At 66.3% G+C, this 51343-nt stretch carries 45 protein-coding genes (1 of these 45 running past the window's edge); 28 read left to right on the forward strand and 17 right to left on the reverse strand.

Annotation, left to right across the window (positions count from 1 at the left end):
* On the forward strand, positions 1 to 1215 hold the 3' portion of the coding sequence (gene groL, locus B0E41_RS09675; RefSeq protein WP_077330876.1) for a chaperonin GroEL. It extends 435 nt beyond the left edge of the window; only the last 1215 of its 1650 coding nucleotides appear in the window; the start codon falls outside the window, past its left edge; its stop codon occupies positions 1213 to 1215.
* 225 nt (positions 1216 to 1440) lie between these two features.
* On the opposite strand, the gene B0E41_RS09680 is transcribed toward groL, so the two are convergent.
* From B0E41_RS09680 to xylF, 9 genes are all read right to left on the reverse strand, one after another.
* Positions 1441 to 2658: an MFS transporter gene (locus B0E41_RS09680; RefSeq protein WP_077330877.1), complete on the reverse strand. Its 1218-nt coding sequence runs from the start codon at positions 2656 to 2658 to the stop codon at positions 1441 to 1443.
* A gap of 49 nt (positions 2659 to 2707) precedes the next feature.
* Positions 2708 to 3718: a Gfo/Idh/MocA family oxidoreductase gene (locus B0E41_RS09685; RefSeq protein WP_077330924.1), complete on the reverse strand. Its 1011-nt coding sequence runs from the start codon at positions 3716 to 3718 to the stop codon at positions 2708 to 2710.
* A gap of 28 nt (positions 3719 to 3746) precedes the next feature.
* The gene (locus B0E41_RS09690; protein WP_077330878.1) at positions 3747 to 5771 is read right to left on the reverse strand and encodes a glycoside hydrolase family 31 protein; all 2025 of its coding nucleotides are present in this window, start codon (positions 5769 to 5771) and stop codon (positions 3747 to 3749) included.
* Positions 5772 to 7085 (reverse strand): xylose isomerase, encoded by a 1314-nt coding sequence (gene xylA, locus B0E41_RS09695; RefSeq protein ID WP_077330879.1) that lies wholly within the window; start codon positions 7083 to 7085, stop codon positions 5772 to 5774. It abuts the gene before it with no gap.
* 72 nt (positions 7086 to 7157) lie between these two features.
* Positions 7158 to 8606, reverse strand: coding sequence for a xylulokinase (gene xylB, locus B0E41_RS09700; RefSeq protein ID WP_077330880.1), 1449 nt, complete (start codon positions 8604 to 8606; stop codon positions 7158 to 7160).
* Positions 8607 to 8616: 10 nt separating this feature from the next.
* The gene (locus B0E41_RS09705; protein WP_077330881.1) at positions 8617 to 9792 is read right to left on the reverse strand and encodes an ROK family transcriptional regulator; all 1176 of its coding nucleotides are present in this window, start codon (positions 9790 to 9792) and stop codon (positions 8617 to 8619) included.
* On the reverse strand, positions 9789 to 10583 hold the full coding sequence (locus B0E41_RS09710) for an ATP-binding cassette domain-containing protein (protein ID WP_077330882.1): 795 nt from the start codon (positions 10581 to 10583) through the stop codon (positions 9789 to 9791). The genes B0E41_RS09705 and B0E41_RS09710 overlap by 4 nt, the downstream gene beginning before the upstream one ends.
* Positions 10580 to 11713 carry an ABC transporter permease gene (locus B0E41_RS09715; protein ID WP_077330925.1) on the reverse strand — a complete coding sequence of 378 codons (1134 nt, stop codon included), beginning with the start codon at positions 11711 to 11713 and terminating at the stop codon, positions 10580 to 10582. Before B0E41_RS09715 ends, B0E41_RS09710 begins: the two co-directional genes overlap by 4 nt.
* A gap of 141 nt (positions 11714 to 11854) precedes the next feature.
* Positions 11855 to 12874 carry a D-xylose ABC transporter substrate-binding protein gene (xylF, locus tag B0E41_RS09720; RefSeq protein WP_077330883.1) on the reverse strand — a complete coding sequence of 340 codons (1020 nt, stop codon included), beginning with the start codon at positions 12872 to 12874 and terminating at the stop codon, positions 11855 to 11857.
* 220 nt (positions 12875 to 13094) lie between these two features.
* On the opposite strand from xylF, the gene B0E41_RS09725 reads away from it, so the two are divergent.
* The 3 genes from B0E41_RS09725 to B0E41_RS09735 all read left to right on the forward strand — a co-directional run bounded on the left by B0E41_RS09725 (position 13095) and on the right by B0E41_RS09735 (position 17704).
* Positions 13095 to 14711, forward strand: a complete 1617-nt coding sequence (locus tag B0E41_RS09725; RefSeq protein ID WP_253194739.1) for a CRTAC1 family protein — start codon at positions 13095 to 13097, stop codon at positions 14709 to 14711.
* Complete coding sequence (locus tag B0E41_RS09730; RefSeq protein WP_077330885.1) at positions 14708 to 16066, forward strand: vanadium-dependent haloperoxidase; 1359 nt, start codon at positions 14708 to 14710, stop codon at positions 16064 to 16066. The genes B0E41_RS09725 and B0E41_RS09730 overlap by 4 nt, the downstream gene beginning before the upstream one ends.
* Before the next feature lie 189 nt (positions 16067 to 16255).
* Entirely contained in the window at positions 16256 to 17704 is a 1449-nt protein-coding gene (locus B0E41_RS09735; RefSeq protein ID WP_253194741.1) for a C13 family peptidase, read from the forward strand.
* A gap of 55 nt (positions 17705 to 17759) precedes the next feature.
* Here B0E41_RS09735 and tal read toward each other — a convergent pair whose 3' ends face one another.
* Positions 17760 to 18701: a transaldolase gene (gene tal / locus B0E41_RS09740; RefSeq protein ID WP_077330887.1), complete on the reverse strand. Its 942-nt coding sequence runs from the start codon at positions 18699 to 18701 to the stop codon at positions 17760 to 17762.
* 59 nt (positions 18702 to 18760) lie between these two features.
* Here tal and B0E41_RS09745 point away from each other — a divergent pair, with 59 nt between their 5' ends.
* Positions 18761 to 19609, forward strand: a complete 849-nt coding sequence (locus B0E41_RS09745) for an SIS domain-containing protein (protein ID WP_077330888.1) — start codon at positions 18761 to 18763, stop codon at positions 19607 to 19609.
* A 126-nt stretch (positions 19610 to 19735) separates the two neighbouring features.
* On the opposite strand, the gene B0E41_RS09750 is transcribed toward B0E41_RS09745, so the two are convergent.
* Positions 19736 to 20524: a DUF3047 domain-containing protein gene (locus B0E41_RS09750; protein ID WP_143433758.1), complete on the reverse strand. Its 789-nt coding sequence runs from the start codon at positions 20522 to 20524 to the stop codon at positions 19736 to 19738.
* A gap of 119 nt (positions 20525 to 20643) precedes the next feature.
* Between B0E41_RS09750 and B0E41_RS09755 the strand changes: the two genes are divergently transcribed.
* Positions 20644 to 21102 carry a helix-hairpin-helix domain-containing protein gene (locus B0E41_RS09755; protein WP_253194743.1) on the forward strand — a complete coding sequence of 153 codons (459 nt, stop codon included), beginning with the start codon at positions 20644 to 20646 and terminating at the stop codon, positions 21100 to 21102.
* Positions 21103 to 21190: 88 nt separating this feature from the next.
* Here B0E41_RS09755 and B0E41_RS09760 read toward each other — a convergent pair whose 3' ends face one another.
* Together B0E41_RS09760 and B0E41_RS09765 are read right to left on the reverse strand one after the other, a co-directional pair.
* Positions 21191 to 22108: a porin gene (locus tag B0E41_RS09760; RefSeq protein ID WP_077330891.1), complete on the reverse strand. Its 918-nt coding sequence runs from the start codon at positions 22106 to 22108 to the stop codon at positions 21191 to 21193.
* Between the two features lie 249 nt (positions 22109 to 22357).
* Entirely contained in the window at positions 22358 to 23338 is a 981-nt protein-coding gene (locus B0E41_RS09765) for a porin (RefSeq protein WP_077330892.1), read from the reverse strand.
* A 269-nt stretch (positions 23339 to 23607) separates the two neighbouring features.
* Here B0E41_RS09765 and coq7 point away from each other — a divergent pair, with 269 nt between their 5' ends.
* Positions 23608 to 24255 carry a 2-polyprenyl-3-methyl-6-methoxy-1,4-benzoquinone monooxygenase gene (gene coq7, locus B0E41_RS09770; protein WP_077330893.1) on the forward strand — a complete coding sequence of 216 codons (648 nt, stop codon included), beginning with the start codon at positions 23608 to 23610 and terminating at the stop codon, positions 24253 to 24255.
* A gap of 16 nt (positions 24256 to 24271) precedes the next feature.
* Here coq7 and B0E41_RS09775 read toward each other — a convergent pair whose 3' ends face one another.
* Complete coding sequence (locus tag B0E41_RS09775) at positions 24272 to 24721, reverse strand: OsmC family protein (protein ID WP_077330894.1); 450 nt, start codon at positions 24719 to 24721, stop codon at positions 24272 to 24274.
* 232 nt (positions 24722 to 24953) lie between these two features.
* On the opposite strand from B0E41_RS09775, the gene ilvA reads away from it, so the two are divergent.
* Complete coding sequence (gene ilvA, locus B0E41_RS09780) at positions 24954 to 26558, forward strand: threonine ammonia-lyase, biosynthetic (RefSeq protein WP_077330895.1); 1605 nt, start codon at positions 24954 to 24956, stop codon at positions 26556 to 26558.
* A 75-nt stretch (positions 26559 to 26633) separates the two neighbouring features.
* Positions 26634 to 27656: a nicotinate-nucleotide--dimethylbenzimidazole phosphoribosyltransferase gene (locus tag B0E41_RS09785; RefSeq protein WP_171984722.1), complete on the forward strand. Its 1023-nt coding sequence runs from the start codon at positions 26634 to 26636 to the stop codon at positions 27654 to 27656.
* Here the strand turns inward: B0E41_RS09785 and B0E41_RS09790 are convergent.
* From B0E41_RS09790 to B0E41_RS09800, 3 genes are read right to left on the reverse strand one after another with little or no spacing between them, the layout of a single operon-like run.
* Positions 27653 to 28318 carry a 3'-5' exonuclease gene (locus tag B0E41_RS09790; RefSeq protein ID WP_077330897.1) on the reverse strand — a complete coding sequence of 222 codons (666 nt, stop codon included), beginning with the start codon at positions 28316 to 28318 and terminating at the stop codon, positions 27653 to 27655. The genes B0E41_RS09785 and B0E41_RS09790 overlap by 4 nt on opposite strands.
* The gene (locus B0E41_RS09795) at positions 28315 to 30249 is read right to left on the reverse strand and encodes a DUF294 nucleotidyltransferase-like domain-containing protein (protein WP_077330898.1); all 1935 of its coding nucleotides are present in this window, start codon (positions 30247 to 30249) and stop codon (positions 28315 to 28317) included. Before B0E41_RS09795 ends, B0E41_RS09790 begins: the two co-directional genes overlap by 4 nt.
* 37 nt (positions 30250 to 30286) lie before the next feature.
* On the reverse strand, positions 30287 to 30784 hold the full coding sequence (locus B0E41_RS09800; RefSeq protein WP_077330899.1) for a hypothetical protein: 498 nt from the start codon (positions 30782 to 30784) through the stop codon (positions 30287 to 30289).
* Positions 30785 to 30893: 109 nt separating this feature from the next.
* Between B0E41_RS09800 and gspG the strand changes: the two genes are divergently transcribed.
* The 19 genes from gspG (at position 30894) to B0E41_RS09895 (ending at position 51199) form a co-directional block, all read left to right on the forward strand.
* Positions 30894 to 31352: a type II secretion system major pseudopilin GspG gene (gene gspG, locus B0E41_RS09805; RefSeq protein WP_077330900.1), complete on the forward strand. Its 459-nt coding sequence runs from the start codon at positions 30894 to 30896 to the stop codon at positions 31350 to 31352.
* Positions 31353 to 31480: 128 nt separating this feature from the next.
* Positions 31481 to 31954 (forward strand): prepilin-type N-terminal cleavage/methylation domain-containing protein, encoded by a 474-nt coding sequence (locus tag B0E41_RS09810; protein ID WP_077330901.1) that lies wholly within the window; start codon positions 31481 to 31483, stop codon positions 31952 to 31954.
* On the forward strand, positions 31951 to 32328 hold the full coding sequence (gene gspI, locus B0E41_RS09815) for a type II secretion system minor pseudopilin GspI (protein ID WP_077330902.1): 378 nt from the start codon (positions 31951 to 31953) through the stop codon (positions 32326 to 32328). Before B0E41_RS09810 ends, gspI begins: the two co-directional genes overlap by 4 nt.
* Positions 32328 to 33047: a prepilin-type N-terminal cleavage/methylation domain-containing protein gene (locus tag B0E41_RS09820; RefSeq protein ID WP_077330903.1), complete on the forward strand. Its 720-nt coding sequence runs from the start codon at positions 32328 to 32330 to the stop codon at positions 33045 to 33047. The genes gspI and B0E41_RS09820 overlap by 1 nt, the downstream gene beginning before the upstream one ends.
* Before the next feature lie 86 nt (positions 33048 to 33133).
* Positions 33134 to 34123: a type II secretion system minor pseudopilin GspK gene (gspK, locus tag B0E41_RS09825; RefSeq protein WP_290440849.1), complete on the forward strand. Its 990-nt coding sequence runs from the start codon at positions 33134 to 33136 to the stop codon at positions 34121 to 34123.
* Positions 34124 to 34178: 55 nt separating this feature from the next.
* On the forward strand, positions 34179 to 35492 hold the full coding sequence (gene gspL / locus B0E41_RS09830; protein WP_077330905.1) for a type II secretion system protein GspL: 1314 nt from the start codon (positions 34179 to 34181) through the stop codon (positions 35490 to 35492).
* On the forward strand, positions 35492 to 36034 hold the full coding sequence (gene gspM, locus B0E41_RS09835) for a type II secretion system protein GspM (RefSeq protein ID WP_253194749.1): 543 nt from the start codon (positions 35492 to 35494) through the stop codon (positions 36032 to 36034). Before gspL ends, gspM begins: the two co-directional genes overlap by 1 nt.
* Entirely contained in the window at positions 36034 to 36825 is a 792-nt protein-coding gene (gene gspN / locus B0E41_RS09840) for a type II secretion system protein N (RefSeq protein ID WP_077330906.1), read from the forward strand. Before gspM ends, gspN begins: the two co-directional genes overlap by 1 nt.
* A 35-nt stretch (positions 36826 to 36860) precedes the next feature.
* Positions 36861 to 39020, forward strand: a complete 2160-nt coding sequence (gspD, locus tag B0E41_RS09845) for a type II secretion system secretin GspD (protein WP_077330907.1) — start codon at positions 36861 to 36863, stop codon at positions 39018 to 39020.
* Positions 39017 to 40459: a type II secretion system ATPase GspE gene (gspE, locus tag B0E41_RS09850; RefSeq protein ID WP_077330908.1), complete on the forward strand. Its 1443-nt coding sequence runs from the start codon at positions 39017 to 39019 to the stop codon at positions 40457 to 40459. The genes gspD and gspE overlap by 4 nt, the downstream gene beginning before the upstream one ends.
* Positions 40460 to 40551: 92 nt before the next feature.
* Positions 40552 to 41781, forward strand: a complete 1230-nt coding sequence (gene gspF / locus B0E41_RS09855; protein ID WP_077330909.1) for a type II secretion system inner membrane protein GspF — start codon at positions 40552 to 40554, stop codon at positions 41779 to 41781.
* A gap of 173 nt (positions 41782 to 41954) precedes the next feature.
* On the forward strand, positions 41955 to 42851 hold the full coding sequence (locus B0E41_RS09860) for a 5'-nucleotidase (protein WP_077330910.1): 897 nt from the start codon (positions 41955 to 41957) through the stop codon (positions 42849 to 42851).
* Positions 42852 to 42938: 87 nt separating this feature from the next.
* Entirely contained in the window at positions 42939 to 43661 is a 723-nt protein-coding gene (locus B0E41_RS09865) for a class I SAM-dependent methyltransferase (RefSeq protein ID WP_077330911.1), read from the forward strand.
* Positions 43658 to 44545: a class I SAM-dependent methyltransferase gene (locus B0E41_RS09870; protein ID WP_171984723.1), complete on the forward strand. Its 888-nt coding sequence runs from the start codon at positions 43658 to 43660 to the stop codon at positions 44543 to 44545. Before B0E41_RS09865 ends, B0E41_RS09870 begins: the two co-directional genes overlap by 4 nt.
* The gene (locus tag B0E41_RS09875) at positions 44542 to 45351 is read left to right on the forward strand and encodes a hypothetical protein (RefSeq protein ID WP_077330912.1); all 810 of its coding nucleotides are present in this window, start codon (positions 44542 to 44544) and stop codon (positions 45349 to 45351) included. Before B0E41_RS09870 ends, B0E41_RS09875 begins: the two co-directional genes overlap by 4 nt.
* Positions 45341 to 46342, forward strand: coding sequence for an NAD-dependent epimerase/dehydratase family protein (locus B0E41_RS09880; protein WP_077330913.1), 1002 nt, complete (start codon positions 45341 to 45343; stop codon positions 46340 to 46342). Before B0E41_RS09875 ends, B0E41_RS09880 begins: the two co-directional genes overlap by 11 nt.
* Positions 46342 to 47139 carry a glycosyltransferase gene (locus tag B0E41_RS09885; RefSeq protein ID WP_077330914.1) on the forward strand — a complete coding sequence of 266 codons (798 nt, stop codon included), beginning with the start codon at positions 46342 to 46344 and terminating at the stop codon, positions 47137 to 47139. Before B0E41_RS09880 ends, B0E41_RS09885 begins: the two co-directional genes overlap by 1 nt.
* A complete protein-coding gene (locus tag B0E41_RS09890; protein WP_077330915.1) occupies positions 47136 to 49292 on the forward strand; it encodes a hypothetical protein in 2157 nt (718 codons plus the stop codon). The genes B0E41_RS09885 and B0E41_RS09890 overlap by 4 nt, the downstream gene beginning before the upstream one ends.
* A 134-nt stretch (positions 49293 to 49426) precedes the next feature.
* Positions 49427 to 51199: an ABC transporter ATP-binding protein/permease gene (locus tag B0E41_RS09895; RefSeq protein ID WP_077330916.1), complete on the forward strand. Its 1773-nt coding sequence runs from the start codon at positions 49427 to 49429 to the stop codon at positions 51197 to 51199.
* The last annotated feature ends 144 nt before the right edge of the window (positions 51200 to 51343 follow it).

Here is a 51343-nt window from a genome sequence, read left to right on the forward strand (position 1 = left end):
CAGGTCGGCTCCATCTCTGCCAACTCGGACGAAACCATCGGCAAGATCATTGCTGACGCCATGGACAAAGTGGGCAAAGAAGGCGTGATCACCGTGGAAGACGGCAAGTCGCTGGAATCCGAACTCGAAGTCGTCGAAGGCATGCAGTTCGACCGCGGCTACCTGTCGCCCTACTTCATCAACAACCCAGAAAAGCAAGCCGCCCTGCTGGACAACCCTTTCGTGCTGCTGTACGACAAGAAGGTGTCCAACATCCGTGACCTGCTGCCCACGCTGGAGCAAGTCGCCAAGGCCGGCCGTCCGCTGCTGATCATTGCCGAAGACGTCGAAGGCGAAGCCCTGGCGACGCTGGTGGTCAACACCATCCGCGGCATCCTGAAGGTTGTTGCTGTCAAGGCCCCTGGCTTCGGCGACCGCCGCAAGGCCATGCTGGAAGACATCGCCATCCTGACCGGCGGCAAAGTGATCGCCGAAGAAGTCGGCATGACGCTGGAAAAAGTGACCCTGGCCGATCTGGGCTCGGCCAAGCGCATCGAAGTCAGCAAAGAAAACACCATCATCATCGACGGCGCCGGCGCTGCCGCTGACATCGAAGCCCGCGTGAAACAAGTGCGTGTGCAGATCGAAGAAGCCACCAGCGACTACGACCGCGAAAAGCTGCAAGAGCGCGTGGCCAAGCTGGCCGGCGGTGTGGCCGTGATCAAGGTCGGCGCTGCCACCGAAGTCGAAATGAAGGAAAAGAAAGCCCGCGTCGAAGACGCCCTGCACGCCACGCGCGCTGCAGTGGAAGAAGGCATCGTCGCCGGTGGTGGCGTGGCCCTGCTGCGCGCCCGTCAGGCCGCTGGTGTCATCAAGGGTGACAACGCCGACCAGGACGCCGGCATCAAGCTGGTGCTCAAGGCCATCGAAGCGCCCCTGCGCGAGATCGTGGCCAACGCCGGTGGCGAGCCGTCGGTGGTGGTCAACGCCATCCTGGCCGGCAAGGGCAACCACGGCTTCAACGCCGCCAACGACACCTACGGCGACATGATCGAAATGGGCATCCTGGACCCGACGAAAGTGACCCGCACCGCGCTGCAGAACGCCGCTTCGGTGTCCAGCCTGATGCTGACGACCGAGTGCATGGTGGCCGAGTCTCCTAAGGATGACTCGCCTGCCGGTGGCATGGGTGGCGGCATGGGTGGGATGGGTGATATGGGCGGCATGGGCATGTAATTGCTCCGGCCCTCCTTGCCTGAGGGCCGATCGCCGCGTTGCATGGGCTTGCCGTAGCGTTGCTACTGTCAGCGCCCATGCGCCTTGCGCTAGGCCCTCATGCTGCGTCGGAATGCACCAAGTGCGTACCGACAAAGGACCCCCAGAAAAAAACCCCGCGAATCACTTCGCGGGGTTTTTTTCTGGGCGCTTGTCTTCTGGCTTGTGGCTCGCCGGACAGGGGGTTCAGAGGCGCGTGGCTGGACCCGCGAGCGTATCGCGCAGGGCCAGCGGGCGGAACATGCGCCACCAGGCCAGACTGATGCCGATGGTGCCCAGCCCGCCCAGCACCACCGAACCCACCGGCCCGAACGCCGCGGCGGTCACGCCCGACTCGAACTCGCCGAGCTGGTTGCTGGCGCCGATGAAGAGCGTGTTGACCGCCGCCACGCGGCCCCGCATGGCGTCCGGCGTGTCCAGCTGCACGAGGGTCTGCCGCACCACCACGCTGACCATGTCGGCCGCGCCGGACACGGCCAGCGCCAGCAGCGACAGCCAAAACGAGGTGGACAGGCCGAACACCACCATGCACAGCCCGAACACGGCCACCGACACCAGCAGCTTGCGCCCGACGCGCCGCTCCAGTGCGAAGTTCGAGAGCACGAGGCCGGCGGCGAGTGCGCCGACCGCCGGTGCCGAACGCAACACGCCCAGCCCCTCGGGTCCGACGTGCAGGATCTCCTTGGCAAAGATCGGCAGCAATGCGGTGGCTCCGCCCAGCAGCACCGCGAACAGGTCCAGCGACACCGCACCCAACAGCACCGGATGGCCCCACACGTAGCGCACACCGGCCAGCAGCGTCGACGCGCTGACAGGCTCGCGCGCCACCGGCTGGCGCTCGTAGCGCACCCACAGGCAGGCCAGCGCCGCACCGAGGAACAGCAGCGTGCAGACGAGGTAGACCGCGTTCAGGTTCACCGCAAAGATCAGCCCACCGAGAGCCGGCCCGCCGATGACGGCCGCCTGGGTGCCTGTGGAGGTGACCGCGGTGGCGCGGGCCAGCAGCGCCGGCGGCACCAGGGACGGCAGCAGCGCCTGCTGAGCCGACATCTGGAACGGCCGGATCGCCCCGAGCAGCGCCGACAGCACCAACAGCCACTCGCGAGACACCGCATGCGCCAGCGTGCCGGCCACCAGCAGGACGGCCACCGCCGCCTGCGCGGACAGACACAGCGCCACGATGCGGGCCCGGTGATGGCGGTCGGCGGCGTGGCCGGCGGGCAGCGTCATCGCCAGCGCTGGACCGAACTGGAACAGACCGACCAGCCCGAGGTCCCAGGCACTGGCCGTCAGCTCGTACATGTGCCAACCAACGGTCAGCATCAGCATCTGGGTGCCGGCGACCGCCGCCACCCGGGCGCACCAGAAGCGGACAAAGGAGGCATGTGCGAGCAGCTCGGGCATGCGCCGGAGGCTAGCACGCGGCCATGAGCCGCCGCCCCGGGGTCGAAGATCAGTCCTGGGCCACCGGCTCCCAGCGCCCGCTGCACTCGGATTGCCAGAGGGTGTCCATCACGCGGGCCTGGGCCACGGCATCGCCGAGCCCGGACGCATCGGGCGGCACCCCCTCGCGCACACGGCGGGAAAACGCCTCCACCTCCAGCCGGTACTGGTCGGCCGCCGGCAGGGTTTCGATGGTGACGCCGCTACCGTCCAGCGGGCCACCCTCATCCAGCGCCAGCCGCATTTGCCCGTTTCGGGTGGCGTTGAAGGGGATGAACAGCTCGATCCGGCCTTTGGTGCCGACCACCTGCACCCGCTGGAACGGCACGCTTTGTGTTGAGACCGTGAAGCTCACTTGCCTGCCAGCACCATAGTCCAGCAGCGCGCTCGTGGTGCGGTCGGTCCCCAGCACCGGGTCACGGTCCACCAGCGAAACCGCGCGCAACGGCTCGGCTTCAAACAGGTAGCGCCCGGCCAGCACCGCGTAGCAGCCGATGTCGTACAGCGCACCGCCGCCCATCGTGACCTGGTTGCGGATGTTGGCCGCATCGTCGTTGAAGTAGGAGAAGAACACCTGCACCGCGCGCGGCGTGCCGATGCGCCCGGCGCGCACCAGCTCGCGAGCCCGCAGCCACTGCGGGTGGTGCCGCACCATGAAGGCCTCTTCGATGTGCACCCTCGATGCGGCCATCTGCACGGTCTGGGCTTCTGAAACGCTGAGAGCGAACGGCTTCTCACACAACACGTGCTTGCCGGCCGCTGCCGCTTGAAGGGTCAGCGGAACGTGCAGGTGGTTGGGCAGCGGGTTGTAGACCGCCTCGATGGCGGGATCGGCCAGCAACTCCTCGTAGCTGCCGTAGGCCCGCTCAATGCCAGCCGCCCGCGCAGCGGCCTGTGCCGAGGGCAACGACCGCGAGGCGATGGCGCGCAGCTCGACCAAGGGGCTCGACAACATGGCCGGGATCACCTGCTCCAGCCCGATCTTCGAGGTGCTCAACACGCCCCACACAACAGGTTTCATGGTGTTCTCCATATGGCCATCCAGACGTTCATGGACCCGTCCATCCAATCGGCAAGTTCGCCCCGTCACGAAGAAAAAGGGGGATTTCTGAAAGCGGTGCTTCGCTGGTGATCCATTGGCCACCCTCGTGAACCCTCTTCGTCGCGCACTCCGTCCAGTCCGCCCCTTTGGGCAAGTAGATGCGCCGCGTCCGTTCGCCTTCGTGCACGACGGGCGCAACCAGCACGTCGGGACCGAACATGTATTGATCCTCAACACTCCAAGCGCTTCGATCGCTCGGAAAGTCGTAGAAGATCGGGCGCATGGGTGGGGTTCCCACCTCATGGGCTTCCTGCATCAAGCGGGTGATGTACGGACGCAGTCGCTCCCGCATCAGCATGTATTTTTTGAAGATGCCGAAGGCCTCATCGCCGTAGCTCCAGACTTCGTTGGGAGCGCCCGACGCGCACAGTCCGCCACCGCTGTTGCCCAGCGGTTTGGAATGCGGCTCCCGGTCTCCATGCATGCGAAAAACGGGGCAAAACGCACCGAACTGGAACCACCGCACCAAACATTCCCTGAAGCTGGGGTCATCGGCGTGGCCGCCGTGAAATCCGCCAATATCGGTCGTGAACCACGGAATGCCAGACAAGCCCATGCTCAGGCCGGCGGCCAATTGGTTGCGCAATGAGGCAAAGCTGGAATCGATGTCGCCCGACCAAACCAAGGCACCGTATTTCTGGCTGCCAGCCCAGGCGCAACGAAGCAGATTGACAATGTTTTTTTGCCCTTCGCTTGCCATTCCGTCATAAAACGTTTTGGCATACATCAAGGGGTAGATATTGCCGACCTGGACATTCGGTCCCAGGTGGTAGCGGTAGTTGTCAAAGTCGTAGACCGAGTACTCCGGCTCCGCCTCGTCAAGCCAGAAGATGCGAATACCCTTGTCGTAGTAGTTGGCCTTGGCCTTGTCCCAAACGTACTGGCGGGCCTTGGGATGGGTGGCATCAAAGAAAACCGTGTTGCCCAGGAAGTCCATGCTGGTGCGAATGCCTCGGTCCGTGCGAATCAGGTAGCCCTTGCGCAGCATCTCCTCGTAATTTTCACTGGTCTTGTCTACCGTTGGCCAGATGGACACCATCAGCTCGATGCCCATGGACCTGAGTTCGCTGATCATGCCCTCGGGATCCGGCCAGTAGTCGGGATCGAAGCGCCAGTCGCCCTGGTTGGTCCAATGGAAGAAATCAATGACGATGACCGAAATAGGGAGCTCGCGGCGCTTGTATTCCCTGGCGACTTCAAGCAACTCTTCCTGGGTTTGGTACCGCAATTTGCATTGCCAAAAGCCCATACCGTAATCGGGCATCATGGGCGCGGTCCCTGTTACCGCGGCATAGGCCTGCTCAATCTCGGCCGGCGTGTCATCGGCCGTGATCCAATAATCCAGCTGTTTGGTGGATTTGGCGCTCCATTCCGTGATGTTCTTCCCGAACGTCACCTGCCCGATGGCGGGGTTGTTCCACAGAAATCCGTACCCCAAACTCGACAAATAAAACGGCACACTCGCCTGTGAATTCCGGTGTGCCAACTCCAGCGTGCAGTTCTTGATGTCCAGGAACGGCTGCTGGTACAGCCCCATTCCAAAAATCTTCTCTTCCGGGTCCGACTCAAAACGCGCTGTGAGCCCATGGTCGCCCCCCAGAATCGGTTTGAATTCTCTGGCGTCAATGTTCAACGCGCTGCAAAACTCCGTGATGTTCTTCCGTGAGCGCAGGTACTCCTGAAGCAGGATGTCTCCATGCTGATTCAAGAAAGTGATCTTTCCTGAGCTGGAGATGTCTGCCCGCACATTCCCGTTCACGATGGATGCACGCTCGCCATCAACGGTGATCCTGACCTCCGATGTCGCCGCGGGCATCAGCGCCCAGTCCTCATCCTGCATCGACGCGGCATGGGTGGTTCGCACCCGAAAGCCGTTGCCCCCCCACGCTTCGATCCAGAGTTGCTCTGAGTCATATTCCCGGATGAGCCTGCCCTCCTCGACCCGGAACAGGCTGACGTGTGAATTCGCCACTCAGATGTAGCTGTTCAGCAGGTTTTCCAGATGCTCCTGGCGGCCCGACACGGGTGGGGTGTCGGTGTTGCGGTCCACCACGTGGGCGGCCACCGCGTCCAAGGTCATCTTGCCGTCCAGCAGGCTTTGACCGAACGGGGCTTTCCAGCCGGCGTAGCGGTCTTCCACCAGCTGGGACAGCTTGCCGTCGGTGATCATCTTCTCGGCGATCAGCAGTGCGCGGGCGGTCACGTCCATGCCGCCGATGTGGCCGTGGAACATGTCTTCGGGGTCGATGGACTGGCGGCGCACCTTGGCGTCGAAGTTGACACCGCCGTTGACGAAGCCACCACCCTGCATGATGGTGTACATGGCGAGCGCGGTCTCGGGAATGCTGTTGGGGAACTGGTCGGTGTCCCACGCGCATTGCATGTCGCCGCGGTTCATGTCGATGGAGCCGAAGATGCCCAGGTCCACCGCGGTGGCGATTTCGTGCTCGAAGCTGTGGCCAGCCAGGGTGGCGTGGTTGGCTTCGATGTTGACCTTGATTTCCTTTTCCAGGCCGTAGCGGCACAGGAAGCCGTAGACCGTGGCGCTGTCAAAGTCGTACTGGTGCTTGGACGGTTCGCGGGGTTTGGGTTCGAGCAGGATGGTGCCCTTGAAGCCGATCTTGTGCTTGTATTCCACCACCATGTTCAGGAAGCGGCCCATCTGGTCCAGCTCGTGGCCGATGCGGGTGTTCAGCAGGGTTTCATAGCCTTCGCGGCCGCCCCACAGCACGTAGTTGGCGCCGCCCAGCTTCAGGGTGGCGTCCATGGCTTCTTTGACTTGCAGGGCGCCCAGCGCAAAGATTTCGGGGTTGGGGTTGGTGGCCGCGCCCGACATGAAACGGCGGTGTGAAAAGAGGTTGGCCGTGCCCCACAGCAGCTTCATGCCGGTTTGGGCCTGTTTGGCGGCCAGCACGTCCACCATCTCGCGCAGGTTGTTCACGCTCTCGCGCGGGGTGGCGCCTTCGGGGGCCACGTCGCGGTCGTGGAAGCAGTAGTAGGGGGCACCCAGTTTGCTGAAGAATTCAAACGCCACATCGGCCTTGGCCTTGGCGGCGGCCATGGGGTCGGCCATGTGCTGCCAGGGGCGCTGGAAGGTGTCGCCACCAAACGGGTCCAGGCCGTTCCAGCAGAAGCTGTGCCAGTAGCAGACGGCGAAGCGCAGGTGGTCTTCCATGCGCTTGCCCAGCACGAGGCGGTCTTTGTCGTACCACTTGAACGACAGCGGGTTGGTGGACTCCGGGCCTTCGTAGGCGATGGGGGAGACAGTGGAGAAGTAATTGCTCATGGTGCGTCCTTGTGCGATTTAGTTGTGTGGTCGAATTAAATAAATGGTCCAAGCCCTTCAGGGCGTGGCGTTTCAGGTGCTTCGGTACAGGCTGCGGAACGTGGCGTAGCGCTCCAGCAGAAGCGCTTGCTCGCCAGCATCGGGGTGGTAGCAGGCTTCCACGGCGGGGCTCTGGCACACGGTGCCTTGTGTGGCGCCGGTGGCCAGCCAGCCCAGCCGTGCAGCACCCAAGGCACCGCCCACGGCGGAGCTGCCGTGCGTCACGATCTCGGCGTTCAGCACGCTGGCGAGTTGCTGCGCCCAGAAGGCGCTGCGGGCGCCGCCGCCCACCAGGGACAGGCGGGTCACGCTGCTGCCTGCGGCGTTGAGCGCGGCCAGGCCATCTTTCAGTCCAAAGCTCACGCCCTCCATCACCGCGTAGCCCAGGCGGGCGGCGTCGGTGTCAAAGCTCAGTTGGTGAAAGCTGCCACGCACATTCGCATCGTTGTGCGGGGTGCGCTCACCGCTCAGGTAGGGCAAAAACAGGGGCGACGCTGCGCGATCCGTCAGCGACAGCTCGGCGGCCTGGCCGGCCACCACACCAGCGTTCGGCGCACCCAGCAGGTCGCTCACCCATTGCAGGCTGCTGGCGGCCGAGAGCATCACGCTCATCTGGTGCCAGCGGTCGGGCACGGCGTGGCAGAACGCGTGCGTGGCACTGGCCGCATTGGGTTGGTAGCTGGGCGTGACAACGAAGAGCACGCCGCTGGTGCCCAGCGACAGAAAACCCTGGCCCGCGTCCACGGCGCCCATGCCCACGGCACTGGCCGCGTTGTCACCAGCGCCACCGGCCACCACGATGCCTTTGGGCAGGCCCAGGGCCTGGGCCACATCGGCTTTCAGGTAGCCGCCCGGAGCGCTGCCTTCCACCAGGCGCGGCATGTGGGCTTGCGTCAGGCCGGTCAGCGCCAGCAACTCGTCAGACCAAGTGCGCTGCTGCACATCCAGCCACAGCGTGCCGCTGGCGTCTGACATGTCGCTCACGTACTCGCCGGTCAGCATCAGGCGCACATGGTCCTTGGGCAACAGCACCTTGGCCACGCGCTGGAAGATCTCGGGTTCGTGCCGTGCCACCCAGCGCAGCTTGGGCGCGGTGAAACCCGGCATCGCCAGGCTGCCACCCAAGTCGCTCAGCGTCGGCAGCTCGGCCATCATCTCGGCGCACTCCGCGGCGCAGCGCGTGTCGTTCCACAGGATCGCCGGCCGCAGCACCTGGTCTTGCGCGTCGAGCAGCACCGCACCGTGCATCTGCCCTGACAGGCCGATGGCCACGGTCGCCGCGTACTCGCGCGGATGCGCCGCACGCAGGCCCACCAGTGCCGCCTGCGTCGCCGTCCACCAGTCGGCCGGGTCCTGCTCGCTGTGGCCGGGGTGGGGTCGCGACACCGTGAGCGCTGCGCCAGCCGTGCCGATGACGCGGTGCCCCGGGTCCAGCAACAGGGCCTTCACCTCGGAGGTGCCAATGTCGATGCCGATGTACATAGATAAAGAATCAGTGAAGGGCTTGGTGCGCCATGAAGTCGGGAAGGGGTTCGGGCTCGATGGGCGCGGCGGTCACGGCGCGCGCGTGCATCGGCCGAAGGTCGTGGTGCAGCACCAGCGCGGCCGCGCCGACGGCGGAGGCCAGCAACCCGTAGCGCGCGGGCCGCACCACCGGCGCTGGCACACCGGCGCTGGCCGCGTAGGCCTCCAGCGTGACGCGGGCCTGGCGCAGGATGCCGGGGTGGCGCTCGCAGGACGGCCCGCCGACCACCAGGGCGCCGGGATTGAGGGTGGTCCAGAGGTTTTGCAGCACGACACCGAGGAACACGCCGCCTTGCGCCGGGTCGGGCAGACGGTCCAGCGCCCTCGCGCCGAAGAAGGTTTCGACGCAGCCTTTGCGGCCACAGGAGCAGGTCGGCCCGTTGAACTGCAGGATGCTGTGGCCGATTTCACCGGCCATGCCCTGCAGCCCGGTGAACAGCCGGTCGTTGAGCAAGATGCCGGCACCGACGCCGACATCACAGGTCACAAAGATCAGCGAGTCCAGCACATCGCCCTCCGCGAACTCGTACTCGCTGAGGGCGGCGGTGTCGGCTTCGTTCTGCACGTGCACCGCGACCGGTGGTGCGCCCGCCTCGGCCAGCGCCCGCGTGATCAGCGGCAGAAAGCCCACGTTGCGCCAGCCCAGGTTGGGCGCGAAACGCACCGTGCCAGTGGCCTCGTCGAAGGCGCCAGGCAGACCGATGCCAATGCCCGAGACCAGCACCGAACGCGCGGCCAGCGCGGCCTGCGCCAGCACCACCAGATGCGCCACCTGCTGGCACACCGTGCCGGGATCATGATCAACCAGCGCCTCCTCGATCGACCACAGCACCTCGCCAGTGAGCGACACGCTCACCACCCGCAGCGTCTCCACCGCGATCTCGACGCCGATCATCGCGCGGCGGCCGCCGTCGATGCGCAAGGGCGTCGAGGGCCGGCCCAGGCTTCTGGCAGCGGCGGGGCCGGTTTCGGTGATCCAGCCTTCATCGATCAGCTCGCGCACGAGCAGGCTCACGGTCGACTTGGTCAGCCCGCTTTCCTGCGCGAGTTGCGCACGCGAGAGGCCGCTGTGGTGGCGCAGCAAACGCAGCAGCACGCTGCGGTTGATGCGTTTGACCAGCTGCTGGTCGCCGGTGGTTTTCATGCGGATGCCGTGGAAAGCACCTGGCCGCCAGGGCTGTGGTCTTGCACCTTCCCCTCGGGTTGTTTGCCCGCGATGATCATGCCAAGCACTTCGTCCTCGGTGACATCGGTGGTGCGGTAGGTGCCGACCAGGCGCCCGTTCTTCATCACCGCCAGCCGGTCACTGAGGCCGAACACATCGGGCATGTCGTGGGTGATCAGGAAAATGCCCACGCCCTCGGCCTTGAGCTGGCGCACGAGGTTGCCCACCATCGCCGTTTCCTCCGGTCCCAGCGCGGCGGTCGGCTCGTCCATGATCAGGATGCGCGCGTTGAAATAGATGGCGCGCGAGATGGCCACCACCTGGCGCTGACCGCCCGAGAGGCGGCGCACCGGCGTGCTCACATTGCGGAAGTTTTTGTTCAGCCGCTGAAACACCTTGCGGGCCTCGGCGTCCATGCGGTGGTCGTCCAGGGTGTTCCAGCGGGTCATCAGTTCGCGCCCCAGGAACAGGTTGGCCACGGCGTCGAGGTTGTCGGCCAGTGCCAGCGTCTGGTAGATCGACTCGATGCCCAGGCGCTGGGCATCGACCGGGGTACGGATCTGGGCCTTCTCGCCGTTGATCAGCACTTCGCCGCTGTCGATGGGGTAAGCCCCGGCGAGCATTTTCATCAGCGTCGACTTGCCCGCGCCGTTGTGACCCAGCAGGGCCACCACCTCACCGGGATGCAGATTGATCGACACGTCGTCGACGGCGTGCACGCCACCAAAAGATTTGCCGATGTGGCGCATTTCAACCAAAGGTGCGCTCATGCCGTGTCTCCCGTCATGCGGCGGTACACCACGTCGAACACCACGGCCACGATCAGCACCTGGCCGATGATTACGTAGCGCAGGCCGATCGAGATGTCCAGCAGCAGCAGGCCGCTGTCGATGCTCTGCATGATCAGCGCGCCCAGCACCGAGCCCAAGATCGAGCCGCTGCCCCCGGCGAGCGAGGTGCCGCCGATCACAGCGGCCGCAATCACGTACAGCTCCATGCCGGTGCCCAGCGAGTTGGTGCCGGCGTTCAGGCGCGCGATCGACACCATCGCCGCGATCGTGATGAGCACGCCCATCAACGCAAACAGCATCAGCGTCACCCGGCGCACCGGAATGCCGACCAGCGCCGCCGCCTCGGGGTTGCCGCCCATGGCGAACACATAGCGGCCAAAGCGCGTGCGGTGCACGATGAACGACAGCACCAGGGCCACGCCGCCCCAGATCAGCACCGGGATCGGCACGCCCTGTGGTTCGTCTTTGCTCGGTATCTGGTAAGCGTTCATGGTCGCCACAAAGCCCACCACAATCAGGGCCGGCACCGCAGCGACCAGCGCGTCCAGCCACAGCGGCGGGTTGGGCACGTCGTAAGAGGCCTTGGCGCGGCGCCGCAGCCCCGTCTGCAGGCACAGCGCCACCACCAGCACGGCGGCCAGCACCCAGCTCGCCTGCACGCCGATGGCGCCGTCGAAGCCCCCACCGAGTCGCTGAAAGAACAGGTCACTGACCGGCTGCGTCTTGCCGTCGGCCACCAGAAAAGCCGCACCCCGGAACGACATCAGGCCGCCCAGCGTGACCACGAAAGACGGCACGCCCAGCATCGCCGTCAGCGCGCCCTGATAGACCGACACCACAATCGCCACCCCCAGGCCGGCCAGCGAGGCCTCGACCCAGTGCCAGCCGGCGGTGTACATCAGCGTGGCGATCAGCACGCCGACAAAACCCATCACCGACCCCACCGAGAGGTCGATGTGGCGCGCCACGATCACGAGCACCACCACGGTGGCCACGACGCCGACCACGGCCGTCTGCTGCGCGATGTTGTAGAGGTTCTCGGGCGAGAGAAACAAGCCGCCCGAGAGAATATTGAACACGATGGCGGTGGCCACCAGGACGAGCCCCATCAGCACCAGCCGCCAGTCGATGGTCAGTTGCCTGAGGAGATTGGAAACAGAACTCACAAAACGCACTCCGTCGAGAAAAAAAACCGCGGGCTGACCCAGCCCGCGGTCCAAAGGCCTCCATCCATCAGGAGATCACACAGTTCACTTGCAGGCGGCCGGCCCTTTCGCGCCGTCCACGCCCTTGCACAGGTCTTCTTTCTTGATCCAGCCAGCCTTGACCACGAGGTCCAGGTTCTTGGCCGTGATCGGCACGGGCTTGAGGAACTGGGCTTGCAGGGCGACCTTCTTTTCGCCGCCGTCCCAGGTCTTCGCAGCAGCCACCTTCTGGCCCTTGGCCAGTGACACCGCTGCGGAGGCGGCGTCGCGGCCGAGGTCGCGAGCGTCTTTCCAGACCGACACGGTCTGCGAACCCATGGCGACGCGGTTGAGCGCCGCGTGGTCGCCGTCCTGGCCCGAGACCGGAATGCCCTTGATGCCCTTGGCGCTCAACGCTGCGACCACACCGCCGGCCGTGCCGTCGTTGGAGGCCACCACCGCGTCGATCTTGCCGCCGGTCTTGGTGATGATCTGCTCCATGTTCTTCTGCGCCACTTCAGGCTTCCAGCCGTCGGTGTATTCCTCGCCGACGATCTTGATGTCGCCCTTCTTGATCGCCGCGTCCAGCACCTCCTGCTGGCCACCGCGCAGGAAGTTGGCGTTCGGGTCGGTGGGCGCGCCCTTGATCATCACGTAGTTGCCCTTGGGCTTGGCCTCCAGCACGGCGCGCGCCTGCATGCGACCCACCTCGACGTTGTCGAAGGTGATGTAGAACACGCCGGGCGCTTCGATCAGGCGGTCGTAGGCCACCACCGGGATCTTCTGCTGGCCAGCCTTGTTGACCGCCGGCAAGATCGCGTCCTTGTCCATCGCCAGGATGATGAGCACCTTGGCGCCCTTGGCGATCAGCGAGTCGACGTCCGACAGCTGCTTCTCAGGTGAGCCGCCAGCGTCGGCGCTGATGTAGCTGGCACCCAGCTTGGTCAGCTGGTCCTTGATCGCCTTTTCATCGGTCTTCCAGCGCTCTTCCTGGAAATTGGACCAGCTCACACCCACGACCTGGGCAAACGCACCGGCGCTGGCCAGACCCAACGCCAGAGCGGTCAAAGTTGTCTTCAGTTTCATTCTTGTCTCCTGTGGAACGGCCTGCGCATCAGGCCCATGGTTTTTGAACGGATTGTGGGAAGCATCGTGCCGTTGGCCCCTCGCTCAAGCCATTTAGTGCGGACGACGAACTAATTATTGAACCGACACCGCCTGGACACCAATTGGGATAAACCCGACATAGTTTGTTGATTGAACTTAATAAGATGCAGCGAAGCCCATCCCGCTCAAAAGGTCCCGCGTGCGTCCGATCCATTCACCATTGCCCGGTTTTTTCCTCTTCCTGATCCTGGGGCTGCCGGTGCTGTCCCATGCTGCCGAGCCACCGCCGGCGGTTCCCCGCTTCGCCGAGGAAACCGAGAGCGCCGGCCTGCAAAGCCGTTTCGAGGGCGACGATGAATACGTCGTGGGTGGTGGTGTCGCGACCTTCGATTGCGACAGCGACGGGTTGCCCGATCTGTATGTGACGGCGGGCGTTGGCAAGGCCCGCTTCTACCGCAACCGCAGCGCGCGTGGACAGGCCCTGAAACTGCAGGAACACCGCTCGGGGCTGGAGACCACCAACGCCATCGGCGCCTACCCGCTGGACATCGACAGCGACGGCAACCTTGACCTTGTGGTGCTGCGGGTGGGCGAGGTGCAGGTGTTCCGTGGCCTGGGGCAATGCCGCTTCGAGCCCGCCAACGAGGCCTGGAGCGTGCGCACCGGCAACGGCTGGCACACCGCCATGTCGGCCACCTGGGAACGCGGACAACGCTGGCCGACGCTGGCGATCGGCACTTACACCGACCGCAGCAGGCCCGACTTTCCCTGGGGCAGTTGCACCCCGGCCCTGCTCATCCGGCCTCGGCCCGAAGGCGGCTACCTGCCCGCCACGCCGCTGCTGCCCGGGCACTGCGCACTCTCGATGCTGTTTTCCGACTGGAACCGCTCGGGCACCGCGTCGCTGCGCGTGAGCAACGACCGCGAGTACTACAAGGGCGGCGAAGAGCAACTCTGGCGCGTTCCCGTGGGCGGCGCGCCCGAACGCTACGGCCCGGCCGACGGCTGGAAGCCGCTGCAGATCTGGGGCATGGGCATCGCCAGCCACGACCTGACGGGCGACGGTTACCCGGAGCTGTTCCTCACCAGCATGTCCGACAACAAGCTGCAGACCCTGGAGGCCGGGCCGGCACAGCCGCGCTACACCGACACCGCCTTCAAGCGTGGCGCCACCGCCCACCGGCCTTACGTGGGCGGTGACGTGCGGCCCTCCACCGCCTGGCACGCCCAGTTCGCCGACATCAACAACGACGGACGGGCCGACCTGTTTGTGGTCAAGGGCAATGTCTCGTCCATGCCCGACTTCGCGGCACTCGACCCGAACAACCTGTTGCTGCAGGCCGCCGACGGCCAGTTTGTCGAAGCCGGCCACACCGCCGGACTGGCCAGCGTGCTGCGCGGGCGCGGTGGCCAGGTGGTGGACTTCAACGGCGACGGTCTGCTGGACGTGGTGGTGGTCAACCGGGGCGACCGCGCGCAACTGTGGCGCCAGCTGCCCACCAGCCCCCCCGAACAGGCGCGCTGGCTGCAGCTCCGGCTGCGGCAGGACGGCAGCAATCGCGACGCCGTGGGCGCCTGGGTTGAGGTGCGCTCGGGCCCGGACGGCAGCGCGACCGTGCAGCGCCAGGAGCTGACCGTGGGTGGCGGCCACGCCAGCGGCCACCTGGGCTGGATGCACTTCGGTCTGGGCACGGCGGACCGCGCCCAGGTCCGCGTCCAGTGGCCCCACAGCGACTGGAGCGCCTGGCAACCCGTCGAGGCCGACCGCTTCTACTCGGCCGGACCATCTGGCTTGACCCTCTGGAAGGCACCATGATGATCCGCCGCACCTTCGCCCTCTGGCTGCTCGCACTGAGCGCCATCGGCATCACGGGGCCTGTCTTGGCGCAGACACCACCCAATCCATCTCTGCCGGCCGAAACCTACAGCGCCGAGGTGGCGACCGAGTGGTTCGCTCTGGCACAGCAGCTGACCCAGCAGACCCCGGGCATGAGCCCGCCAGTGGCCTCGCGCGCGCTCGCCTACCTGAGCCTGACGCTGTACGAGTCGGTGGTGGCGGGCATGCCGGGCCACCGCAGCCTGGCGGGCCAGCTCAACGAGCTGCAGTCGCTCCCCTGGGCGCAGCCCGACGAGGTGCTGCATTGGCCCACCGTGGCCCACTCAGCCATGGCGGGCATGACGCGCATGATGTTTCCCCATGCGAGTGCCGAGAACCGCACGCGCATCGACCTGCTCGAACGCAGCCTGCCGCAGAAGCTGGCGCGCGACTTTGATCCGCAGGTGATTGGCGCCGAGGTGCGCACCCGCTCAGAAACCTTTGGCAAGCTGATGGCGATGGCCATCATGACCTGGGCCCGCACCGACGGTGGCCACGAGGCCTGGGGCCCGCTGCGCCGCCAGCAGTCGACCTATGTGCCGCCCAGCGGGGCCGGTCAATGGACGCCGACGGCCCCCAACTTCGCCGCCGCCCTGCTGCCCCGGTGGGGCGATGTACGCCCGTTTGCGCTTGCACGGGCCGATGCCTGCCCGGCCCCGCCGCCACCGACCTACTCGGAACAGGCCGGCTCCGCGTTTCAACAGGAGGCCGAAGAGGTGTACCGCATCAGCCGCGCCGCCACCCAGGAGCAGCGGCAGTTCTCCCTGTACTGGGCAGACGATCCACTGAAAACCCCCACCCCGGCGGGCCACTGGTCTTTCATCGCCACCGACCTGCTCAAAGTCAACAAGGCCAGCCTGGCCCAGGCGGCCAGGGTCTACGCGCGCCTGCACCTGGCGATGGCCGACGCCTTCATCGCCACCTGGAAAACCAAGTACACGGTCAACCTGCTGCGCCCGGTGACGGCCGTGCAGCTGACGATCGACAGCCAGTGGGTGCCGACGATGATGAACACGCCACCCTTCCCCGAATACCCCTCCGGCCACTCGGTGCTGTCGTCTGCTGCGGCGGGGGTGCTGGAGCACGAGTTCGGCGCGCGCACCCGCTTTACCGACAACGCCCACAACGACCGGGGCTGGGGGCCGCGCAGCTTTGTCAGCTTCCGCGCCGCGGCGGACGAGGCCGCGGTCTCGCGCCTCTACGCGGGCATCCACTTCCGCAGCGGCATTGAAGGCGGCAAGACGCAGGGCCGTTGCGTGGCCGAGCGCGTGATCGGCCTGGCCATGGCACCCTGATACGGCTTTGCATTCAAGCGTAGAACAAGGCGCGAAGCCGCAGACAGTGCTACAGCACGGCAAGGCGAAGCAACGAAGTTATACGTTTGAAGGCAAAGCCGTGTGAGCGCACCAGGGCCGTGACCGTTTGAACGCGGCGGGTTCAACTTCGCTGGTAGGCTTGCCCAGCCATCCAGGAGGAGCCCCGCCTTGTCAGACGAACACCACCCCACCACCGACACCCCACCGGCACCGGACGAGACCCCCAGCCCCGCACCCGCTACGCCGCCATCGGGCGCCCGGATGGGCATGTGGGCCCAGCAGGCCTGGCGCGCCGCCACCGGACGGCGACTCGGTGATCTGCCCGAAACAGTCGGGCCCGCCGCCCTGCTGCTGGCGGTGCTGGCCTACCAGCTGCTGGCTTTGGCGGGGGAGCGTCTCCTGATCCCTGGCGGGGCCACGTTTTCGCTGCCCGGCTGGCTGTATGGATTGGTCCCTTGGGCTTTCATTGTGTTGCTGGTCTGGCTGGCGATGCACGGGCGCTCGACGTCCACACGCCATGCGATGCCCACAGCGGCCTGGGTGCTGTTGTATGCGCTCGCCTCTTTGCCACTGATCGGGGTCTCGATCTTCTGGGGGACCTTGTGGGTTCACGAGCAACTGCCCGTGTCGCTGATGAACCAGCACACCTCCTGGGTCTTCTTCGGGGTAATGACCGCCTGGCTCGGCGTCTGTGTGTGGCGCATCACCCAGCGCCTGCAGGCCCATCCGGGTTGGCTGGTTTTTGCCGTCATCGCCCTGATGGGCTTGCAGGTGGTCGAGAACTTTTCGCTGAACAGCTCTTCATGGGAAGCCACGTATTCGGCGGAAGAAGGCAGCCGCCCCACACTGACGCTCAGCCAGGAGGTGTTCGAGGCTCAGGAGGCGCTGCTGGACCAGGCGCTCGCGGGAGTTGCAGGGGAGAGCACCGCCGAGATCCAGGTCTTTGGCCTGGTGTACGCGCCCTATGCGCAAGACGTCTTTCTGCGCGAGAGCGCCATGGTCAGCGACGTGATGCAGCAGCGGCTGGACGCCAAAGACCGCGTGGTCAGGCTGGTGAACCACGCCTCGGCAACGCAGGACACGCCGTGGGCCACGCCGAGGAACCTGCAGAAAGCCATTCAGGCCGTTGCACAGAAAATGCGGCGCGAGCAGGACGTGCTGCTGCTCTACATCACCTCGCACGGCGGCGCAGACCATCGCATCGCCTCATCGCATTGGCCGCTGGAGGTCAATGACCTGACCGCCGCGCAGGTGCGCCAGTGGCTGGACGAGGCCGGCATCCGTCATCGGGCCATCGCGATCTCGGCCTGCTACTCGGGCGGCTGGGTCGCGCCCCTGCGCGGCGAGGGCACGCTGGTGATGACCGCCGCCGACGCCGACCACACCTCCTACGGCTGCGGCAACAAGTCCGACCTGACCTTCTTCGGGAGAGCGGTGTTCGACGAGGCCTTGCGGCACACCCTCTCGCTCGAAGACGCCTTCGCCCGGGCGGTCCCGGTGATCCGCCAGCGCGAAATCGATGCGAAAAAGACCGATGGTTTCTCCAATCCGCAGATGGATGCTGGAACGGCCTTCAAGGCGCACTGGGCGCGGTGGATGAAGTCCCAAAGCCGCTGAAGCTTCAAAGAAGAACGGCACCTGGGTGCCGTTCTTCTGTCGGGGTGCGCTGAGGTCAGCGCATCATGCCTTCGAGCTTGATCGTGTCCGCGACAAATGCGCGAATGCCTTCGGCCAGCTTCTCGGTCGCCATCGCGTCCTCGTTCATCGCAAAGCGGAAGCCGGCTTCGTCGTATTGCACGAACGGAATGTCCATCGACTTCGCGGCCTCGGCGTCCAGCGCCCGGGGCAAGGCCGCGTCGCTGGCCGCCAGCTGGGCCAGCAGATCGGGGCTGATGGTCAGCAGGTCGCAGCCGGCCAGCGCCGTGATCTGACCCACGTTGCGGAAGCTCGCGCCCATCACCTCGGTGGCGATGCCGTGCTTCTTGTAGAAGTGGTAGATGGCGCGCACCGACTTCACGCCCGGGTCGTTGGAGCCCGCCATCGCGGCCTCGTCCCAGTTCGCGCCGGCGTTCTTCTTGTACCAGTCGTAGATGCGGCCCACGAAGGGCGAGATCAGCTGCACCTTGGCCTGACCACAGGCCACGGCCTGGGCGAACGAGAACAGCAGCGTCAGGTTGGTGTGGATACCCTCGCGCTCCAGGCGGGCAGCGGCCTGAATGCCCTCCCAGGTCGAGGCCATCTTGATCAGCACGCGATCGACGTGCACCCCTTCGCCCTGGTACAGATCGATGATGCGGCGCGCGCGCGTCACGGTGGCTTCGGTGTCGAAGCTCAGGCGCGCGTCCACCTCGGTCGAGACGCGGCCCGGAATGTGTTTCAGGATCTCGCAGCCGAAAGCAACGAGCAGGCGGTTCATCACCTCGTCCTGACCCTGCGCGCCATATTTCGCCACCGCATCCTTGAGCAGGTGGGCGTATTCGGGCTTCTGCACCGCCTTCAGGATCAGCGACGGATTGGTGGTCGCATCGCGCGGTGAAAACGCAGCGATCTGGTTGAAATCACCGGTGTCGGCGACCACGGTGGTGAGTTGTTTGAGTGCGTCAAGCTGGTTCATGTCGCGATTATCGGGTGTAATAAGGTTTCATGATAACTCGGTAACTCAGAGACAACGCCATGCTCGAACGCATCAAAGCCTCATTGCCCTCGCTCGCACCCGCCGAACAGCGCGTGGGCAAACTCGTGCTGCTCGACCCGCGCAGTTTCGCCAGTTTGCCCGTGTCGGAGCTGGCTGAACGGTCCCACGTGAGCAAGCCCACCGTGGTGCGTTTCTGCCGCAGCATGGGCTACGACGGCCTGTCCGATTTCAAGCTCAAGCTCGCCGGCACCGTGAGCGAAGGCGTGCCCTTCATCCACCGCAGCGTGGACGTGGACGACAAGGTGGGCGACGTGCTGGTCAAGGTGATTGACAACACCGTGGCGGCGTTCCTGAAGTACCGCAACGATGCGTCCACGCATTCCATTGAAAAAGCGGTCGATGCGTTGCTGGCCACCTACAAGAACCGGGGGCGCATCGAGTTTTATGGCGCAGGCAACTCCGGCATCGTGGCGCAGGACGCTCAGCACAAGTTCTTCCGCCTCGGCATCAACGCCATCGCCTACAGCGACGGTCACATGCAGGTGATGAGCGCCTCGCTGCTCGGCCCCGGCGACTGTCTGGTGATCGTGTCCAACTCAGGCCGCACGCGCGACCTGATGGACGCCGCCGACATCGCACGCAAACACGGTGCCACCGTCATCGTCATCACCGCCAGCGGCTCTCCCCTGGCCACGGGCGGCCACATCCACCTCGCCGCCGACCACCCCGAAGGCTACGACCGCTACAGCCCCATGACCTCACGGCTCATGCACCTGATGGTGATCGATGTGGTCGCGACCTGCCTGGCCCTGCGCATTGGGGGCAACAAACTGCAGCCGCTGCTCAAGGAAATGAAGAACAACTTGCGAAGCAAGCGATACGCTTGAGCGTGCGCGCTGCGCACAGGTCAAGCCCCCTGTGCAGCATCGGGTTTTCCCCCTGAGCTGTGCGCAGCTCTGGGGCTGCGAGCGCCGACACAGCGGCCGTGAGATGACCTTAGCGCGCGAGACCGTTCATCGAGGCTCCAGTGTCAGCGGGCCATACCAGGCGTGCAAACGGCTGCGCGTGTTGTCGGTATCCGTCATGAGTGCCACCGCCACCAAAGGGCCTGGCTCCTCTCCAAAAGCCTTGATGAAATCGGCGCGCACATCGCGCCGGTAGTCACGCCAGTGACCGATCTGCCCGACGCCACTTTCCACCACCAGCTTTCGGATACGGTCGGTGCGTGGATTGACGATCACCGAACCGAGTTCGCCTTGATTGCTCCACACATAAGCCAGTGTCGCGTAAGGCAGCTCCTCACCCGTCAGCAAGCGGCTCATCTCCGAAAGGCGCTGGTTGCGCGGCGACCACTTGCTGCGATCACCATCAAAAGCCAGGAGGATGCGCACCGCAGCGTCGGCATGTTCGGTGTCGCTCAGATCAGCACCTTCGGGCAGGGCATCCACTTTCCACGAAAACGCCAGTTGACCGAAGTCGGTCAGCGACGGCGCAAACCGTTGCCGCAAGATACTGACCGATCGATCAGCCGCCACGGACAGCGAAGGCCTCCCCTGCCGCTCAGTGCTCTCGAAACCGGCAAACCGCTTGCCCGGCAGGTACATGGGTTCCCAGCGTTCCCCTCCTGACGGCGTTTGAAGAAGCGACTCCACCGCGAACCGCCAAGCCGCGCTCTTATGGTTCCGGGCGTCTGTCGAATCCGCACCAGCGGCAGAGTGCTCAACACCCTCTGGCGGAATCAGTCCACTGCAGGAAGCCAACGCCACTGTACAGATAAACAGCAGCCACACCCTCAAATTCATACCCTCATACCCACGAAGCCTTGAAACCAAGCCGGCCGAACACCGGACCAAGCATGCACTTGGTAACAAGTTGTTGCGATTGCTGCAGTCTAACGTGTTTGCCATCACACACCCCTCCAATGGGGGAAGCCACACAGCAGGTCTTTTGGGAGAATTTTGAAGTGGCAGCGATGGTCGTTGCCATGATCGGTCGCCAAAGGGCAATGACCGAGTTCATCAATTCAAGGAGGATTCTCATGATCAAAAAACTGCTGTCCATTGTGTTGGCTGTGTTCACCGCTGGGGCATTCGCTGCCGTCGATGTCAACACCGCAAGTCCGGCCGACCTGGACAGCGTCAAAGGCATTGGTCCGGGCACTTCCAGCAAGCTGCTGGAAGTGCGCAAGGCCGGCAAATTCAAGGACTGGCCCGATCTGATTGAACGCATGCCTGGCATCGGGGAAAAGCGCGCGGCCAAGCTGTCCTCCGACGGACTGACCGTCAATGGTGAGTCGTTCAAACCGGTGGCCTCCACCAAGTCGGCAGTCACCACAGAAAAAGCCCCCAAAACCGCCGTCACATCGACACCCAAGCAGTGACACGTCAGCGCTTTCCATAAAAAAAGCCACTTGGCAGACGCCAAGTGGCTTTTTTGATTCAGATATCAAGCGGCCAAGGCCGCCGTCATCAGAACGTGTGCTTCAGACCGAAGCCGTAGCGGGTGTCAGGACCGGTGTTCTTCGTGTCCAGCAGGCCGCCGTACACGGTGGTGCGCTTGGACACCGAGTAGGCAGCACCCAGAGCGATACCAGACTTACGCTCAGCGCCGTCGGCCTTGGAAGAGGCATACCCAGCAGAGATCGTCACATTACCCACCGGCACGTCGGCACCGAAGGACAGGTCGGTGGTCTTGGCGCTACCGGCCTTGACGTTACCGTAACCAGCCAGCAGTTTGGCAGCACCCAGGTCGTAGGAACCATTCAGACGGGTGAACTTGGTGTCGCCAGCAAGCGTCTTGTCGACTTGGTAAGCCACGCCAGCGTAAACCGGGCCGCCTTCGTACTTGACGTGGAACGCGTTGGATTGGTTGCCCGTGCCTTCTTTCAGGCTGGTGCTGAGAGCACCGCTCACACCACCCATGGCAGGCAGCGCGTAGTAGAGGTTGTTGCCAGGACGTGCAACATAACCGGTGCTGGCCCAGACCGAGTTTTCCACAGACAGAGCGGAATCCCACAGCGGGTTGGTAGCACCGCTGATGTCGTCGTAGGCAGAGTAGACGTTGCCCAGCTTGACTTCACCGAAACCACCCGAGAGACCCACATAGGCCTGGCGATTGAACGACTTGCCTTCTGCGTCTTGCTTGCCGGTGTCCACGTCGAAGCCGTGCTCCAGCAGGAAGTTGGCCTTCAGGCCGCCACCCAGATCTTCCGTGCCCTTGAAGCCCAGACGGCTACCACTCACGGCACCGTCAAGCATAACGGCGGACGCACCCTTGTCCTTGATCAGTGAGGCGTCAACGACACCGTACACAGTGACGGAAGACTGGGCTTGGGCCAAACCGGCCACCGAAGTCAAAACAGCAAGAGCAATCAGAGATTTTTTCATATGAACATCCTTAAAAGCTGGGCCACATGGCCCGATTGAGAAACTGAACCTTCATGCTAGCGCCGCGACACGTAAATAACGCGGGAATACCCTTAAAAATCGTTCCGAGGCGCTTGTCTGTCTTTTTTTTGAAACAGATGCACAACCACCACAACCAGTGCATGTGCGAAGGCCGAAGACAAAAAAACCCGCCAAGCTTCCTTGGCAGGTTATGTTTTCTTCGATGGGCTGACCAGAGTCAGCCAACGATCAGAAGTTGTGGTGCAGGGTCAGGTCGAAACCGGACTGCTTCTTGCCCGTGACGGCGCTGACGGCCTTGCTGTCACGACCGTAGGTCGTTTCCAGGGCGGTGCGCTTGCTCAGAGGGTAGATGTAACCCAGACCCAGCTTGGAGTTGGTCACCACGCCTGATGTCTTGTTCTTGGCGCGGGCCAAGCCAACTTGCACCTTGCCAGGACCCGCAGGAATCGTGGCACCGAACAGCAGACCTTCAGTTTTCACACCGGCGGCGGTCTTCTTGTTGCCAAGACCAAATGCCAGCTTGGCCACACCCAGATCGTAGGTAGCGTAGGCGTTGGTCACATCGCTGCCAGCATCCTTGTCGGCGCCAACACCCACATCCAAAGGACCGTTGGCGTAACCCACAGCGAAGCTGTTGTGTGCCTTGGCAGCGCCTTCTTTCAGGCCAGTGGACAGAGCGACGTTCACGCCGCTGAAGCTTCCGCTGTAGTGGAGGACGTTGGCAGTGCGAACGTGGGTGGTTTGCATGCCGATGCCACGCAGAGCGCCAGCGCCGTCGCCACCGAAGGGATCAGGCTTGTTGTTGGCGCCCAGGAAGTTGGCGCTGTAGTAGCGGCCCAGACGGACTTCGCCGAAGGCACCAGCCAGGCCAACGGTCGACATGCCGTTCCACATCGTCGAAGTCGACGGCGTCACGACACCAGTGGTGGCGTTGGTCGAGCCAGCCACGAAAGTGGCGTCGGCACCGGTATCAGGGCGGAAGCGGTGCTCAATCTGAAACTTGGCCTGCAGACCGCCACCCAGATCTTCAACGCCGCGGAAGCCCAGACGACTGCCGTGAATGTCGTCCAATGAAGCTTCGTTGTTCTTCGTCCCCAAGCTGGACTTTTCCAAGCTGACGTTCACTTTGCCGTAGATGGTCACGGAAGACTGCGCGAAGGCGGCACCGGTAACGGCCACGGCAGCCAGAGCAATCAGGGTCTTTTTCATTGAGGGTATCTCCAAGGTTTAAAAATAGGCAGAGGGTCTGAGCCCTCAGGCCAACCTCCGTCACTGGAAGTTGAACGATTGCACCAGAAGGTCGCAGGGCACGCAAAGCTTTCCCGACGTGTTGTGGCACTCGGACAACGAAATCACTGCCCACCTAGGGCAATCCCTTACGGCTGAAGTACCCAACATCGGACGACTGCGTGAAGCACAATGGCATCTCGCGCCTCATATCTTCAGCTCTGATCAAGAGAAGCAACGCCTTGCACGGTATGGACACCCTGTTGACTGCCGCAGATTCAGCCCTGCGAACCCTCTTCGCTCAGCCCCGTGCATCACGTGTTTGCGCCACGTTGCCTGAATACGCCACAACATCGCTTTCTGACGAAGACCGCCAACTGTCTGCCGCGCTCATGCGGGTGAACCATGTTGGCGAAGTCTGCGCGCAGGCGCTCTACACAGCGCAGGCCTTGGCGGCACGCCAACGCCGCGCGGGGTCTCCGGGAGCCACCGAAGCACTGGCACAACAGCTCGAAGCTGCTGGAAGAGAGGAAACCGATCATCTGGCCTGGACCAGGGAGCGGCTTGATGAGTTGGGCGCGCGCCCTTCCCTGCTTAATCCGCTGTGGTACGCAGGTGCTTTCGGCATGGGGCTGGTGGCGGGTCGATTCGGCTCAGCCGTGAGTTTGGGTTTCGTGGTGGAAACTGAGCGTCAGGTGGAGGCTCATCTCGCCAGCCACATGGACCGGCTGCCCAAAGGCGATCTGGCGTCCAGAGCCATCGTTTCGCAGATGAAGGTCGATGAGGCACGCCACGCGCGCGAGGCCCAGCAGGCGGGCGCCACCGAACTGCCCGCGCCGGTCAAAGGCCTGATGAAACTGGCCGCCCGTGTGATGACGACAGTGGCTCACCGCATCTGAGATGCCTGGTGCAGGCTCAGGCCTCGATCACCTCAAACCCGGTTGTGATCTCGGCTGTTTTGCCCAGCATGATGCTGGCAGAGCAGTACTTGTCGTGACTCATGGCAATGGCCCGCTCCACCGCTGTCGGTGGAATGCCTTTGCCAGTCACGGTGAAATGCATGTGGATCTTGGTGAAGACCTTGGGATCGGTGTCTGCACGCTCGGTGGTGAGCCTGACGCTGCAACCTTTCACGTCGTGACGTCCGCGTTTGAGAATCAGCACCACATCGTACGCAGTGCAGCCACCCGTGCCGGCCAGCACGGTTTCCATGGGTCGAGCGGCCAGGTTGGCTCCCCCGTTTTCAGGCTTGGTGGCGTCTGGCGCACCATCCATGGTCAGCACGTGACCACTGCCGGTTTCGGCAACAAAACCCATGTGGGATCGGGTGCCGGCGCCGCCGGTCCAGGTCACTGTGCATTCCATGTCGGTGTTCAGGCGTGAAATAGTTGGCAAGCTGAAGAGTCAGCTCCCTAAAAAATAGCAAAAAGGCTGCAGCGCATGTTGCATTGCAGCATCCCGTCGGTATACTGGCGGCATTGTATTGAAGGTTGTCTCCTCTGCCCTCCACGGGTGGATTTAAACCCGGACCGGTTCTGCCAGTCCGGGTTTTTTTTGCCTGCAGGGGTCTCGCTATGATCATTGGCCAGGAAAACCCATGACATCACGCCCCCCCAAAACCGCCCCCCTCGCTCAAGCTGCTTCCCCGACGACCTCGTTGAGCCCGGCTGACTACCTCAAAAAGATCCTGACGGCGCGCGTGTACGACGTCGCGGTGGAGTCCGCGCTGGAGCCGGCGAAAAACCTCAGCCGGCGGCTGAACAACAAGGTGCTGCTCAAACGCGAAGACCAGCAACCGGTGTTCAGTTTCAAGCTGCGTGGCGCGTACAACAAGATGGCGCACCTGACGCCCCAGCAGTTGAAGAAGGGCGTGATCTGCGCCTCGGCGGGCAACCATGCCCAGGGCGTGGCCCTCGGCGCCCACAAGCTTGGCACTCGCGCGGTCATCGTCATGCCGACCACCACGCCGCAAGTGAAGGTAGATGCAGTGCGAGCGCTGGGCGGCGACGTGGTGCTGCACGGCGACAGCTATTCCGACGCCTATGTCCATGCCGTGGGACTGCAGAAAAAACAGGGGCTGACGTTCGTCCACCCCTTCGACGACCCGGACGTGATCGCTGGACAAGGCACGATCGCGATGGAAATCCTGCGTCAGCTGCAAAGCCTGGGCTCGGAGCACCTGGACGCGGTGTTCGTGGCCATCGGCGGCGGCGGCTTGATCTCCGGTGTGGCGAACTACATCAAGGCCGTGCGCCCCGAGATCAAGGTGATCGGCGTACAAACCGTGGACTCTGACGCCATGCTGCAGTCGGTCCAAGCGGGTGAGCGCGTGACGCTGAACGAAGTCGGCCTGTTCGCCGACGGCACGGCGGTGAAGCTGGTGGGTGAGGAAACCTTCCGCATCGCAAGGGGGCTGGTGGACGAGTTCGTGGTGGTAGACACCGACGCGGTCTGCGCCGCCATCAAAGACATCTTCGTCGACACGCGCAGCATCGTGGAGCCTTCTGGTGCGCTGGCGGTGGCAGCGATCAAACAGTACGTCGCGAAACACAAGACCAAGGGCGAAACCTACGCGGCCATCCTCTGTGGCGCCAACATGAACTTCGACCGTTTGCGCTTTGTGGCCGAACGCGCCGAAGTGGGCGAAGAGCGAGAGGCGCTGTTCGCCGTGACGATTCCCGAAGAGCGCGGCAGTTTCAAGCGTTTCCTGGAGACCATCGCCGGGTTGCCCGGCGGGCCACGCAATGTCACGGAGTTCAACTACCGCATTGGCAACGAACAGGTGGCCCATGTGTTCGTGGGCCTGACCACGCAAGGCCCGGGCGAGTCGAAGAAGATCGCCGGGTTGTTCAAGCGCCAGGGTTTTGACGCACTGGACCTCACGCACGACGACCTGGCCAAGGAACACATCCGCCATATGGTGGGCGGGCATTCACCGCTCGCGCAGGAAGAGCGGTTGCTGCGTTTTGTCTTCCCCGAGCGCCCGGGCGCACTGCTGAAGTTCCTCAGTCTCATGCGCCCCGGCTGGAACATCAGCCTGTTTCACTACCGCAACCAGGGGGCGGATTACGGCCGCATCCTGGTGGGCCTGCAGGTGCCGCCCAAAGACGACAAGGCCTTTGCCAAATTCCTTGACACTTTGGGCTATCCGTTCGTCGAAGAAACCCACAATCCGGTGTACCGTCTCTTTCTCAAAAGTTGACCTCCTGACGCCATGAACCCAAGGCCATTGCCGCGACCTGTCACCGAAACAGGCGTCGAGACGAACGGCGTTCCCGTGTGGCCGCCGGTCAAGGTCACTGCCAATGCCCAGATGGACCTGTTGGTGCAGCACCATCTGACCAGCCCTCACGAGGCCGCTCACTCGTTGGGCCGCATGGCGTCGCTGGCGATGCAAATCGCCCGCATTCAGAACGGCAAGCACGGCGATCTGCCAGTCATTTGCTTCGAATCACCTCAGCTTGTGGTGTTTGCGGGTGATCACGGCGTGGCCGACGAAGGGGTGTCGGCGTTTCAGCAAGATGCCACCATGCAAAGGGTGTTGACCATGCTCGCCGGCAAGAGCCCGGTCAACGCGCTCGCGGAGATGAACGGGTTTGACCTCACGCTGGTGGACGCCGGTGTCGCATCGCACATCGTGCCGCCACCCGACACCGAATCGGTGGTTCCCCTTCTGGTGCGCAAGATCGGCTACGGCACGCGCAACATGGTGCTGGCCCAGGCGATGTCGGCAACGCAGGCGCGCTCGGCACTGCAGGCTGGCATGGACGTGGTGCGGCATCTGCCGGGCAACGTGGTCGCACTCAGCAACATCGGCGTGGCCGGCAACGCATGCGCGGCGCAGCTGCTGTCGCGCCTGTGTGGGGTGCCGTTGGCCGACGCCTGCGGCAAAGACCAGGCCCAAGACGAAGTCCAGTCCCAGCGCAAGCTGGAGCGCCTGTTCGCCGCCGCCAGCCGACACCGCAAGGCCACCGCGCCGCTGGACGTGCTCGCAGCCATGGGTGGGTTTGAGATCGGCATGCTCTGCGGCGCCATGATCCAGGCGGCGAGCGAGCGGCGTGTGGTGATCGTGGACGGTTTTGTCGCCAGCACCGCGGCCCTGCTGGCGCGCGCGCTGGTGCCCGCGGTGGCGGACTACCTGGTGTTCGCCCACCGCTCGGCCGAGCCAGGGCATCGCCTGTTGCTGATCCATCTGCAGGCACAGCCCCTGCTCGACATGGAGCTGCGCGCGGGCGAGGGCACGGGCGCCCTGCTCGCCTGGCCTTTGCTGCTCGCCGCCCAGCGACTGCTACAACTTTAGGCGCCCAGCCAGCGACGCTGGCCTGCGAGTGCCACAACATCGTGCCACCGGGCGCACTGCGGTGCCAAGCGTGGCCAGATCTGCAACAACAGTTCGGCCTCGGCAAGTGTGTCGGCCGAGGCCTGATGACGTGCCAGACAGCGGATGCCGAAATGCGCCATCCACTCGTCGAGGGAGCGTGCGCGCACCCCTTCGTGCGTCACCGCGCACAGGTCCGCGATGTCCACCCATTGATGGGGCAATCGTCGGCCCAGGTGTTGCTCGCAATGGCGGTCGAGCATCGTGGCATCGAAGGCGCTGTGAAAAGCCAGCAGCGGCGCCGACTGGGTGAAATCGGCGAAGGCTTGCAGGGCCCGCCCGGGCGCCATGCCGTCGCGCTGCTGCTGCTTGCCAATACCGTGCAGCAAGATGTTGTCGTGGTCGGTGCGTCCCTTCTGCTGCAGCACCACCTCAAAGCTGTCACCGAGCACAATGTCCAGCCGCTGGCGCGTCCAGTCCACTTGCAACCCCAGTGCCGCAATGGCCAGCAGGTGGTCGCTGGACGCATCGAGACCGCTGGTCTCTACATCGACGACCACCCAGCGCTCCAGCGAGTGACTCTGGGTGGGTGTGGCGCCACGCACGCCCCACCACGACCGAACCTGATCCAGCACGCGGCTCATCGTTGGTAGTCGAGCTGCACCCGCTGCTGCAGGCTGCGCACCACCCGCAAGGTTTCGCGCAGGATGCGACGGTCAATGTCATTGAGCGCGTCGACCCCGATGCGATTGGGGTTGTCACCCACGGTGCTGCCGTCGAGCTGCGCCCGCAAGCGCAGCATCTGCAAGAACTCGAAAGCGGCGACCCACGACGCGTGTTCATGCTCGGGCACGCCCAGCAAAGGCCCGACGGCTTCGAACCGTTCCCGCGTGCTGGTGGCGGGGACACCGCGGGCCAGCGCATACAGGCGCGCCACGTCCACCAGGATGGCTGTGCCCTGCAGCTTCAGGTCCAGCGTGGCCTGGCCGTTGACGGCGGTGGTGTCGATCTGCCCGCGCCAGTTCAGCGGTGGCGACTGCTCCAGACCATTGATCGCGAGTTGGCGCGCGAACCGCGGATTGGTTGCGGCGCGTTCGCCGACAAAAACACGCAGTTCATCGGCCAGCACCGATCGGCCGGCGAGGCTGCGGAAGTCAAAGTAGATGCTGGCGTTGAGCAGGTCCTGGGGCGAACCATGGTCGATCCACTGCGTGAACCGCTGCTTCCATTGCGACAGGCTCAGGCAACAGTCGGGGTTGCTGGCCATGATGTTGCCCTTGCACAGGGGATAGCCGCAGGCGTCCAGCGCCCGGTTGACATCCAGGGCAAAGGCCAGCAGGCGCTGCGGCTCGGGCGCAGGGCCGTGTTCCGGCTCGGCCACGATCAGCGCATTGTCCTGGTCGGTGGCGATGGTCTGTTCACTGCGGCCTTCCGAGCCGAGCGCGATCCAGCAGAACTGTTGCGGGTCCAGCGCGTGCTCGCCCGCCTTGATGACCACCAGCCGCGCGGTCAGCACGTCGTTGAGGTGGCTGATGAGCTGGGTCAGTTGGTGGGCCTGAACGCCCTGCCCCAGCAAGCTGCGGGCAAAACGCCGGATGTCGGCGGCGGCCGATTGCAGCGCCGGCAGATCCGGGGCGTGCCGGATCTGATCGCTGACCTGGCTGAGGCTCAGCCGTTGCAGGGCGTACAGGTCGCGCTCGGAAACCATGCCCACGGCGCGCCCTTGCCGTGTGACCGGCACATGGCGAATGCCCTGGGCCGACATCAGCAGCGCCGCCTCCTGCGCCGTGCGCTCAACGCCCAGGCTGTGCACCGGCTGCACCATGACCGCTGACATGGGCGTGTCCAGAGGCAGGCGCGCCAGGGTGACGCGGCCGAGGATGTCAAAGCGCGTGAGGATGCCGATCGGGCGCTCCTCACGGTCCACCACCAGCATCGAACCGATGCGCAGGCGGTGCATCTGTTCCAGCGCGTCCTGCAGCGGCGTCTGTGGCCCGCAGGTCACGAGCGCTTGGCGGCACAACCGCTCCAGCGGCGTCTCCATCGACTGCTCGGACAGCACACGCGACGCATAGGCCGATTGCAGTGCCGCGCGCGAAAGGTCGAGGAAACGCAGGATGCGTCGGTTCAGAAAGTCGGCAAACACGTGGCTTTGCTCGGCCAGTGCCTGCAGTTGTTCGGCCGGCAGGCGCAGCGCAAAGGTGTCTTCGGTGGCGTGGTACGACGTGGTCGTGGCGCGCTGCGCCAGCACGGCGCTGATCGGGAACAGGTCGCCCGCTTCGTACTGGAAGGCACCGCCTGACACGTCCGAAAGCCCGCGTTTGCCCAGCACCGCGCCACGCCGGATGAAAAACAGCTCGCTGGCCACGCCATCCTCAGGCTTGATCAGTGCATCGCCTGGGGCGAAGTAGGCCTGCCGCGAGGCTTCGACAAACGACCGGACATGCAACGGGTCCATCTCGTCAAAGGGCGGGTGACGTTGCAATTCGTCACACAGTTGTCCCAGCAGGCTGCCGGACGGTTTCAGGGGTGCGTCCGGTGGCGGTGGATTCGTGGGAAAGCGGGACAAGGTCATGGCAACACGGCTGTGCAGCGACCCCTCGGCCGCAAGGTCATTTCGGCGTCTCGGGCAGGCTCAGTTCCAACGGGTCGGCGCCCCCGCGCGTGGACCCCAGCCGGGCCACGCGCTGCCCGACAGACAACAACACCAACTCGCCGTCCACGACGGATCCGATCGTGATGGGCCGTGGTGGCTGCCCGTCCACGGCAATCAACGCCGCACCACGCTGACCCGGCTGGCTCACCAGACCGATCAGGCGAAACCGGGACGCGGCGGGCGGTGCCACCGGTGTCGCCGCCTGCACTTCGGGCAAAGCACCCAGCGCCCGAGCCACCGACGAGGCGTCTGCCTGGATGGGGTTGCCGGCGATGGCGGCCACCGGAACCAGCGGCCCGCGACCCCAGAATTGAAACATCCAGTAACCCGCGCACAACCCGGCTGCCAGCCAGAGCACCCCCGCCGCCAGCGCCGGCCAGGCGCGCCCCGACGCTGGCGCCACCAACGTGGAAAAGCGGTTGTTCAGTCGCGCAGAAAAGGGCTGCTTCAGCATGGGCGCATTATGATCCACCGTCTTGGCGGTTCACTTTGCGTCGCAAGTTTTCCGCCCCTCTGAGCACAGCGCCGCCCTGGCCTGTCCAACGTGTTTTCGGGAGCCCGATTTGAACCCCGTCATTGCCACCAAGGCACCCACCCCTTCCCCATCCACCCGCCTGCAGCGAGGCTTCACGCTGATCGAGCTGATGGTCGTTCTGGTGATCATCGGCGTGCTGGCCGCACTGATCGTGCCCAATGTGCTGGACCGCGCCGACGATGCGCGAGTGACCGCCGCCAGGACCGACGTCAACAACCTGATGCAGGCGCTCAAGCTGTACCGCCTCGACAACCAGCGTTACCCCAGTGGCGAGCAGGGTCTGACCGCGCTGGTGGCCAAGCCCACCGCAGCACCGGTGCCGCCCAACTGGCGGCCTTACCTGGAGAAACTGCCAGCCGACCCCTGGAGCCGCCCCTACCAGTACCTGAACCCGGGCCTGCATGGCGAGGTCGATGTGCTTTCACTGGGCGCAGACGGTCAATCCGGCGGCGAAGGCAAGGACGCCGACGTGGGCAGCTGGCAGTGAATGACTCCCCCCTGCGCCGCTGCGCGGCGTCCCCCCGGGGGGACGGTGCCCTTCGACCGGCGGAGCCGGATCGTCGGCACCCGCTGGGCTGGTCCACTTCGCGCCGTCCACTTATCTGGTTGTCGTGAATGGACAGAAATCCTTTGCGTGCGAGCCAGGGCTTCACCTTGCTGGAGTTGCTGGTGGTCGTCTCCATCGTGGCGCTGGCCACGGCGGGGGTGAGTCTGTCGCTGCGTGACACGGGCGCCAAGGAGCTGGAGAGCGAGGCGATTCGCCTGGCTGCGCTGCTGGAGTCTGGGCGGGCGCAATCGCGCAGCAGCGGTGTGCCGGTGCGCTGGCTCGCCAACGACGTTGGTTTTGAATTTCAAGGCATCAGCACCCGCGCCGAGGCGCGTGACTCGCTGGCCCGGCCTCGCATGTGGCTGAACTCCGACACCCGCGCGCGGGTGACCCAGCCGCGCGGCGCTGACGGGCTGGTGCTCGGGCCCGAGCCCTTGATCACGGCGCAGCGCTTGGAACTCATCCAAGGCGACCGACGCCTGACCCTCGCCACCGATGGCCTCGCGCCCTTTGCGGTGGTCGCGACGCCCGTCACCCCATGACCTCGCCCAAGGGCTCTCGCGGCTTCACGCTGATCGAAATCCTCGTGGCGCTCGCGGTCGTGGCCGTGGCCCTCGCGGCCGGCTCGCAGGCCACCGGCGCGCTCACCCGCGCGGCGGCGCGACAGAGCGACCAGTGGCTGGCCCAGCTGTGCGCCGAAAACGAGCTGATCCGGCTGCGGCTGACGCGCCAGTTGCCCAGCGTGGGCGACAGCACCAGCGAGTGTCAGCAGGCCGGGCGCAGCTTGCAGGTGAGTCTGTCCGTGGTGCCCACACCCAACCCCAACTTCCGCCGCGTGGACGCGCTGGTCGAATCGAGGGTGGACGGCGTGGACGTGCGGCTGCTCAGCCTGTCCACCATCATGGGGCGGTATTGATGGCCCCCCCCCGGCGAAGCCGATTCCGCGATGGGTCCCGCAGGGGCATCTGCGGCTTCACCTTGATCGAGCTGTTGGTGGCGCTGGCGGTGATGTCCATGCTGGCCATGCTGAGCTGGCGCTCCATCGATGGCATGAACCGGACCCAGACCCTGACCCAGCAGCGCGCCGACGAGCTGCTGCGCCTGCAGGCGGCGCTGGGGCAATGGCACGCGGACCTTGATGCGTTGGTCTACACCGACGAGCTCAACCCCCTCGAATTCGACGGCAAACTGCTGCGCATGACCCGCCGAGACAGCGTGGACAACGGCCTGAACAGTGCGGGCGTGCGTGTGGTCGCGTGGAGCCGCCAGAACCGGGCCGATGCGCCCGGTGCGCAATGGATGCGCTGGCAATCGGCTCCGGTGCAGCGTCGCGATGAACTGGCTGAGGCCTGGCAACGGGCGACCGAGTGGGCCGAGTCGGGTGCGGCGGACGGTCGCGACAGCGCGGTGGCGCTTGCGGGCATCGACCAGTGGCAACTTTTTTACCACCGGGGTGAAACCTGGGGCAATTCGCTGTCCTCGGTCGGCAATGAAAGCGCGGGCGTGCTCACCGTCTCGGAGGGCAGCATCCCCAATGGCGTGCGCCTGGTCCTCACCCTCACCCCCGGACAAGGGCTGGCCGGCACCCTGGTGCGCGACTGGGTGCGCCCGACGCTGCAGGCCGGAAGGACATGAAGCACCCCCCGCGCCGCTTCGCGTCGCTCCCTCAGGGCACCGTCGGGCCGGCTTTGCCGGACGGCCAGTGCCGCCCCCCAGGGGGGGTGACGCGAAGCGGCGCAGGGGGGGGCCGTGAACACGGTGCCGCACTCCTGCTTGCCATGCTCACCGTCGCACTCGTGGCCACGCTGGCCTCGGCGGCGCTGTGGCAGCAATGGCGTTCGGCCGAGGTAGAAGCGGCCGAGCGGCAGCGCCTGCAGGCCAGCTGGATCCTCGTCGGTGCCCTGGACTGGGCGCGCCTGATCCTGCGCGAAGATGCGCGCAGCAACCAGAACACCGGCGCAGCCGACCACCTCGGTGAGCCCTGGGCGACGCCGCTGGAAGAGGCCCGCCTTTCCAGCTTTCTGGCGGCGGACAAGAACAACAGCGCCGAAGAACTGATGCCGGCCTTTCTGTCGGGTGAATTGATCGACCAGCAGTCGCGTCTGAACTTCCGCAACCTGATCAGGATCACCGGCACCGGGCCACAGGCCAAGGCGGAGTTGTCGGCGCCGGATGTGGCCACGTTCACCCGGCTGTACGAGCTGCTCGACCTGCCCCCCGCCGAATTGACCGCGGCGGCGGCCAACCTGCTGCGCACCACGGAGCGTGCGCTCGACGACCCGAAGCCGTCGTCATCGCCGCTGGTGCCGAAGCGCTACGCCCAACTGGGCTGGTTGGGCCTGAGCAAGGCCAGCCTCACGGCCCTGGAGAAGCACGTCACCGTCCTCCCTGAGCGCAGCCGCCTCAACCTCAACACCGCCAGCGCGGAGGCCCTGAGCGCCAGCGTGCCGGGCCTGGACCTGGCGATGGCCCAGCAGGTGGTCACCAACCGCGCCAGCAGCCCATTCACCAAGCTGGAAGACGCCGTGGCCCGCATCCCCGGCGCCACCGCCGAGACGGTGACCGTCGCGCATCACGATGTGCGCAGCCGGTTCTTCGAAGCGCGTGTGCGCCTGCGCCTGGACGACACCCTGATCGAAGAACATTCGCTGATCCAGCGCAATGGCCTGATCACCTTGGTGCAGTGGCGCGAACGGGTGGCGGCGCCGTGACGTGGCGCGATTCGCTCGCCCGGTGGTATCTCACTAGAATCAAAGACTGTCCGGGGTGCCCCGCACCCTGCCGCTGCATCCCAACGTGCTGATCCTCACACCGACCGATTTCACCACCGCTGCCGCCAGCCCGACCTCGGTGCTGGACTGGGTTCGCTCGCCCAACGGGCAGCAGCAGGGCGACCACGGGAGTTGCGCCGCCGCGCTGCTGCCAGCGGACGAAGACGTGGTGCTGGTGCTGCCGCCGCGAGCGGTGTCCTGGCACCGCGTGGCGCTGCCCAAAGTGGCTGCGGCGCGACTGCGGGCAGCCTTGGACGGCGTGCTGGAGGACCGGTTGCTGAGCGACCCGGCCGAACTGCACTTTGCGCTGGAGCCCGATCGCCGTCCTGGACAGAAGCTCTGGGTAGCGGCTTGTCACAAGTCCTGGCTGAGGTCCTGGTTGCAGGTGCTCGAGGCAGCGGGCCGCCCGGTATCGCGCATCGTGCCCGCCCTCTGGCCCACGTCGGTGGGGGGTGGAGATCGCGGCGAAACCGTGCACTGGGCTCACGACGAAGGCGACGGCGTCTGGCTGGCCACGGCCAACCCGCTGGGCGTGCGCAGCGTCCCGCTGCGAGAAAACGGCACCAGCACCTTCGGCCACAGCAGCTTCGGCGATTCGACCTTCGGGGACCTCGGACCTGCGGCCAGCAGCGCCAATGGGCACCTGCCGATGGCCTCCGATCCGGCCACCACAAGCTGGTTCGCCGACCCCTCGATCACGGCGCTGGCTGAACAGGTGTGCAACCAGCGCTTCGACCTGATGCCACCACCGACCTGGTTGCTGCGTTGCGCCCAGTCCGACTGGAACCTGGCGCAGTTCGACCTCAGCCTCTCCAGCGGTGCGCGCCGCAACCAACGTCTGCGCCAGTCACTGCGCCAGTTCCGAAGCGCCCCGGCCTGGCGCCCCGCGCGCTGGGGGCTCGCGGCACTGCTGTTGTCGCTGATGGGTGGCATCAACGCCAAGGCATGGATGGAGCGCAGCGCCATGGCCGCCAAGCAAGCTGCCATGACCCAGACCCTGCGAGAGACCTTCCCCGGTGAAACGCTGGTGATGGACGCGCCACTGCAGATGCGGCGCGGGCTCGCCCGCCTGCAGCAGGCCAGCGGCACGCTCTCCACCAGCGATCTGGAGGCCATGCTCGCGGCCATCGCGGCGGCCGCACCCAACGCGGCGCCCACCGCACTCGACTTCTCCCCCGGTGACGCCAAACTGGGTGCCTGGAACGTCCCCGAGCCCCAACTCCAGGCCTTGCAGCAAGCGCTCAACGAACGCGACTGGGCGGCCAGCCTGGAAGGCGGCTCGCTGCGCATCCGACCGAAAGCTCCCTGATGGCCACGCAAGATCAAACCCGTAAGGCCTCCGCCCTGACCAGCCTCGGTCAGCGCCTCGGCAGCACGCTGCAAGCCATGTCGCCTCGCGAGCAACGCGCAGTGCACATCGCCGCCTGGGTCGTGGGGCTGGGCCTCTTGTGGTGGGTGGGCCTGGCGCCCGCGCTCAAGACCTTGCAGCAAGCCCCCGCGAAACAGGCGCAACTCGACCAGGCGCTGAGCCAGATGCAAAACCTGGCCGCCAGCGCCGAGGTACTGCGCAAGCAGAACGCCACCCCGCCGCCGGGCCGCGACGCGGCTTTGCGTGCGCTCGAAGACGCGACCCGCGCGCTCGGTCCCAGCGCGCAGATGGCACTGCAGGGCGACCGTGCCACAGTGACCCTGCGCAGCACGCCACCACGCGCGCTGGCCCAGTGGCTCCACCAAGTGCGCGTCAACGCCCGCCTGCTGCCGTTGCAGGCGCAGATGCAGCGCGGCGGCAACCCCGACGGCTGGACCGGCCAGATCGTGCTGGCCGGCCCCGGCCTGGGAACCGGCAACTGATGGCACATCCCCACACCGTCCGCTGGGCCTGGCTGGGCGCAAGCCTGGGCCTGCTGATCGCGCTGCTGCTCTTTGCGCCGGCGCGCTGGCTCGGGTCCGCGCTGCACAACGCCACTGGCGGCCGGGTGCAACTCGTCAACACCCGGGGCACCGTGTGGAACGGTCGGGGTGACCTGCTGCTCAGCGGCGGAGAGGGCAGCCGCGGCCAGACCGCATTGCCACAGGGCGTGCGCTGGACGCTGGCCCCGGGCTGGCAGCAAGGACCGGCCGTGAAAGCCCAATTGACGTCACCCTGCTGCACCGAACGGCCCATTGGCATCAGCCTGCGACCGGGCCTGAGCAACACCGACGTGGTGTTCTCTGCCTTCAGCAGCCGCTGGCCCGCCGCGTTGCTGGTCGGGCTGGGCACACCCTGGAACACCTTGCGGCTGGACGGCCAGTTGGTCTTCCAATCGCCCGGCTTCACGGTGGCCTGGCACAGTGGACGCCCTCAACTGAAAGGGCTGCTCGTGATCGAAGCACGCGACCTCGCCACGCGCGTGTCCACCCTGCGCCCTTTGGGCAGCTACCGCGTCGAACTGCGGGCCAAACCCGAGGGCGACCAGGCCACACTCGCGCTCACCACGCTCAGCGGCGGTCTGCAACTCCAGGGCAACGGCCAGTGGGTGGGCGGCCGGCTGCGTTTTCGCGGCGACGCACAGGCCGCGCCCGGCAATGAGACCGCGCTGGCCAACCTGCTCAGCATCATCGGACGGCGCGAAGGCGTGCGCTCACTGCTTACGTTCGGATAAGGCTGTGTGCCGGACTTCGCGATAGGATCAAAACCATGAAACCGACCTTCTCTCCCGCCGCGCTCGCACTGGCCATGGGCCTCGTGCTCGGCCCGCTGGCCGCGCCCCTGACGCAGGCCCAGCAGCGCCGCACCGCCGAGCCGGTGGTGCTCAATTTCGTGGGCGCCGAGATCGAAGCCGTGGCCCGCACCATGGCCACCATCACCGGGCGCAACGTGGTCGTCGATCCACGCGTCAAGGGCACCATGAACCTCGCCACCGACAAACCGGTGCCGCCCGCCGTGGCGCTCAACCAGTTTGGCGCCGCGCTGCGCCTGCAGGGCTTCACATTGGTGGACACCGGCGGCATCTACAAGATCGTGCCCGAGGCCGACGCCAAGCTGCAGGGCAACCCAGTGAACGCCGGCCCGGTGACCCAGCTCGCGTCATCGAACCAGATCGTGACCCAGATCTTCCGGCTCAACCACGAGTCAGCCAACAATCTGGTGCCGGTGCTGCGCCCTCTGATCGGGCCCAACAACACCATCAACGTCAACCCAGGCAACAACTCGCTGGTCATCACCGACTACGCCGACAACCTGCAGCGCATCGGCCGCATCATTTCGGCACTGGACGTTTCGGGTGCGACCGACGTCGAGATCATTCCGCTGCAACATGCCATCGCGGTCGATCTGGCGCCCCTCGTGCTGCGTCTGATTGAGCCCTCGTCCGCGGGCGCCGCTTCCGGTCAGGCAGGCGACCCTTCGTACAAGACCACGCTGATGGCTGAGCCGCGCAGCAACAGCCTGATCCTGCGCGCGGCCAACCCGGCGCGGCTGGCGCTGGCGCGTTCGCTCGTGGCCCAGCTGGACCGTCCCAGCGCCACCAACGAGGCGGGCAACATCCACGTCGTCTACCTGAAAAACGCCGACGCCACCGCACTGGCCACCACGCTGCGCGCAGCCATGGCCGGCGAAGGTGGCGGTGGCGCGAGCGCCGGTTCGCCGGGCAGCACCACGGTGCGCAGTGCCAGCGGCGGCGCCTCGACCACGGCCACGTCCAACCCCGCCACCGCGCCCGTGAGCAGCAGCGCCGCGCCCTCGACCGGCGGCCAAATCCAGGCCGACCCGGCGACCAACGCCCTCATCATCACCGCGCCCGAGCCGCAGTACCGCCAGCTGCGCGCCGTGATCGACCAGCTCGACGCGCGACGCGCGCAGGTCTATGTGGAAAGCCTGATCGCAGAGGTCAATGCCGACAAAGCGGCCGAGTTCGGCATCCAGTGGCAAGGCCCGCTGGGCAACCTCGGCGAGAACACGGTCGGTCTGCTGGGCACCAACTTCGGCACGGGTGGCAACAACATCCTGACCAACCTGCTGCCGATCGCGCAGGGGAGCGTGTCCGACATCACCGCGCCGGGCACCGGACTCAACCTGGGCATGGCGTCGCGTCGCAACGGCGTGTACCTGCTGGGCTTTCTGGCGCGCTTCCTACAGGAAAACGGCGACGGCAACATCCTCTCCACGCCCAACCTGCTGACGCTGGACAACGAAGAGGCCAAGATCGTGATCGGCCAGAACGTGCCCTTCGTCACCGGCCAGTTCACCAACACCGGCAGCGGCTCGTCGGCCAACGGCGCGGTCAACCCTTTCCAGACCATCGAGCGCAAGGACGTGGGCCTGACCCTGCGCGTGAAGCCGCAGATCAGCGAGAACGGCACCATCAAGATGGTGATCTTCCAGGAGGTCAGCAGCGTGCAGGCCTCGTCGCTGAACTCGACCACCGGTCTGATCACCAACAAACGCACCATCGAGTCGACCGTGCTGGTGGACGACGGTGCCATCGTCGTGCTCGGCGGTCTGCTGCAAGATGAGTACGCGGGCAACCAGTCCAAGGTCCCGGGCCTGGGCGACATCCCCTTGTTCGGCAACCTGTTCAAAAGCGAAACCCGCAACCGCAAGAAAACCAACCTCATGGTCTTCCTGCGCCCGGTGGTGCTGCGCGACGCACGCGCCACCAGCAACTTCTCGCTCGACCGCTACGAGCTGATGCGCTCAATCCAGAAAGAGGCTCAGCCCGACCCCAATGTGGTGCTGCGGGTCAACAACGCCCCTGTGATGCCGCCGCAACGCGCCCCCGAAGCCGCTCCTGGTCAAGCAGCTCCTGGTCCAGTGGCACCTGCGTCACTGGCGGAGCCCGCGTCCGCCAAGCCATGAAACACCCCCTGCCTTACGCCTTTGCGCGCGAGCACCTCTGGCTGCTGGAAGAAGACGCCGGGCGCCTGACCCTGTGCGGCAGCAGCACCGTCGCGGCCGACGAGGCCGCGCAGACGCGGCGCCTCTCGGCTTTGAGCGAAATTCTGCGCTGCCACGACGTGAGCGAGATGCAGTGGGAACCCGGCGAAGTGCTGACGCAACGCATCAGCGCGGCCTACGCGCAGGGCGAGTCGAGTGCCGCAGCCGTGGTCAGCGAGGTGCAGAGCGACGCCGACCTGAGCCGCATGATGCAGGAGCTGCCCGCGATTGAAGACCTGCTGGAAACCGCCGACGACGCGCCCATCATCCGCATGCTCAACGCCCTGCTCACGCAGGCCGCGCGCGACGGCGCGAGCGACATCCACATCGAGCCGTACGAACGGCATTCGAGCGTGCGCTTCCGCGTGGACGGCACGCTGCGCGAGGTGGTGCAACCCAACCGGGCCTTGCACGCCGCGCTGATCTCGCGCCTGAAGATCATGGCCGAGCTCGACATTTCCGAAAAACGCCTGCCGCAGGACGGCCGCATCAGCCTGCGCATCGGCACGCGCGCGGTCGACGTGCGCGTCTCCACGCTGCCCAGCGCCCACGGCGAACGCGCCGTGCTGCGCCTGCTGGACAAGAGCGAGAGCCGCCTGACGCTGGAGGCCGTGGGCATGCAGGGCGATGTGCTCGGGCGCTTCGAGAAACTGGTGCACCAGCCGCACGGCATCATCCTCGTGACCGGTCCCACGGGCTCGGGCAAGACCACCACGCTCTACGCCGCGCTGCAGCGCCTGGACGCGGCCCAGCAGAACATCATGACGGTCGAAGACCCGATCGAGTACGAGCTGCCCGGCGTGGGCCAGACCCAGGTCAACGCCAAGATCGACCTCGACTTCGCCAAGGCCCTGCGCGCCATCCTGCGCCAGGACCCGGACGTGATCATGATCGGTGAAATCCGCGACTTCGAGACCGCGCAGATCGCGATCCAGGCCTCGCTCACCGGTCACCTCGTGCTCGCCACCCTGCACACCAACGACGCCCCCAGCGCCGTGACCCGCCTCACCGACATGGGCGTCGAGCCTTTCCTGCTGTCGAGCTCGCTGCTGGGTGTGCTTGCGCAGCGCCTGGTGCGCAAGCTGTGCCCCCTATGCTCGCGGCGGGACAGCGAGGGCCGCTGGCAACCGGTGGGCTGCGCGCACTGCAACCAGACCGGCTACAAGGGCCGGACCGGCATCTACGAACTGCTGGTCACCGACGACGCCATCCGAGCCCTGGTGCACAACCGGGCGGCCGAGAGCGAGCTGATCGCGGCGGCGACCGCGCAGGGCCTGCGCTCGATGCGCGCGGACGGCCAGCGGTTGATCGCCGAAGGCATCACATCGGAAGCGGAAGTTCTGAGTGTGACCCGAGACTGACCATGCCCCCACGCTCAGCACTTCGTGTACTTTGCTGCCCCCCGAGGGGGCTGGCCTTGCTTGGGGCGGCCCAGCGCTGCGACCGCTGACCCATGCCCGCCTATTCCTTCGAAGCCCTCGACGCCCAGGGCGCCACACAAAAAGGCCTGATCGACGCCGACACGGCCAAGGCCGCACGCGGGCTGCTGCGCGCGCGTGCGCTGGTGCCGCTGGCGGTGGAGCCTGCCGTGAACGTGGGCGCCGACGGCAAGGGCAAGGGGCTCAACACCACGCTCTGGGGCGGTCGCGTGTTCAACGCCACCGGCCTCGCGGTCTGGACCCGTCAGATCGCCGGCCTGGTGGCGGCGGGCTTGCCGCTGGAGCGCGCGCTCTCGGCGCTGTCGGAAGAAGCCGAAAAAGACGAAGAGCGCCGGCTGGTGGCCTCGCTGCGCGCCGAAGTCAACGCGGGCGCGCCGTTTGCGCGTGCGCTCGGCCAGCACCCACGCGAGTTCTCCGCCATCTACACCGGCGTGATCGCGGCCGGCGAACAGAGCGGCCAGCTCGGCAGCGTGCTGGAGCGCCTGGCCGACGATCTTGAAACGCGCGAGGCGCTCAAGAACAAGCTGATCGGCGCCTCGCTCTACCCGGCCATCGTGACCCTGGTCGCCATCGTCATCGTGGTGTTCCTCGTGAGTTATGTGGTGCCACAGGTCGCGGGCGTGTTCGCCGGCAGCAAGCGCGCCCTGCCCTTTCTGACGGTGGCCATGCTGGCCATCAGCGACTTCGTGCGCAGTTACGGCTGGCTGATGCTGGGGCTGCTGGTGCTCGGCAGCATCGCGCTGGCGATGGCGCGCAAGCAGCCTGCGCTGCGCCTGCGCATGGACGCGGCCTGGCTGCGGCTGCCACTGGTGGGCAAGCTCGCGCGCGGCTACAACGCGGCGCGTTTCGCTTCCACGCTGGCCATGCTGGCCTCGGCCGGCGTGCCCATCCTGCGCGCGCTGCAGACCGCCGCCGAAACCCTGAGCAACCAATCCATGCGCGCCGACGCGCTGGACGCGCTGGTGCTGGTGCGCGAGGGCGCGCCGCTGGCCTCGGCGCTGGCGAGCAAGAAGCGCTTTCCGCCGCTGGTCGCCATGTTCGCCCGACTGGGCGAGCAGACCGGCCAGCTGCCCGTGATGCTGCAGCGCGCGGCCAACCAGCTCGGTGCCGAGGTGCAGCGCCGCGCCATGCACCTGGCCACCATCCTGGAGCCGCTGCTGATCGTGGTCATGGGCGCGGTGGTGATGCTGATCGTGCTGGCGGTGCTGATGCCGATCATCCAGCTCAACCAACTCGTGAAGTAACCCCCCGCGCCGCGCCTAAGGGCGCGTCACCCCCCAGGGGGCAACGCGAGCGGCCCGGCGAAGCCGGTTCCGCCGCGTTCTCGGTGGGACGGACTCCCCTGCTCCCCCTCCCACTGCCTTGCAATTGGGCTACGCTTCGCGCTTCCCTTGTTTGTTCGCGGAGACCTTTCCCCATGCCTGTGACGCTTGACGGTCAGCTTGTTGTCGCGATTTCTTCGCGGGCGCTGTTCGACTTTGAAGAAGAGAACCGCCTGTTTGAAACCGGGGACGACCGGGCTTACATGAAGCTGCAGCTGGACCGGCTGGAGGTGCCGGCGCTGCCGGGCGTGGCGTTTTCGCTGGTGAAGAAGCTGCTGGCGTTCAACGACACCACGACGCAGCGGGTCGAGGTCGTGATCCTTTCGCGCAACGACCCGGTCTCGGGCATGCGCGTGTTCCGCTCGGCGCAGCACTATGGCCTGCCGATCCAGCGCGGCAGCTTCACGCGCGGGCAGCCGCCCTGGCGTTACCTGCGCCCGTTGCGCGCCAACCTCTTCCTCTCGACCCACCTGGCCGACGTGCGCGCCGCGCTCGACGCAGGCGTGCCCGCCGCGCAGGTGTACCCGCAGTCGGTGCACGCGAGCGACGCGCACCCGCACGAGGTGCGCATCGCCTTCGACGGCGACGCCGTGCTGTTCTCCGACGAGGCCGAGCGCGTGTACCAGAGCGAAGGCCTCTCCGCGTTCCAGGCCCACGAAGCCAGCCACGCCGGACAGCCGCTGGCGGGCGGTCCGTTCAAGCCCCTGCTCGAAGCGCTGCACCGCCTGCAGGCCGAAGGCACGAGCGCCATGCACGTGCGCACCGCGCTGGTCACCGCGCGCAGCGCCCCGGCGCACGAGCGCGCCATTCGCACGCTGATGGACTGGAACATCGAAGTGGACGAGGCCATGTTCCTCGGCGGCCTGCCCAAGGGCGAGTTCTTGCGCGAGTTCGAACCCGACTTCTTCTTCGACGATCAGACCGGCCACATCGAATCGGCGTCGCTGCATGTGCCTTCCGGGCATGTGGCCAGCGGCATTTCCAACCGGTAGCGTCGCTCTCGCAGGGCGTCCGAACGGGTGTCGAACCCTATACTGGACCCGTTGTCACCCACACCCACCACAGGAGTGCGCAGCCCCATGGACACCCCCGACCGCATCGCACACAACCAGTACCAGCGCACCTACTTCGACACCGTGGTGCGGGCCCGTCTGGCACTCGGCGCCACGACCTACGTCAACGCCCATGTGCAGCGCATGCTGTCGGCCCTGCCGGTGTTGCCTGGCCAGCGGGTGCTGGAGGTGGGCGCCGGCCCGGGCAAGTTCACGCTGCTGATGGCCGGACGGGGTTGGGACATCGTGGCCAACGACCTGTCGCCGGTGCTGCTGGACCAGTTGAAGACCGCGTCCGACCATCACATCGAGACGCTGTGCTGCGACATCGCGACCGTCGGCGACCACATCAGCGAGCCCTTCGACCACGCCATGGGCTTTTTCGTGCTGCACCACCTGATGGACTTCGACGGGGTATTCGCCGGGCTGTCCAAGGTGCTGAAACCGGGCGCCACCGTGGCGTTCTGCGAGCCGGTCGCCTGGAACCCGCTGTACTACGCCCAGATCTTCTTCACCCCCGGCATGCGCTTTGCCGGCGAGCCTTCGCTGACGTCCATGCGCCCCGGCAAGATCCTGCCGGCGCTGGAGCGGGCCGGCTTCAACCAGACCCGCGCGCAGGGCTACGGCTACTTTCCGCCGGTCCTGAAAAACCATCCCCTTGGCGACCGCGTGGAGCGGTGGCTCGACCAGCGGGATTGGGTCCCGTTCCCGAACGCCTTCCAGCTTTTCAGTGCCCGGCTGCCCGCGTGAACACCGCTGACACGCCACCCTGCCCGCGTTGCCTTCAGCCTTGCAGCACCGGCAACGAGCGAGTGGCCTGCCCCACTTGCGGGCTGCGACCGTCCCCGCTGCCACGCCTGTGGCTGGCGGGCGACGACACCGCGCCCGACGGTTTCGACGCCGAGGCGGCTGACCGCCTGTCCGACCTCGTCACGCAGGACCATTTCTGGGTGCGCGAACGCAACCGCCTGGTGGAGCGCCTGCTCCGGCGTCTGGCCCGGCGCCGGGCGACGCCCTGGCAACACGCGCTGGAGCTGGGTTGCGGCGCGGGGCTCAGCCTGCCCCTGCTCGAAGCGCGGGCGAGCGAGGTGACAGCGGTCGATGGCCACCGCCGCCTGCTCCAGCAGGCACAGGCCGCCTCCAGCAAGGCGGTGCTCGTGCAGGGCGACGTCACCGACACGCGCCTCGGCCCCGGGCGCCACGACCTGCTGACCGCGCTGGACGTGATCGAACACGTGGACGGCGACGCCTTCCTGGCGGAAGCCCGGCGCCTGGCCCGGCCCGGCGCCGACCTGCTGCTGTCCGCGCCGGCCTTTCCCTCGCTGTGGAGCGAGATGGACGTGCGGGCCGGGCACCGCTGCCGCTACCGCTGGCGGCAGATGCAACAGGAGCTGGCGCGCAACGGCTGGCGCGCGGTGGGGCACACCCACTTCCAGTGCCTGCTGTTTCCGCTGGTGTACGCCAGCCGCCACTGGCCGGGGCGCTCGGCACAGCAGACCGAACGCCGGCCCTCGCCCACGCTGGACCGTTGGCTGGGCGCGGTCAACCGTTTCGAGGTGGACCGGCTGGGCGCGCTGTCCCTGCCGTTCGGTTCGTCGCTCTTCGTCTGGGCCAAGGCGGAGGCACCCCGGTGAGCGCCGTCCACGCCGATCTGGAGCTGATGCTCTTCGAGACCACGGCCCAGAGCGCCAAGGCCGCAATGGCCTCGGGTGTGCGGCGGTTCATCGTCGACTGGGAGTACGTGGGCAAGGTCGAACGGCAGAACGGTTTCGACACCGAGGTCGCTCCACAGGGAACGGCCGAACTGGCCGAGGTGGCGCGCCTGCCCGGCGCCACGGCCTGGTGCCGCATCAACCGCGACCGGCCGCAGATGCCCGACGAGGTGGACAGCGCGCTGGCTGCGGGCGCGCAGGGCCTCTTTCTGCCCATGGTCACCGCACCGCAGGAGGTGGAGCGTTTCCTGCGCGCGGTGAACGGCCGTTGCCCGGTGGGCATCCTGGTGGAAACCGTCAAAGCACTGGCCTGCGTGCACAGCCTGGCCGAGCTGCCGCTGGACCGCGTGTACTTCGGCCTCAACGACTTCGCCATCAGCCGGGGCGGTGGTTCGATCTTTCGCGCCGTGCTCGACGGCTCGGTGGAGCGCGCCCGCGAGGCGTTCGGCGGCACGACCTTCGGGTTTGGCGGCGTGACCGCGATCGACGGGGGAGCGCCGGTGCCCTGTGTGCGGCTGATGGAAGAAATGGCCCGGATGGACTGCCAGTTTTCATTCATGCGCCGCTCGTTCCGGCGCGACGTGCAGCGCGTGGGCGCGGCGCGGCTGGTCGACGACGTTCAAGCGTTCTGGCAGCAATGCCACCAGCGCAGCGCCGCCGAGGTGGCCCGCGACCGCCAGTCGCTGGAGCAGCTGCTGCGCGAGGTGTGTGGCGGTGATGGACGCTGAGCCGCTGCACGCGCTGGCGTCGCGCTTCCGGGGCCGGCGTCTGCTGGTCACCGGCGGGGCCGGGGCCATCGCCGCCAACCTGATCCGGGCCTTGCTGGCGGCCGGTTGCCGGGTCGATGCCACCGTCCGGCCCGGCGGCCAGGCTTGGCGGCTGACCGGGCTGGGCGAGGCGCTCACCCGGCACACCGTGGACGTGGGCGACGCCGACGCGCTGGAGCGTGTGTTTGCTCAGGTGCGGCCCGAGTTCGTGTTCCACCTTGCCACGCCGCGTGGCCACGACGCGGCAGCACGCGACGAGATGCTGCGTGTGAACGTGCTGGGCGCTCAGGCCCTGCTGGGCTGCGTGCGCCGCCACGCCGTGGAACGGCTGGTGGTGGCCGGCAGTTCGCTGGAATACGCCCCCGCCCACACGGCTCTGAAGGAAACCGACCCCATCGCCCCACTCACCTGGCACGGCGCCACCAAGGCCGCCGCGGCCGTGCTGTACCGGCAGGCCGCGGCCGAACACGGCGTGCCCGTGTCGCTGCTGCGCATCTTCCATGTGTACGGCCCCTGGGAGTCGGCCCACCGGCTGGCACCCACCGCCATTCGCGCGGCGCTCTCGGGTGACGCAATGCCCATGACTGCTGGTGGCATCCGCCGCGACTGGGTCTATGTGGACGACGTCTGTGAAGCGCTGTTGCTGGCGGCGGCCAAAGCCGCGCCTGGTGACGTGTTCAACATCGGCAGCGGCGTCGAGACCAGCAACGAGACCCTGGTCGCGTGCGTCGAATCGGTGCTGGGCCGCAGTGTCCGGCAGTTGGTTGGCGAACTCCCGCCTCGCGCCACCGACGCCGAGCACCGTTTCGCCGACCGTTCGCTGGCGCAGCGTCAACTTGGCTGGGCGCCCCGGCACAGCCTGAAAGACGGGCTGCGCGAGACCGCCGCGTGGCACGCGCAGCACCCGGCCGCCTGGTCGGACCCCGCCGACAAAAAGCCCGAGGCGGTGTGATGCAGAGCGCCCCTCTCGACCCACCGGCCGCGCCCCTCGTGCCGGCGCCCGACGGCGATGTGGTCGTGGTGGTGCCGGTCTACCGCAATGCGCCCACCCTGCCCGAGTTGGCGCAGCGCGTTGCGCAGGCCCTGGCGCCCACCGGCTGGCGCCACCGGTTGTTGTTCGTTGTGGATGCCAGCCCCGACGGTGCCTGGACAGTGGTGCAGGCACTGGCCCTGCAAGACCAGCGCATCGCCGGCCTGCTGCTCGCCAGCAACCAGGGACAGCACCGCGCCCTGCTCGCGGGCATGGCGCTGGTCGACGCGCGCTGGGTCGCGGTCATGGACGCCGACCTGCAAGACCCGCCCGAGTTGTTGCCAGAGCTGATCGCGGCCTGCCAGCGCACGGGCCTCACGGCGTTCGCGCGGCGGCAGGGGCGCTACCAGAGCACCGGGCGCATGCTGACCTCGCGCCTGTTCAAGACCGTGCTGGGCTGGCTGCTGCGCATGCCGGCGGACGTGGGCACCTACCTGGTGGTGTCCCGGGGGGTGCGCGAACGCATGGTCAGCGCCGGCATTCAGCACCCTCAGGTCGTGGTGATGGCCCGGGCGTTTTCGTCCGGCTGGTGTGGCGTGCCCGTCGCGCGCCAGCCACGCCCTGTGGGCACATCGGCCTACTCGGCCCTGGGGCGCGTGAAGGCCGCGATGCGCAGCCTGCGCTGCGCCTGGGAATGCCGGCGCGCCCTGGCCCACGGCGACTTGCCAGGACCCCGCACCACCGCGCCCGTGGCGGCCCGGGTCAACCTCGCACCATGACCACCCCGCGCTTTCTCCAGTCACCGGTGGTCCGCCCCGCCCTCGCCGTGGGCGCCACGTTGGCCATGTGCACCGCCGTGCTGGCGTGGCTGTACCGGCCGCTGACCGACTGGTTGACCCTGCCCCTGACCTACACCGGCGACGGCTTGTGGAGCCTGTTTGTCATCAAGACCGTCTTGCAGACGGGCTGGTACGCGAGCAACCCACAGCTGGGGGCACCGTTTGAGGCCAACTTTCTGGACTTCGCCAAACCCGAGGTGCTGCACCTGGCCTTCTACCGGTTCGCGGGCCTCTTCACGCAGAACATCGCGCTGATCCACAACCTGTTCTTCGGCCTGGGCTTCCACTTCGTGGCGCTGAGCGCGCTGGCCGTGCTGCGACGGGGCTTTGGCCTCTCGTGGCCGCTGGCCATGGCCGGCGCGCTGCTGTTCACCTTCCTGCCGTTCCACTTCATCCGGCTCGAACACCTGTTCCTCGCCAGCTACTACGCGGTGCCCATCGCCGCCTGGCTGGTGCTGCGGGTGTCGAGCGAGCGCCCGCCGTTCCACGAATCAGGGCGCCTGGGCACCGGGCGCTGGACGGTCTGGGTCGCCTGCGCCGTGCTGGCCTCCACCAGCATCTACTACGCGTTCTTTGGGCTGTGCCTCATCTTCGCGGCGGGTCTGCTCGAAAGCCTGCGCAGCCGCGCCTGGAAGCACCTGCTCAGTGGGGGGCTGGTCTGCGCGCTGGTGGGCAGCCTGGTGCTGATCAACCTCGCCCCGTCGCTGTGGCACCGGCACACGGAAGGCCGCAACACCGAGGTCGCGGCCCGGCCGATGCACGAGGTCGAGGTGTATGCCTTGCGCCCGCTGCAGTTGGTCTTGCCCTCGAACCAGCACCGCTCACCCACCCTGGCAGGCTGGACCCGCGCCTACGAAGCCGGCGCCACGTTCGTCAACGAGAACCGGACCTCGACGCTGGGCCTGCTGGGCAGCGTCGGGTTCCTGCTCATGCTGCTGGCCTTGCTGTCGGGGCACCGCAGTCTGCACACCCCGCCCACGTTCGGCGTGGCGGCCCGGGCCAGCGCGGTGGCCGTGCTGCTGGCCGTCGCCGGTGGGGGCGGCACGCTGATCGCGCTGGTGTTCGAGCCGCAGTTCCGCGCGCTCAACCGGATCAGCGTGGTGATCGCCTTTTTCTCGATCGCGGCGCTGCTGCTGCTGGTGCAGCGCGGGGCGCAGAAGGTGCCGGCAGTGTGGCGGCAGGGCACGCTGGTCATCGTGGCGACGCTGCTGTTTTCGTTCGGCCTCTGGGACCAGGCGCCCGCCCACCCGCGGCCCTCATCGGACCGGATCGGTCCGCAGTACGCCAGCGACCGGGCCTTCGTCCAGCGCATCGAACAGGCGCTGCCGCCCGGATCGGGCGTCCTGCAGCTGCCGTATGTGGCGTTTCCAGAAGCGCCGCCGCTGCACAAGGCGGAGCCTTACTCATCCCTGCGCGGCTTTCTGCACAGCCAGCACCTGCGCTGGAGCCACGGCGGCGTGCGCGGGCGCGAAGGCGACCTCTGGCACCGCACGCTGGCAAAACAGCCCACGCCCGAGCTGCTGCGCTTGGCGGCGGCCAGCGGTTTCAGCGGGCTCTGGCTGGACCGCCGCGCGACGCCCGACCACGGTGAACAACTGGAGCGCGGATGGCGCGCCCACGGGCTTCATCTGACGCTGACCAGCGACGACGGCTCGCTGGCCTTCTACGCGTTGAAGGCCACGGGCACGCCGTCCACACCCCCACCGCGCTTGCCGCCCCTGTTGGGCAAAGGCTTTCACGGCTGGGAACACGGGGACGAGGCGCACTGGGCCTGGACAAGCGGCGATGCACAGCTGACGCTGAGCCCGACCGCCGCGCTGCCGCAGCGGATGCGGGTGGTGCTGGGCCTGCGGACGCTGGTGCCTCGCGGCGTGCGGGTGATCATCGGCGGCACGACGGTGGCCAGTGCGCAGCTCGTGCCCGGAGACACACAGGAACTGGCGTTCGAGCATGTGCTCACCACGCCGAACACCACCGTGCAACTGTTGACCGACGCGCCCGCCCAGGCGGCCGGCGGTGGCGACCCGCGGGTCCTGGCCCTGGCGCTGATGTCGTTTGAAATGACCGAGCTGGAGCGTGCCGGCCCCCCTTGAACACCCGGTTGTTGAACGCCGCACCCAGCCGCGGTTCCACCTTCACGCTCTGTGGTCTGCCCACCGCCGTGGCCGAAGTGCAAACCGACTAGCATCCACCCCTGTTCAACACCTGTCTTCACCCGGAGAAACGCATGACCGAACCCGGAAAATGGGCCCAGTTCCTCCAGTTCGCCGCCAAGGTGGTCCGCCTTGCGGCGCCGTATTTCAGTTCCGAAGAAAAGTGGAAGGCGCGGGCCTTGTTGTTCGCCATCGTCGCGCTCAACCTGGCCGGCGTGTACATGCTGGTGCTGCTTAACGAGTGGAACCGCGGCTTCTACGACGCGCTGCAAAACAAGAACCAGCCGGTGTTCTGGCAGGAGCTGCTGCGCTTCACCTACATCGCCTTCGGCTTCATCGTCATCGCGGTCTACCGTTTCTACCTGACGCAACTGCTCCAGCTGCGCTGGCGCACCTGGATGACCGCCCACTACCTGGACCGCTGGCTCGCCAACAAGGCCTTCTACCAGCTGGAACTGGCGCGTTTTTCCAAACAAGCCGACGCGCCGCCCGACAACCCGGACCAGCGCATTGCCGAAGACCTGAACCTGTTCACCAGCGACACCGTGGGGCTGACCATGGGCCTGATGAACGCCGTGGTCACGCTGGTGAGTTTTGTCGGCATCCTCTGGGGGCTCTCGGGCAGTTTTGCCTTTGACTTCAACGGCAGCGCGTACGTGATCCCCGGCTTCATGGTCTGGATGGCGGTGGCCTACAGCCTGGCCGGCAGCGTGCTCACGCACTACATCGGCCGTCCGCAGATCGCGCTGAACTTCAAACAGCAGCGCTTCGAGGCCGACTTCCGCCACCACCTGGTTCGGGTGCGCGAATACAGTGAGTCCATCGCGCTGGACCGGGGCGAACCGGTGGAGCGCACGCAACTGGGCGGGCGCTTCACCACCCTGCTGGGCAACTACCTGAACCTGATCCGGGCCCAGAAGCGACTGATCTGGTTCAACAGCTTCTACGGCCAGGCCGCCATCGTGTTCCCTTTCATCGTGGCCGCGCCACGCTTCTTCAGTGGCGCCATCCAGCTCGGCGAGCTGATGCAGATTTCCTCGGCCTTCGGCCGCGTGCAGGACTCGCTCTCCTGGTTCGTCGACAACTACAGCAGTCTGGCCGCCTGGCGCGCCACCACCGACCGGATCATCAGCTTCGAAGCCAGCTTCCAGGCGCTGCAGCAGGCCGAGCTGGCCCACACCCAGGACGCCACCCAGAGCGACCACCTCCGCGTGGACGATCTGCAGATCGCGCTGCCGGGCCAGGTGGCGCTGCTGAGCGGCAGCGGCCTCACGCTGTCGGCGGGCGACACCCTGCTGGTGAAAGGCCCATCGGGCAGCGGCAAGTCCACCCTGTTCCGTGCGCTGGCCGGCATCTGGCCCTGGGCCCGCGGGCGGCTGCACCTGCCGGCCGACTTCGACGCGCGCGTCATGTTCCTGCCGCAGAAACCGTATTTCCCCAACGGCCCACTGCGCACCGCGCTGGCCTACCCCGCCACACCCGAGCGCTACAGCGACGCACAGATGCAGCAAGCCCTGTGCGACGCGCTGCTGCCGCGGCTGGCCGACGAGCTGGACCGCGAAGACACCTGGGGCCAGAAGCTCTCGGGTGGCGAACAGCAGCGCCTGGCCATCGCCCGCGCCCTGCTCAAGCAACCGCGCTGGCTGTTTGTGGACGAAGGCACCAGCGCGCTCGACGAAGCCGCCGAACGAACGCTCTACGAACGGCTGCAGGCGCTGGTGGCCGCGCAAGGCGGCGCGCTGATCTCCATCGCCCACCGGCCCGCGGTGGCAGCGTTCCACGAAAAGCAGTGGACGCTGGTGGACAACGCGGGTGGCGAGAGCCGGTTCAGGCTGGAAGCGAGCTGAGCACCGCTTGGGCGGCGGCGGTTTCAGCACAGATTTAAGGGTTTCTACTGAGGCGATCCACGCCGATGCGCCGGCCGTGCCACCATGGCGGCCGGTTCTTCGCCGTCTCCCCATTCACACCGCCTCGCCTGCCCGGCCCCTGCC

Origin of the sequence: Hydrogenophaga sp. A37 (assembly GCF_002001205.1) — a bacterium.
Classification (GTDB): domain Bacteria; phylum Pseudomonadota; class Gammaproteobacteria; order Burkholderiales; family Burkholderiaceae_C; genus Hydrogenophaga.

What these genes read in the sequence shown, in the direction of transcription:
- B0E41_RS09745 (WP_077330888.1), top strand. Translation starts at nt 18,761, where the DNA reads ATGCTCGAACGCATCAAAGCCTCATTGCCCTCGCTCGCACCCGCCGAA.
- B0E41_RS09705 (WP_077330881.1), bottom strand. Translation starts at nt 9,792, where the DNA reads ATGAAAACCACCGGCGACCAGCAGCTGGTCAAACGCATCAACCGCAGC.
- B0E41_RS09755 (WP_253194743.1), top strand. Translation starts at nt 20,644, where the DNA reads ATGGGGGAAGCCACACAGCAGGTCTTTTGGGAGAATTTTGAAGTGGCA.
- gspE (WP_077330908.1), top strand. Translation starts at nt 39,017, where the DNA reads ATGAAACACCCCCTGCCTTACGCCTTTGCGCGCGAGCACCTCTGGCTG.
- B0E41_RS09775 (WP_077330894.1), bottom strand. Translation starts at nt 24,721, where the DNA reads ATGGAATGCACAGTGACCTGGACCGGCGGCGCCGGCACCCGATCCCAC.
- xylA (WP_077330879.1), bottom strand. Translation starts at nt 7,085, where the DNA reads ATGAGCAATTACTTCTCCACTGTCTCCCCCATCGCCTACGAAGGCCCG.
- B0E41_RS09810 (WP_077330901.1), top strand. Translation starts at nt 31,481, where the DNA reads ATGGACAGAAATCCTTTGCGTGCGAGCCAGGGCTTCACCTTGCTGGAG.
- gspF (WP_077330909.1), top strand. Translation starts at nt 40,552, where the DNA reads ATGCCCGCCTATTCCTTCGAAGCCCTCGACGCCCAGGGCGCCACACAA.
- B0E41_RS09795 (WP_077330898.1), bottom strand. Translation starts at nt 30,249, where the DNA reads ATGACCTTGTCCCGCTTTCCCACGAATCCACCGCCACCGGACGCACCC.
- gspD (WP_077330907.1), top strand. Translation starts at nt 36,861, where the DNA reads ATGAAACCGACCTTCTCTCCCGCCGCGCTCGCACTGGCCATGGGCCTC.
- B0E41_RS09730 (WP_077330885.1), top strand. Translation starts at nt 14,708, where the DNA reads ATGATGATCCGCCGCACCTTCGCCCTCTGGCTGCTCGCACTGAGCGCC.
- coq7 (WP_077330893.1), top strand. Translation starts at nt 23,608, where the DNA reads ATGGACACCCTGTTGACTGCCGCAGATTCAGCCCTGCGAACCCTCTTC.
- B0E41_RS09800 (WP_077330899.1), bottom strand. Translation starts at nt 30,784, where the DNA reads ATGCTGAAGCAGCCCTTTTCTGCGCGACTGAACAACCGCTTTTCCACG.
- B0E41_RS09710 (WP_077330882.1), bottom strand. Translation starts at nt 10,583, where the DNA reads ATGAGCGCACCTTTGGTTGAAATGCGCCACATCGGCAAATCTTTTGGT.
- tal (WP_077330887.1), bottom strand. Translation starts at nt 18,701, where the DNA reads ATGAACCAGCTTGACGCACTCAAACAACTCACCACCGTGGTCGCCGAC.
- B0E41_RS09880 (WP_077330913.1), top strand. Translation starts at nt 45,341, where the DNA reads ATGGACGCTGAGCCGCTGCACGCGCTGGCGTCGCGCTTCCGGGGCCGG.
- gspM (WP_253194749.1), top strand. Translation starts at nt 35,492, where the DNA reads ATGGCCACGCAAGATCAAACCCGTAAGGCCTCCGCCCTGACCAGCCTC.
- B0E41_RS09890 (WP_077330915.1), top strand. Translation starts at nt 47,136, where the DNA reads ATGACCACCCCGCGCTTTCTCCAGTCACCGGTGGTCCGCCCCGCCCTC.
- B0E41_RS09860 (WP_077330910.1), top strand. Translation starts at nt 41,955, where the DNA reads ATGCCTGTGACGCTTGACGGTCAGCTTGTTGTCGCGATTTCTTCGCGG.
- B0E41_RS09865 (WP_077330911.1), top strand. Translation starts at nt 42,939, where the DNA reads ATGGACACCCCCGACCGCATCGCACACAACCAGTACCAGCGCACCTAC.
- B0E41_RS09820 (WP_077330903.1), top strand. Translation starts at nt 32,328, where the DNA reads ATGGCCCCCCCCCGGCGAAGCCGATTCCGCGATGGGTCCCGCAGGGGC.
- B0E41_RS09765 (WP_077330892.1), bottom strand. Translation starts at nt 23,338, where the DNA reads ATGAAAAAGACCCTGATTGCTCTGGCTGCCGTGGCCGTTACCGGTGCC.
- B0E41_RS09680 (WP_077330877.1), bottom strand. Translation starts at nt 2,658, where the DNA reads ATGCCCGAGCTGCTCGCACATGCCTCCTTTGTCCGCTTCTGGTGCGCC.
- B0E41_RS09715 (WP_077330925.1), bottom strand. Translation starts at nt 11,713, where the DNA reads ATGGGGCTCGTCCTGGTGGCCACCGCCATCGTGTTCAATATTCTCTCG.
- B0E41_RS09895 (WP_077330916.1), top strand. Translation starts at nt 49,427, where the DNA reads ATGACCGAACCCGGAAAATGGGCCCAGTTCCTCCAGTTCGCCGCCAAG.
- B0E41_RS09790 (WP_077330897.1), bottom strand. Translation starts at nt 28,318, where the DNA reads ATGAGCCGCGTGCTGGATCAGGTTCGGTCGTGGTGGGGCGTGCGTGGC.
- gspN (WP_077330906.1), top strand. Translation starts at nt 36,034, where the DNA reads ATGGCACATCCCCACACCGTCCGCTGGGCCTGGCTGGGCGCAAGCCTG.
- B0E41_RS09760 (WP_077330891.1), bottom strand. Translation starts at nt 22,108, where the DNA reads ATGAAAAAATCTCTGATTGCTCTTGCTGTTTTGACTTCGGTGGCCGGT.
- ilvA (WP_077330895.1), top strand. Translation starts at nt 24,954, where the DNA reads ATGACATCACGCCCCCCCAAAACCGCCCCCCTCGCTCAAGCTGCTTCC.
- xylB (WP_077330880.1), bottom strand. Translation starts at nt 8,606, where the DNA reads ATGTACATCGGCATCGACATTGGCACCTCCGAGGTGAAGGCCCTGTTG.
- B0E41_RS09885 (WP_077330914.1), top strand. Translation starts at nt 46,342, where the DNA reads ATGCAGAGCGCCCCTCTCGACCCACCGGCCGCGCCCCTCGTGCCGGCG.
- B0E41_RS09685 (WP_077330924.1), bottom strand. Translation starts at nt 3,718, where the DNA reads ATGAAACCTGTTGTGTGGGGCGTGTTGAGCACCTCGAAGATCGGGCTG.
- gspI (WP_077330902.1), top strand. Translation starts at nt 31,951, where the DNA reads ATGACCTCGCCCAAGGGCTCTCGCGGCTTCACGCTGATCGAAATCCTC.
- xylF (WP_077330883.1), bottom strand. Translation starts at nt 12,874, where the DNA reads ATGAAACTGAAGACAACTTTGACCGCTCTGGCGTTGGGTCTGGCCAGC.
- B0E41_RS09750 (WP_143433758.1), bottom strand. Translation starts at nt 20,524, where the DNA reads ATGAATTTGAGGGTGTGGCTGCTGTTTATCTGTACAGTGGCGTTGGCT.